General features: G+C 69.6%; 45 protein-coding genes and 1 tRNA gene. 27 read left to right on the top strand and 19 right to left on the bottom strand.

Annotated elements, in window-relative coordinates:
* The first annotated feature begins 460 nt into the window (after nucleotides 1-460).
* Both ACQUQ0_RS15455 and ACQUQ0_RS15450 read left to right on the top strand, forming a co-directional pair.
* A complete protein-coding gene (locus tag ACQUQ0_RS15455) occupies nucleotides 461-1,021 on the top strand; it encodes a TATA-box-binding protein (RefSeq protein ID WP_372389416.1) in 561 nt (186 codons plus the stop codon).
* Between the two features lie 77 nt (nucleotides 1,022-1,098).
* Nucleotides 1,099-1,872 (top strand): helix-turn-helix transcriptional regulator, encoded by a 774-nt coding sequence (locus ACQUQ0_RS15450; RefSeq protein ID WP_435186420.1) that lies wholly within the window; start codon nucleotides 1,099-1,101, stop codon nucleotides 1,870-1,872.
* Between the two features lie 95 nt (nucleotides 1,873-1,967).
* On the opposite strand, the gene ACQUQ0_RS15445 is transcribed toward ACQUQ0_RS15450, so the two are convergent.
* Nucleotides 1,968-3,173 (bottom strand): Cdc6/Cdc18 family protein, encoded by a 1,206-nt coding sequence (locus tag ACQUQ0_RS15445; protein WP_435186418.1) that lies wholly within the window; start codon nucleotides 3,171-3,173, stop codon nucleotides 1,968-1,970.
* Between the two features lie 812 nt (nucleotides 3,174-3,985).
* On the opposite strand from ACQUQ0_RS15445, the gene ACQUQ0_RS15440 reads away from it, so the two are divergent.
* The 7 genes from ACQUQ0_RS15440 (at nucleotide 3,986) to ACQUQ0_RS15410 (ending at nucleotide 11,180) form a co-directional block, all read left to right on the top strand.
* Complete coding sequence (locus tag ACQUQ0_RS15440) at nucleotides 3,986-6,145, top strand: DEAD/DEAH box helicase (protein WP_435186417.1); 2,160 nt, start codon at nucleotides 3,986-3,988, stop codon at nucleotides 6,143-6,145.
* Nucleotides 6,146-6,178: 33 nt separating this feature from the next.
* Nucleotides 6,179-8,767: a type I restriction endonuclease subunit M gene (locus tag ACQUQ0_RS15435; RefSeq protein ID WP_435186416.1), complete on the top strand. Its 2,589-nt coding sequence runs from the start codon at nucleotides 6,179-6,181 to the stop codon at nucleotides 8,765-8,767.
* Between the two features lie 35 nt (nucleotides 8,768-8,802).
* Nucleotides 8,803-8,876: transfer RNA gene (locus ACQUQ0_RS15430), tRNA-Tyr, on the top strand.
* 375 nt (nucleotides 8,877-9,251) lie between these two features.
* Nucleotides 9,252-9,965, top strand: a complete 714-nt coding sequence (locus tag ACQUQ0_RS15425; RefSeq protein ID WP_435186415.1) for a hypothetical protein — start codon at nucleotides 9,252-9,254, stop codon at nucleotides 9,963-9,965.
* A gap of 42 nt (nucleotides 9,966-10,007) precedes the next feature.
* A complete protein-coding gene (gene cutA / locus ACQUQ0_RS15420; RefSeq protein WP_435186413.1) occupies nucleotides 10,008-10,313 on the top strand; it encodes a divalent-cation tolerance protein CutA in 306 nt (101 codons plus the stop codon).
* Nucleotides 10,314-10,415: 102 nt separating this feature from the next.
* Entirely contained in the window at nucleotides 10,416-10,706 is a 291-nt protein-coding gene (locus ACQUQ0_RS15415; protein WP_435186411.1) for a hypothetical protein, read from the top strand.
* A 66-nt stretch (nucleotides 10,707-10,772) separates the two neighbouring features.
* Nucleotides 10,773-11,180 carry an acyl-CoA thioesterase gene (locus tag ACQUQ0_RS15410; protein WP_435186409.1) on the top strand — a complete coding sequence of 136 codons (408 nt, stop codon included), beginning with the start codon at nucleotides 10,773-10,775 and terminating at the stop codon, nucleotides 11,178-11,180.
* A 9-nt stretch (nucleotides 11,181-11,189) separates the two neighbouring features.
* Here ACQUQ0_RS15410 and ACQUQ0_RS15405 read toward each other — a convergent pair whose 3' ends face one another.
* The gene (locus ACQUQ0_RS15405) at nucleotides 11,190-13,697 is read right to left on the bottom strand and encodes a PQQ-binding-like beta-propeller repeat protein (RefSeq protein WP_435186407.1); all 2,508 of its coding nucleotides are present in this window, start codon (nucleotides 13,695-13,697) and stop codon (nucleotides 11,190-11,192) included.
* Nucleotides 13,698-13,844: 147 nt separating this feature from the next.
* On the opposite strand from ACQUQ0_RS15405, the gene ACQUQ0_RS15400 reads away from it, so the two are divergent.
* A complete protein-coding gene (locus ACQUQ0_RS15400; RefSeq protein ID WP_435186406.1) occupies nucleotides 13,845-14,747 on the top strand; it encodes a DUF7139 domain-containing protein in 903 nt (300 codons plus the stop codon).
* Nucleotides 14,748-14,851: 104 nt separating this feature from the next.
* Entirely contained in the window at nucleotides 14,852-15,880 is a 1,029-nt protein-coding gene (locus tag ACQUQ0_RS15395) for a hypothetical protein (protein ID WP_435186404.1), read from the top strand.
* A 111-nt stretch (nucleotides 15,881-15,991) separates the two neighbouring features.
* Here the strand turns inward: ACQUQ0_RS15395 and ACQUQ0_RS15390 are convergent, their stop codons facing one another.
* From ACQUQ0_RS15390 to ACQUQ0_RS15380, 3 genes are all read right to left on the bottom strand, one after another.
* Nucleotides 15,992-16,498, bottom strand: a complete 507-nt coding sequence (locus ACQUQ0_RS15390) for a hypothetical protein (protein WP_435186403.1) — start codon at nucleotides 16,496-16,498, stop codon at nucleotides 15,992-15,994.
* Between the two features lie 41 nt (nucleotides 16,499-16,539).
* Nucleotides 16,540-17,019 (bottom strand): SRPBCC family protein, encoded by a 480-nt coding sequence (locus ACQUQ0_RS15385; RefSeq protein ID WP_435186400.1) that lies wholly within the window; start codon nucleotides 17,017-17,019, stop codon nucleotides 16,540-16,542.
* 86 nt (nucleotides 17,020-17,105) lie between these two features.
* A complete protein-coding gene (locus ACQUQ0_RS15380; RefSeq protein ID WP_435186398.1) occupies nucleotides 17,106-21,662 on the bottom strand; it encodes a glycoside hydrolase family 15 protein in 4,557 nt (1,518 codons plus the stop codon).
* Nucleotides 21,663-21,790: 128 nt separating this feature from the next.
* On the opposite strand from ACQUQ0_RS15380, the gene malA reads away from it, so the two are divergent.
* From malA to ACQUQ0_RS15365, 3 genes are read left to right on the top strand one after another with little or no spacing between them, the layout of a single operon-like run.
* Entirely contained in the window at nucleotides 21,791-23,902 is a 2,112-nt protein-coding gene (gene malA / locus ACQUQ0_RS15375) for an alpha-amylase MalA (RefSeq protein WP_435186397.1), read from the top strand.
* The gene (gene gghA, locus ACQUQ0_RS15370) at nucleotides 23,899-26,364 is read left to right on the top strand and encodes a glucosylglycerol hydrolase (RefSeq protein WP_435186396.1); all 2,466 of its coding nucleotides are present in this window, start codon (nucleotides 23,899-23,901) and stop codon (nucleotides 26,362-26,364) included. The genes malA and gghA overlap by 4 nt, the downstream gene beginning before the upstream one ends.
* Before the next feature lie 54 nt (nucleotides 26,365-26,418).
* On the top strand, nucleotides 26,419-26,670 hold the full coding sequence (locus ACQUQ0_RS15365; RefSeq protein WP_435186394.1) for a hypothetical protein: 252 nt from the start codon (nucleotides 26,419-26,421) through the stop codon (nucleotides 26,668-26,670).
* Nucleotides 26,671-26,703: 33 nt separating this feature from the next.
* On the opposite strand, the gene ACQUQ0_RS15360 is transcribed toward ACQUQ0_RS15365, so the two are convergent.
* The 5 genes from ACQUQ0_RS15360 to ACQUQ0_RS15340 form a co-directional block, all read right to left on the bottom strand.
* Complete coding sequence (locus ACQUQ0_RS15360; protein WP_435186392.1) at nucleotides 26,704-28,896, bottom strand: glycosyltransferase family 39 protein; 2,193 nt, start codon at nucleotides 28,894-28,896, stop codon at nucleotides 26,704-26,706.
* 3 nt (nucleotides 28,897-28,899) lie between these two features.
* Nucleotides 28,900-30,129 carry an ABC transporter ATP-binding protein gene (locus ACQUQ0_RS15355; protein WP_435186390.1) on the bottom strand — a complete coding sequence of 410 codons (1,230 nt, stop codon included), beginning with the start codon at nucleotides 30,127-30,129 and terminating at the stop codon, nucleotides 28,900-28,902.
* Nucleotides 30,119-31,720, bottom strand: a complete 1,602-nt coding sequence (locus ACQUQ0_RS15350; RefSeq protein ID WP_435186388.1) for an ABC transporter permease — start codon at nucleotides 31,718-31,720, stop codon at nucleotides 30,119-30,121. Before ACQUQ0_RS15350 ends, ACQUQ0_RS15355 begins: the two co-directional genes overlap by 11 nt.
* Nucleotides 31,721-31,742: 22 nt before the next feature.
* Nucleotides 31,743-32,921 (bottom strand): extracellular solute-binding protein, encoded by a 1,179-nt coding sequence (locus ACQUQ0_RS15345; RefSeq protein WP_435186386.1) that lies wholly within the window; start codon nucleotides 32,919-32,921, stop codon nucleotides 31,743-31,745.
* A gap of 113 nt (nucleotides 32,922-33,034) precedes the next feature.
* Nucleotides 33,035-34,207, bottom strand: a complete 1,173-nt coding sequence (locus tag ACQUQ0_RS15340) for an alpha-1 4-glucan-protein synthase (protein WP_435186383.1) — start codon at nucleotides 34,205-34,207, stop codon at nucleotides 33,035-33,037.
* A 102-nt stretch (nucleotides 34,208-34,309) separates the two neighbouring features.
* Here ACQUQ0_RS15340 and ACQUQ0_RS15335 point away from each other — a divergent pair, with 102 nt between their 5' ends.
* Together ACQUQ0_RS15335 and ACQUQ0_RS15330 are read left to right on the top strand one after the other, a co-directional pair.
* Nucleotides 34,310-34,792 carry an HPP family protein gene (locus ACQUQ0_RS15335; RefSeq protein ID WP_435186380.1) on the top strand — a complete coding sequence of 161 codons (483 nt, stop codon included), beginning with the start codon at nucleotides 34,310-34,312 and terminating at the stop codon, nucleotides 34,790-34,792.
* 81 nt (nucleotides 34,793-34,873) lie between these two features.
* Nucleotides 34,874-36,493, top strand: coding sequence for an FAD-binding domain-containing protein (locus ACQUQ0_RS15330; RefSeq protein ID WP_435186378.1), 1,620 nt, complete (start codon nucleotides 34,874-34,876; stop codon nucleotides 36,491-36,493).
* Here ACQUQ0_RS15330 and ACQUQ0_RS15325 read toward each other — a convergent pair.
* Nucleotides 36,490-38,880, bottom strand: a complete 2,391-nt coding sequence (locus tag ACQUQ0_RS15325) for a DEAD/DEAH box helicase (protein ID WP_435186376.1) — start codon at nucleotides 38,878-38,880, stop codon at nucleotides 36,490-36,492. The two genes, ACQUQ0_RS15330 and ACQUQ0_RS15325, sit on opposite strands and share 4 nt — an antisense overlap.
* A gap of 114 nt (nucleotides 38,881-38,994) precedes the next feature.
* Between ACQUQ0_RS15325 and ACQUQ0_RS15320 the strand changes: the two genes are divergently transcribed.
* Together ACQUQ0_RS15320 and ACQUQ0_RS15315 are read left to right on the top strand one after the other, a co-directional pair.
* Nucleotides 38,995-39,423 (top strand): DCC1-like thiol-disulfide oxidoreductase family protein, encoded by a 429-nt coding sequence (locus tag ACQUQ0_RS15320; protein ID WP_435186375.1) that lies wholly within the window; start codon nucleotides 38,995-38,997, stop codon nucleotides 39,421-39,423.
* A complete protein-coding gene (locus ACQUQ0_RS15315; RefSeq protein WP_435186373.1) occupies nucleotides 39,424-39,936 on the top strand; it encodes a GIY-YIG nuclease family protein in 513 nt (170 codons plus the stop codon). It begins immediately after the preceding gene.
* Between the two features lie 251 nt (nucleotides 39,937-40,187).
* Here ACQUQ0_RS15315 and ACQUQ0_RS15310 read toward each other — a convergent pair whose 3' ends face one another.
* Entirely contained in the window at nucleotides 40,188-41,165 is a 978-nt protein-coding gene (locus ACQUQ0_RS15310; protein WP_435186371.1) for a PLP-dependent cysteine synthase family protein, read from the bottom strand.
* Between the two features lie 156 nt (nucleotides 41,166-41,321).
* Between ACQUQ0_RS15310 and ACQUQ0_RS15305 the strand changes: the two genes are divergently transcribed.
* Together ACQUQ0_RS15305 and ACQUQ0_RS15300 are read left to right on the top strand one after the other, a co-directional pair.
* Nucleotides 41,322-41,708, top strand: coding sequence for a thioredoxin family protein (locus ACQUQ0_RS15305; RefSeq protein ID WP_435186369.1), 387 nt, complete (start codon nucleotides 41,322-41,324; stop codon nucleotides 41,706-41,708).
* A gap of 72 nt (nucleotides 41,709-41,780) precedes the next feature.
* The gene (locus ACQUQ0_RS15300) at nucleotides 41,781-43,181 is read left to right on the top strand and encodes a PAS domain-containing sensor histidine kinase (protein WP_435186367.1); all 1,401 of its coding nucleotides are present in this window, start codon (nucleotides 41,781-41,783) and stop codon (nucleotides 43,179-43,181) included.
* 48 nt (nucleotides 43,182-43,229) lie between these two features.
* Here ACQUQ0_RS15300 and ACQUQ0_RS15295 read toward each other — a convergent pair whose 3' ends face one another.
* Entirely contained in the window at nucleotides 43,230-45,473 is a 2,244-nt protein-coding gene (locus tag ACQUQ0_RS15295; protein WP_435186365.1) for a thioredoxin domain-containing protein, read from the bottom strand.
* 153 nt (nucleotides 45,474-45,626) lie between these two features.
* Here ACQUQ0_RS15295 and purD point away from each other — a divergent pair, with 153 nt between their 5' ends.
* Together purD and ACQUQ0_RS15285 are read left to right on the top strand one after the other, a co-directional pair.
* A complete protein-coding gene (gene purD, locus ACQUQ0_RS15290) occupies nucleotides 45,627-46,925 on the top strand; it encodes a phosphoribosylamine--glycine ligase (protein ID WP_435186364.1) in 1,299 nt (432 codons plus the stop codon).
* 68 nt (nucleotides 46,926-46,993) lie between these two features.
* Nucleotides 46,994-47,584 carry an acyltransferase gene (locus ACQUQ0_RS15285; protein ID WP_435186362.1) on the top strand — a complete coding sequence of 197 codons (591 nt, stop codon included), beginning with the start codon at nucleotides 46,994-46,996 and terminating at the stop codon, nucleotides 47,582-47,584.
* Between the two features lie 16 nt (nucleotides 47,585-47,600).
* On the opposite strand, the gene ACQUQ0_RS15280 is transcribed toward ACQUQ0_RS15285, so the two are convergent.
* The 5 genes from ACQUQ0_RS15280 to ACQUQ0_RS15260 form a co-directional block, all read right to left on the bottom strand.
* Nucleotides 47,601-47,993, bottom strand: a complete 393-nt coding sequence (locus ACQUQ0_RS15280; protein ID WP_435186360.1) for a hypothetical protein — start codon at nucleotides 47,991-47,993, stop codon at nucleotides 47,601-47,603.
* Nucleotides 47,993-48,832 carry a mechanosensitive ion channel domain-containing protein gene (locus ACQUQ0_RS15275; protein ID WP_435186358.1) on the bottom strand — a complete coding sequence of 280 codons (840 nt, stop codon included), beginning with the start codon at nucleotides 48,830-48,832 and terminating at the stop codon, nucleotides 47,993-47,995. Before ACQUQ0_RS15275 ends, ACQUQ0_RS15280 begins: the two co-directional genes overlap by 1 nt.
* A complete protein-coding gene (gene dacZ / locus ACQUQ0_RS15270; RefSeq protein ID WP_372389479.1) occupies nucleotides 48,832-49,647 on the bottom strand; it encodes a diadenylate cyclase in 816 nt (271 codons plus the stop codon). The genes ACQUQ0_RS15275 and dacZ overlap by 1 nt, the downstream gene beginning before the upstream one ends.
* Nucleotides 49,648-49,739: 92 nt before the next feature.
* Complete coding sequence (gene proS / locus ACQUQ0_RS15265) at nucleotides 49,740-51,206, bottom strand: proline--tRNA ligase (protein ID WP_435186356.1); 1,467 nt, start codon at nucleotides 51,204-51,206, stop codon at nucleotides 49,740-49,742.
* Between the two features lie 71 nt (nucleotides 51,207-51,277).
* On the bottom strand, nucleotides 51,278-51,769 hold the full coding sequence (locus ACQUQ0_RS15260) for a hypothetical protein (RefSeq protein ID WP_435186354.1): 492 nt from the start codon (nucleotides 51,767-51,769) through the stop codon (nucleotides 51,278-51,280).
* Between the two features lie 338 nt (nucleotides 51,770-52,107).
* Between ACQUQ0_RS15260 and ACQUQ0_RS15255 the strand changes: the two genes are divergently transcribed.
* The 5 genes from ACQUQ0_RS15255 to ACQUQ0_RS15235 all read left to right on the top strand — a co-directional run bounded on the left by ACQUQ0_RS15255 (nucleotide 52,108) and on the right by ACQUQ0_RS15235 (nucleotide 56,765).
* Complete coding sequence (locus tag ACQUQ0_RS15255; protein ID WP_435186352.1) at nucleotides 52,108-54,027, top strand: beta-CASP ribonuclease aCPSF1; 1,920 nt, start codon at nucleotides 52,108-52,110, stop codon at nucleotides 54,025-54,027.
* Between the two features lie 176 nt (nucleotides 54,028-54,203).
* Entirely contained in the window at nucleotides 54,204-54,884 is a 681-nt protein-coding gene (locus tag ACQUQ0_RS15250; RefSeq protein ID WP_435186349.1) for an ABC transporter ATP-binding protein, read from the top strand.
* Entirely contained in the window at nucleotides 54,884-55,714 is an 831-nt protein-coding gene (locus ACQUQ0_RS15245; protein WP_435186347.1) for an ABC transporter permease, read from the top strand. Before ACQUQ0_RS15250 ends, ACQUQ0_RS15245 begins: the two co-directional genes overlap by 1 nt.
* A 126-nt stretch (nucleotides 55,715-55,840) precedes the next feature.
* Nucleotides 55,841-56,215: a methylglyoxal synthase gene (locus tag ACQUQ0_RS15240; protein ID WP_435186345.1), complete on the top strand. Its 375-nt coding sequence runs from the start codon at nucleotides 55,841-55,843 to the stop codon at nucleotides 56,213-56,215.
* A gap of 64 nt (nucleotides 56,216-56,279) precedes the next feature.
* Entirely contained in the window at nucleotides 56,280-56,765 is a 486-nt protein-coding gene (locus ACQUQ0_RS15235) for a DUF7332 family protein (protein ID WP_435186343.1), read from the top strand.
* A gap of 19 nt (nucleotides 56,766-56,784) precedes the next feature.
* Here the strand turns inward: ACQUQ0_RS15235 and ACQUQ0_RS15230 are convergent.
* A partial coding sequence (locus ACQUQ0_RS15230; protein ID WP_435186341.1) for an endonuclease III domain-containing protein occupies nucleotides 56,785-57,148 on the bottom strand: 364 nt, incomplete at its 5' end.

Below are 57,148 nucleotides of genomic sequence, written 5' to 3'. Positions count from 1 at the left end.
CAGACAGGTGTCACCGAACCACCAAGGCTAACATCAGATCCCATCTGTACGGCGGACCGCAGGGGTGGAATCCTCATATCGTGTCCGACTCAAGCGAAACGGCGGATGGGTATAAACCCGTTGGATCCGTTTCGCCCCACGGCGCGATGGTCCGCGGCGATCGGAAAGCGAGCGCGAGCGGAGTTCAACCGCCCGCAGTCGCGTTGTGTTCTTCGCATTACCGTCTGATGCGCGGGTCGTACTTAACCCCGTTGATTCCGAACGATCTCCGAAAATCCCTGTGATATATGTGTGATCGTCTAACACCGCGGCCGAACGACGACATCGAGTGACCGTTCGCCCACCCGCATCCGGTGCGCGAGTCACGCGTGCTCGTGCACGATCAGAAAGAGGATCCGACCGTCCCGTTCTTTATAACGGGGGCCTTTATAAGGGAGGGCAAAGATAATAAAAACAGAGTATGAGTTCGCCGGCAGATTCAATCGAGATTCAGAACGTTGTCGCATCGACCGGAATCGGCCAGGAGCTCGACCTCGAAGCGCTCGCGGAGGATCTCCCCGGAGCCGACTTCAATCCGGACAACTTCCCCGGGCTCGTCTACCGGACCCAGGAGCCGAAGGCCGCCGCGCTCATCTTCCGCTCGGGCAAGATCGTCTGCACGGGCGCAAAGAGCATCGACGACGTCCACGAGGCCCTCGGCATCATCTTCGAGAAGCTCCGCGGACTGCAGATCCCCGTCGACGAGGACCCCGAGATCACGGTCCAGAACATCGTCTCCAGCGCGGACCTCGGTCACAACCTCAACCTTAACGCGCTCGCGATCGGGCTCGGTCTCGAAGACGTCGAGTACGAGCCCGAGCAGTTCCCCGGGCTCGTCTACCGGATGGACGAGCCCGAGGTCGTCATCCTCCTGTTCGGATCCGGTAAGATAGTCATCACGGGCGGCAAGCGGACCGACGACGCCGAGACCGCGGTCGAAGAGATCGTAAAGCGGATCGACGACCTGGGCCTGCTCGGATAGGATTGCCGTGACCAATCGGACGTTCCAGCGAGGTGTGAGAGCGTGACCGAACGGGAGGGTGTCGCGCCGCCGAACCGATGACCGCACGGGAGGACATCGCGTTCCTGGCCGGCTCGGAGCTCCGGGTGGAGGCGCTGTTCGCGCTCCGCTCGGAGACAGCCACGCCGACGGAGTTGGCCGAGCGCTGCTCGTGCGCACGCGAGACTGCCCAGCGGACCATCTCGGCGTTCGTCGACCGCGGGTGGGCCGAGAAGGTCTCGACGGCCGAGGGCTATCGTCTGACGCGCGCCGGCGGACTCGTCGCGAGCGGCTACGAGGACTTCGAGAGGTGCGTTGCGGTCTCGAAGGAGTACCGCGAGTTCCTGGTCCACCTCAGCGGCGTCGACCCGGACCTGAGCTGCCGTGAGCTCGACGCGCTCACCCTCACGCGGGCGACCACCCAGAACCCCCACGCGCCGATCAATCGGTTCCGAGAGGTCGTCGGCGACGAGCCGGTCGAGGAGTTCTTCGGGATCACGCCGATCGTGAGCCGGATGTTCAACGAGGCCGCGGCGCGGGTCATCGGCTCCGACACCCGGATCGACCTGGTGATCGACGAGAGCGTCCTCACCGCCTCAGCCTCCGAATTTCCGGAGGCGCTCGAACGCGCCGAACGGCTCGATCAGTTCACGCTCTACGTCTCGCCCGAGACGCTGGAGTTCGGACTGATGCTCGTCGACGGCCACGCGTACCTCGGCGCCTACGACGACGGGACCCTCGTCGCGAGCGTCGACGGTCGGACCGACGCCTTCCGAGAGTGGGCGGCCGACACCTTCGAGCGGATCCGCGAGCAGTCAAAGGCGAGATTGTAGGGCTTCTGAAGCTCATAGTGATTACTCTCACTGTTTACCGCCGAACGCCACCCCCGGTAACGGCGTTCGGCGGTAAGAAACGAGAGTAATCACTATCACTCGTCGATGTCTTCGAGCAGGACTTCCTTGACGACTTCGGGATCTTCGAGCAGCTGGTGTTTCGTGTAGCTGCCCTCGGCGCTCCCGCCGCTGTGTTTGGACTGTTCGATGATGTCGAGAAAGGCGTGTTCCTTGAGCAGGTCGCGCACCCGGCGCAGTGAGAGCGTGTCGGAGCCCTGGCCGTCGCAGATGTTCTCGTAGACCTCGTAGACGCGACTCGTGCGGAACCCCTCCTGCCGCTCGCTCGACAGCGAGAGGATGGCCAGCGCCTGAAGGACGTACCGAGAGTGCGGCGTCGAGCCGCGGATGAGCTCCCTGAAGCGGTCGGTCTCGGCGCGCTCGCGCGCCTGGGTGACGAACTCTTCGCGGACGGTCTGGGCGCCCTCGGACTGGGCGATCTCGCCCGCGTAGCGGAGGATGTCGATCGCCTTGCGGGCGTCGCCGTGCTCCCGCGCCGCCAACGCCGCCGCGCGCGGGATCGTCGAGGGATCGAGGACGTCGTCGCGGAAGGCGTCCGACCGGGCGTCCATTATGTTTCGGAGCTGGTTCGCGTCGTAGGGCGGAAAGACGAACTCCCGCTCGCAGAGGCTGGATTTGACCCGTTCGTCCATCCGGTCTTTGTACTGGATCTTGTTGCTGATCCCGATCACGCCGAGCTTGCACTGCTCGATCTTGCCGGCCTCGCCCGCGCGAGAGAGTTGCATCAGGATGTCGTCGTCGGAGAGCTTGTCAATCTCGTCGAGGATGATCAACACGACTTCGTACTGCGCGTCGAGGATTCGCCAGAGCCGCTTGTAGTAAGTCGACGTGCTGAGGCCCTTGTCGGGGACTTTGATCCCCGTCTCTCCGCATTCGTTGACGCTGTCGGCGATGGTCTGGACCGCCTGCGTCTCGGTGGTGTCCTGGGCGCAGTCGACGTAGGCGAACGTCGCCTCGACGTCCTCCTCGCCGGCGGTGTCGACGAGGCGCTGGGAGACGTACTTCGCACACAGGGACTTCCCGGTCCCGGTCTTCCCGTAGATGAGGACGTTGCTCGGACTCTGTCCGAAGATCGCGGGATTGACCGCGGCCGCCAGATCCGAGATCTCGTCGTCGCGGCCGACGATCCGACCCTCACCGGGGAGGTGATTGATCTCCAGGAGTTCCTTGTTGGCGAAGATGGGATCCTCCCGAGTGAAGAGGTCGTCGCTGGTGTTCGGCATACCGTAGGACACCGGGTTTCCGATGAAATGCGTTGTTATTCGGAACGGGTGTCGTCGCCGACGACACACACACCGCGTTTCCGGTGAATGCGCGAAAAGGGGTGTGGAGATCCACTGGAAAGCCCGGTCTATTTCACCGGAAACGTGGTGTGCTCGGAACAGCGAACGGCGGCGACAGTCGAAAGCAACGGTGAGATCACGACGCTCCTTGGATCCGGACACGACCCGGGATTTCACCGCAGTTTCACCACACTGCAGCGGGATCAGTTCAGGTGGCGAACAGGAAACAAAAGTGACTCACTAGCGTGCAACTGGAGTCACCGGTAGGTACGAAACGACCCTATTTATTTGTTGCTTTCTAAAGGTCGGAATATCTGCGCCCGTGACGGATATCAGCCCATTACCAGCCCATTTCACCGGAAACGTGGTGTGTCTCCGGATGACGGTGTTCCAGTACTCGCGGTTTTGCGTCCACCGGCGATCGCTTTGCTTCCACCAGAATCACCGATAGCCGAACGGGCGCGGTTTCATCGGAAATCCGGTGTCACCGCCACGGATCTCGCTCTCATTTCACCGGAAACGTGGTGTACGGCCTCTGAAAGCCGCCGGGGGCGGCCGCAACATCCGCACCCGTTTCACCGGAAACGTGGTGTGGGTTCCAGTGACGCCCGGGAAGGTCCGACGGGGTTTCCCGTCGGCAGCCGCGGGGGAGTTCCCGCTGCCAATCCGAATCCTATCTCGCTCCCGTCCAATCGTACCGCACACCGACCCAGTCGCAAACCGTTTCCCGGTCGGGACCGTTCCGTGAGACGATGACGGACGACGACGGGACGGCCGGACCGGAGCCATCGGATCCGGATGGCGTCCCAGAGACGGCCGGATCGGCCGCGGACTCCCTCGCGGACGCCGATACGAACGCCGGGGGCGATCAGGAGACCGAGCGCGGCTCTGCCGAGATCCGGCCGGCCGACGGCGTGGATCTGGAGCAGTTCCGCGACGCCTTGGAGGCCGAAGGCCGTCCCCTCGCGACCGCCTCGGCCGTCGCACGGCGGCTCGGTCTCTCCCAGGCCGACGCGGCCGAGGGACTGGACGCGCTGGTCGAAGACGGCGAGGTAGAGCGCGTGAACGTCGAGACCGACCCCGTCGTCTACTACCCGAGCGAGTGGGATCGGCTGGCCGAGCGCGAGCGGATCATCCTCTTTCCCGAACGCCGCGAGATCGTCGTCGACCAACCGACCCAGTACACGCGAGCGCGCCTCTCGCAGTTCGCCCACCTGGTCGACTCCACCGGCGAGCGCGAGCGGACGACCGTCGACCGCGAGACCGACACCCGCGGGTACATCTACGAGATCCGCCAGGAGGACGTCTGGCAGGCCCCCTTCGACGACGTCGAGGGCCTGCTCTCGCTGGTCCGGTCGGTCCTGCCCCGGCGCTCGCCGCAGCTCGAAGACTGGATCGCCTCGCAGTGGAAGCGGGCCAACCGATTCCGGCTCTACACCCACGAGGATGGCTACGTCGTCCTCGAAGCCGCCTCCGAGAGCCTGATGGGCAACGTCGCGCGCCAGAAGCTCGACGACGAGCAGTTGGTCGCGCCCATCTCCGACACCGAGAGCTGGGTCCGCGAGGGGAAGGAGGCCCAGATCAAGCGGGTCCTCTACGAGGCGGGCTACCCGGTCGAGGACGACCGCGACCTCGACACCGGCGACCCCCTGGACGTCGACCTCACGGTCGAGCTACGCGACTACCAACGGGACTGGGTCGACCACTTCCTCGACCAGCGCGCCGGCGTGCTCGTCGGGCCGTCGGGCGCCGGAAAGACCGTGACCGCGATCGGCGTCCTCGCCGAGATCGGCGGCGAATCGCTGATTCTGGTCCCCTCCCGGGAGCTCGCGGGCCAGTGGCGCGACGAACTCCTTCGGCACACGACCCTCGGCGAGGACCAGATCGGCGAGTACCACGGCGGCCAAAAGGAGATCCGGCCGGTCACGATCGCGACCTACCAGACCGCCGGGATGGACCGCCACCGCTCGCTGTTCGACTCCCGTGGGTGGGGGCTCGTCGTCTACGACGAGGTCCACCACATCCCCTCGCGGATCTACCGCCGGAGCGCCGACCTCCAAGCCAAACACCGGCTCGGGCTCTCGGCGACGCCCGTGCGCGAAGACGACAAAGAAAAGGAGATCTTCACGCTCATCGGCCCGCCGATCGGGACCGACTGGTCGCGGCTCTTCGAGGCGGGCTACGTTCAAGAGCCGGAAGTGCAGATCCGTTATCTCCCCTGGAGCGACGAGTTCGCCCGCAACGAGTGGGCGAGCGCCGAGGGTCGCGACAGGCACCGAATCGCGGCGGAGAACCCAGAGAAGATCGAGGAGACGCGCCGCCTCCTCGATGCTCACTCCGACGCGAAGACGCTCGTGTTCGTCGACTGGCTGGACCAGGGCGAGCGGATTTCCGAGGCGCTGGACGTCCCGTTCGTCAGCGGGGAGATGGCCCATTACCGCCGCGAGCGCGTCTTCGAGGCCTTCCGCGAGGGGGACCGACGCGTCCTCGTGGTCTCGCGCGTCGGCGACGAGGGCATCGATCTCCCGAACGCGGAGGTCGCGATCGTCGCCTCGGGACTCGGCGGCTCGCGTCGCCAGGGCGCCCAGCGCGCGGGGCGGACGATGCGTCCCGCGGGCGGCTCGACGGTGTACGTGCTGGCCACCCGCGGGACCTCCGAGGAGGACTTCGCCCAGCGGCAGATGCGACACCTCGCGGAGAAGGGCGTCCGCGTAACCGAACGGGACCGGAGCGAGACTGAACGGGACCAGAGCGAAACCGAACCCGATCGGAGCGAAACCGAACCCGATCGGAACGGCGACGGTACCGATCACGACGGCGCGGACGCGGCGGAGACCGAACCGTCCGAAGGAGAGACCGAGAACGACACGACCTCGCCGGAAACGCCGTCGGACACGACCGGCGGAGCATAGACGGAGCCGACCGAAGATGGGACGGACACTCTGATGACCGATTCGCGCTCGCCGGACGGGACCGATACCGACCTCGCATCCGCGACTCCAGCGGACGGCTCGGGCGACTGGCAGGACCTGGTCGACGGCGACTACGTACGCCGATACCGGACCGCACTCCGGGACTCCCTCGACGCGCGACCCGTCGCGGACGCGTTCGAATCGTGGCGCTGGTACGTCCGGGATCGGCACGGGGGCGTCGTCGACGGGCTGGCGAGTGATCGCGACCACTCGGCAGGCGACCGCGACGACCCGGCATACAACCACGACGACCCGGCAGGCGATCGCGACAATTCCCGGACCGAAATCGCCCGGTCGCTGTTCGTCGAGACGCTCGCGTTCGACTTCCGACTTCGCTCCGTGCTGGAGGCGCTCGAACGCCAGTTCGACTGTTCGGTGCGGCGACCTCTCGGGGCCGGCTCGTCGATCCCGTACGATCCGGGATTCGAGTCCGTCCACGACTACGTCCGGTCCCGAATCGACGCGTCCGACGACGAGCGTTCGGCCTTCGTCGCCGCCGCCAACGGATTCGCTCGCGGGGCAGACCCGGGCGCCGTCGCCCGACTGCACCGAGCGTCCGTGTCGCTGTCGTTCCGACGGGCGTTCGGCCGCTACGACACCCCGACCGGCATCGCCGAACTCGCCGTCGAGGAGGCGCTCGGTCCATTCCTCGACGGTGCGAGCGGCGACCAAACCTCACTCCCGACCGTCCTCGACCCGGGCTGCGGCGCCGGAGCGTTCCTCGCGGCCGCGACGCGCGCGATGATCCCAGGATCCGATCCTGGCTCCGATTCCGAGTCCGCTCCTCCTTTCGATCCTGCTCCCGATTCCGCTACCGATCGCGACCCTACCGACCGAGTCCGATCGATCCTCGACGCCGTCCGCGGGTTCGACGTCTCGCCGACGGCCGTGCGCGCGTCGCGTCTCGCGGTCGTCCTCGCGGTCCGGCCCCTCCTCGCCGAGATCGCCGCTAAGGGGGGCGCCAACGGCACCAACGATACCCCCACCTTCGCGCCGCGGGTCGTCCTGGGCGACGCCGTCGACGCCACAGCGGCGGACCCGCCGCTCGACGGCCGCCGGGCCGACGCGCTCCTCGCGAATCCGCCGTGGCTGACCTGGGACGGCCTCACAGAGCGGACGAAGTCCCGCTGGCGGGACGGCCCGATCGCCGACGCGGCGCTCGACCTGTTCGACCGCGAGGGGGCCGACGCACGACTCGGCTACGCGAACGACGACCTTTCGGTCCCGTATGCCTGGGCGTGTCTGGACCGGCTCCTCCGGGACGGCGGGCGCGCTGCGGTGGTGTTGAAGCGCGACGTCCTCACGGGCGTCGCGGGCGCCCGCGCTCGACGGTCCACGCTGGGCGAACGGGACCTCGCGCACGAACGGATCCACGATTTCGGCCCGCTCTGTCCCTTCCCGGACGTCGACGCCGGCACGGCGCTGTTCTCGCTCAGCGTGGGCGATCGGGCGGCTGATCAGATAGCCGGAGAGGCGGATGGAGACGGAACCGAAGCCGGTTCGGACGAAATCGGTGGCGACGGTGGCGTCCCGACGACGGAGTGGCGCGTCCGAAGCGACGACCCCGACGCGACTCCCTCGGCGGACGACGGCCGCGACCGATTTCGGTCCCTGGCGACGATGCAGGCGTCGCTCGACCGCTCGACGACCCGGCTCGTCCCAGCGGCGCCCGACGACCCCACGTCGCCGTGGATCCGCGCCGACGCGGAGCGGCGAGCCCTCGGCGACAGCGCCTACCGGATCCGCCACGGCGTGAAGGACGACGCGAAGTCCGTCTACGCCGTCGACCGGGAGACGATCGACCGCCACGACCTCGAACCCGACCACCTCTACCCCTACCTCAAGTCCAAACACGTGGTCAAATACGGTCTGTTCGGCTACGATCGACAGCTGATCCCACAGCGGAAAGCCGGCGAGGACAACGAAGCGGAGCTCCGGAGGCAGACCCCTCAGACGTACGCGTACCTCGACGCACACCGCGACCGTCTGACCGATCGCGGCTCGACGTGGTTCGACGACGGCCCGTTCTACTCGCTTTTCGGCCTCGGGCCGTACACGTGGGCGGACTACAAGGTCGTCTGGTGCCGGCTCGGGTTCAAGCCGCACTTCGCCGTCGTTTCGACCGTGACTGATCCGTTCCTCGGTGAGAAGCCCGTCGTCCCGGGCGATCACTGTATGTTCGTCGGGACCGACGACGAACGCGAGGCGCTCTATCTCTGCGGTCTGCTCAACTCCGCCCCCTATCAGCGGTGCCTCCGCGACGTCGCCTCCGGCGGGAAGTCCAGCCTCTCGAAGTCGACGGTCGAACGGCTCGCGCTGCCGGCGTGGTCGGGAGACCCAACACAGCGACGACTGGCGGAGCTGACTCGAACCGCCCACGACATCGTCCCCGAACACGTCGACTGCTCGAAGCGAGCCTACAACCGCAAGACGATCCCGGAGCTCGCGTCGGTCCAGGCGGAGATCGACCGCACCGCGGAGGAATTCCTGCCCGCGCGCACCGCACACGGCTCGGACGAGACCGACCGACGGAACCGGGCCGTCCGCGACCCCGATGAGTAACCCTTAAGTCCGACAGCGGCGCTACCTTGAGGTGCCCGCTCTTAGCTCAGCCTGGTAGAGCAGCCGACTGTAGATCGGCTTGCCCCCCGTTCAAATCGGGGAGAGCGGACTCGATTTTCTGTCGAATCCGAATCGACACCGACGGTCTCGCCGACCGCAGAGCGGTCTCCGACACCTCGCCCAGGGGCGACGAATATCGAACGTAGTACCAAGCGACGGATCTGTCGGTATCGGCCGTCTGACTCGGGCCAGCGGCGCTCTCATAAAAACATAAATATCATTTATGATAATAAACGCCTAAAGCTATCACCTCTCCCCCGACGAAAGTCACAGTATAGCACACGCTCCCACAGACGGCGCCGACCGGCCCGACGGCCCAGCGGCCGCTCCGGAGGGGGCGTCGACGAACGAACCGCGACCCCGCTTTCGAGCGGCGGTCTTCGTCCTCGCGGACGGGGACACCTGCGCCGAGATCGCCGACTCGATGCCCGACCGGCTCCCCGTCGAGACGTTCACGACGTCCGCGTCGTTCGAGGCGGAGCTCTCGGAGAAGGTGGCCGTGGCGGTGTTGTCCCTGGCCGTCCCCGAATCGCGGCTCTCGAAGCTCGTCCCGCGGATCATCGCGACGTCGCCGTCCGCTCGGATCTGCCTCTCGGCGTCGAGCGGTGCGGAACTCGACGCCAGCGACGTCCCGCACGACGAGACCATCGTGCGGCCCGTCGACCGCGAGTCGTTCACCGACCTGATCACGCGGCTGTACGTCCGCGCGTACTACGTCGTCACGATGGAGCGATACTTCAAGATCGCCGTCTCGATCCGGCACTGCGAATTCCGGCATCGGAGTGCGGACGCGCCCGACGACGAGACGATCGAGCGCCTGGATCGCCTCAAACGGGTGCGGGACCGCACGGAGCGGTACCTCTCGTACTTCCGGGACTACCTCGATCAGGACGACATCAGGGCGATCAAGAGCCGTCCGGACCGGCTCGACGACCTGGTGCGGTCATCGAAACGGGGGCCGGACCCCTCGGACGTCGGGCTCCCCGAGACGTGTCCGGGCTGCGGTCTCGACTGGACGGCGTGGCACGGCCCGGGCCTCCGCGACGGCTACCAGCGACTGGGGGCCGACACCTGGGAGTGTACCAAGTGCGGCCACGTCGTCGCCGACACCGACGCGCAGGGCTACTACGTGAACTGAGTCCGGAACGGCTTATTACCGAGCGACGCACACGGGGAGACGATGCCGACAGCCTACGTCACGGCCCCGCGGGCGGCGGCCGAGGACCTCGCGTCGTTCCTCGTCGACGAGCGCCTGGCGGCTTGCGTGAACGTCGTCGACTGCCGATCGACCTACTGCTGGGACGGCGACGTCCACGAGGCCGACCCGGAAGCGATCCTCCTCGCGAAGACGACGGCCGAGCGCTACCCCGACCTGAAGGCGGCCCTCGAAGCCGAACACCCGAACGACGTGCCGTGTATCGAGCGCTTCGACGAGGCCGACGTGCTCGATTCCTTCGCGGGGTGGATCGACAGCGAGGTCGCGTGACCGGAGTCGAACACTCCCAGAATGAAACGATACGTAGCCCCCAATACCGGCTAGTAGGCCTCATATATCGGCTTATGCGCCGCGGGCGTCTGTTTCTAACCGATGTCCGATCGCGACCGCCCGGCCCGCGTCGTCGTTCGGCGGCCGATGAACGACCACGGGACGATGACCGTCGAACTGTGTGAGACGAACGAGACCCGTCACGTCTGCGAGTACGCGACGCCCGAACTCGAACGCCGGCTCGGCTCCCTCCCGGCCGAGGCGGTCCTCCCGTTGGCGATGGCTCGCGTCGGCGTCCGGTCGAACGTGTGGCGCGCCGTGGCGATCCCCGACCGGGGCGCCGCCGACGCGGCCGCCGTCGAATCCGATCGACGGCTCAGACAGCCGCCGTAGCCGGAGCACCACGTCCCGCGGTGATCCGATCGGACGTTTTTCTACGGTCCGCGCGGAGGGAGCGGTATGTCGAATGACCCGATCGCGTTCCCATACGAGACGGAGCACGAAGTCCGATTCCGCGACCTCGACGCCGTCGGCCACGTGAACAACGTCGTGTACGCGACCTACTGCGAGCAGTGCCGCGTCCGATTTCTCGAAGCGGTCCTCGGCGAGCGCGCCGCCGACCTCGGCGTCGTCGTCGCGCACCTGGAGCTCGACTATCGCACGCCGATCGAAGGGACGGGCACCGTCGCCGTCGCGATGGAGCCCGGCGACGTCGGCGACTCCTCGTTCGAGTTGACCTACGAACTCACCTACGAGGGCGAGGTCGTCGCCACCGGCTCGTCGGTCCAGGTCGTCGTCGATCCCGAGACCGGCGCGTCGGCGCCGCTACCGGACCGCTGGCGAGCGGTGCTCGACGCCGAGGCCTGAGCGCTCGCCTCACTCGCCCACGACGGCGTAGACGCGCCCGGTCCCGTCGGCGAGGAAGACCGCGCCGTGGCCGAGCGCCGGCGGCGCGTCGGCCCACCGCCCGAGCGAGAGCCGCCACCGGACGTCGCCCGTCGCCGCGTCGAAGGCCGACAGCGTTCCGGCGTGATCCCCGGCGTACACCGTCGCCGTGCCCGCCTCGCCGGTCCCGCCAGTTCCGTCGGCCTCGGTAGCGACCGCTGGGGAGGCGTGAACGGCTCCCGCGGCCGGCGCGCGCCACGCCACGGAGCCGCCCTCCCGAGCGAGCGCGACCACCTCGCCCGCTGTCGTCCCGACGAAGACGTGCCCCCCGGCGACCGCGACCCCGCCGTAGATCGCCCCGTCGAGCGACTGCGACCACCGGCGGTCGCCGTCGAAACCGACGGCCGTCACCGTCCCGGACTCGTCGGCGACGTAGACGCTCTTGTCTGCGACCGCCGGCCCCGCGCGGACGTCGTCGTCGAGTGAGACGTCCCAGGCGACGTCGGTATCAGCGGTCGATCCGCTTCTCCCGTCTGTCACGACCTCCAGCGCGACGAGTCGACCCGCGCGCGTGGCGGCGAACAGCCGGTCCTCGACCACGGCGGGCGCGCTGGGGACAAGAGAGCCGAGTCCGCGCCGCAGACGGAGACTGCCGGTCCGCGCGTCCACGGCCGCGACGCCCTCGCTCGTCCCGACGTAGCCCCAGCCGTCCGCGTAGGTGATCGCCGAGCGCGGCTCGACCTCGGGCGTCGATTCCCACAGCGACTCGGGCTCCGGAAAATCGATGTGGGGAGTCGGCGTGATCGTGGGCTCTCCGGGACCAGGGGTCGCCGTGGGGGTCGCCGTCGGCGGGAGGTCCGTTCCCGGCGCGTCGCCGTAGTCGATCGTTCGCACGCGGGCGAACGAGCCTTCGGTCCCGCCCGCGAGGAGCGTCTCGCGCGAGCCGTCGGCGCCGCCGAGGAACGCCGGCGTGAGGCCGGTCCCGTCGATGCCCCCGACGACGCCGAGTTCCAGCCCGTCGACCGCCAGCAGGTCGTACGTCCCGCCGTCGCGGCTCCCGCCAGCGACGGTCCGCGGCCCGATGACTGGACCGGGCACCGTCTCGGGCTGGAACGGCAGAGTCCACCGCTGTTCGCCCGAGTCGGCGTCGACCGCCACGACCGTTCCGTACCGGTCGCCCGCGTACGCCGTGCCGTCCTCGACGCGGACGTCGAACTGCACCGCCCCGTCGGTCGGCGCCCGCCACCGGACGGCGCCGTCGTCGCGTCCGACGGCGACGAGTCCCTCGGTCCCGCCGAAAAGCGCCGCCTCGTCGGTCAACGCGGGGTTCGTGCCGACCTCCAGGTCGGGGCCGTCGCCCTCGCCGGTGCGCCACGCGACCGAGCCGTCGCGGGTGAGTTTCGCGGGGCCCTCGCCGAGCACGACGACGTAGACCCCGTCGGCCGCGGCGGTCGGGCCGCGGGTCACCCAGTCGCCGACGGTCTCGCGCCAGTGCTCCCGCCCGGACCCCGCCTCGACGGCGTGGACGGCGCCCCTGTGCGTCCCCGCGAACACGACGCCGTCGTGGACGCCGGGCGGGGCCGTCGGGTGCCCTTCGAGGGACTCCGTCCAGCGCACCGTCCCGCTCTCGACGTCGACGGCGACGAGGACGCCCGCGTCCCCCGAGCCCCCGCCGTCGTCGGCGTCCCACCGCCGTGCCGCGACGTAGGCGACGCCGTCGGCCACGACGGGCGGGAACGCGCGGCTCGGTTCGCCGGCCTGCCACAACTGTTCGCCGGAGGCGAGGTCGACCGCGACGACGCCCCCGGAGAAGGTGCCGACGAGCGCGCGACCGCCGTCGAGGGTCGGCGCGTAGAGGATCCCGCCGGGGACGTCGATCGTCCGTCGCAGTTCACCCGTGTCCGCGTCGAGGACGGTGAGGCGCTCGCGCGCGGGGACGACGACGCGTCCGTCCGCCGCGCTCGGCGGGAAACGCCCCGCCTCGACTGTGGTGCGCCAGCGGACGATTCCGTCCCCGTCCACGGCGGCGACTCGCCCGTCCTCGGCGACCGCGTAGACGGCGGCTTCGGAGTCGTCCCCGTCGCCGGTCTCGAACGACGCCGTCGGCCCGCTCGGACCGGGGACGCCCACCGCCGCGCCGACGGTGCCCGCCGCAGTAGTCTCCCAGCGCACGCTCGGGTCGCTCGTCGGCGCCGTCGACTCCGCCGCGCCGGTGTTGGCGGCGTCCGCGCGGGCCTGGGGCCACGGTCCCACGAGCGTCGGCGCCGGGCCGAGGTCGGCGTCCGTCCCCGATGACGGCGATTCGGTCGATCCCGCCGTCCCGGAATCGGTCTCCGGCGACGACGTTCCCGGCAGTCCACACCCCGCGAGCGGGAGGCTGATTCCGACGCTCGCGAGCGCGGCGACGAGGGACCGACGCGTCGTCGCGGCGGTGGGGTCGTCCGGCTCGCGAGCGTCGGACACGGTAGCGTCCGAATCCGACGGTGGAGGGCTGTGCATACCCTCCCTGACCGACCGAGGGATAAGTGCTTTCGGCGGGCCGCCGCGGTGCGGTGATCGGTCCGAGGACGGCCCGCGGACCGCTTCCGAGACAGGGAGCGACACCGGGGGCGAAATTATTTGACGCTCGTCGCAATCAGTATACGTATGGAACGAACCGGGCCCGGAGCCCTCCTCCACTCCTTGTACCGCCGGTACGTCGGACCGGTCCGAGACAGCCGCGACGTCTACGCCGGGTTCGGCCTCTTCTTCACCGGCGTCGGGCTCGTGGTCGTCTCGATCGCCGTCTTCCTCTGGAGCACGACCGTCTCGCCCAGCGGGACGTTCAAGTTCGTCCTCCGGGAGTTTGCGGTGACCGCCGGCGCCGCGGGACTACCCGTCGTGCTCTTCGGTGTCACCGTCCTGCTCCCCGTATCGCGCCGGATCGACGCCGCCGCCGGACTCGGCGTCGTCGCGTGCCTGATCGCGGCGGTCCGCTTCACCCAGATCTACCCGCAGGCGTGGTACACGTACAGCAGCACCGTCGTCGGCATCTACGCGCTCGGCGCGGTCGTCGTCGTCGCGACCGCCGGCACGGCGCTGTCCGGCTACCACGTCGAGCGGGCGACCGTCCGGACCGAGGCCGAACTCTCCGGCGCCTCGACGTCCGGCGAGTCGGACGCCACGGACGACGAGCCCGAGGTCACCGACGAACAGGTCCGCCGAGACATCGAAGACGCGATGGAGGGCGCCGAAATCAACTGGGGCGGCGTCGAGCGCGACAGCGGCCGGACGCTGACGCTCACCGACTCCTCGCTCGACGACGCCGACAGCGTCGGCCTCGGCAACGCCTCGGCGAAGGAGTCCCGCGGCGGCAGCGTCGACGACGCGGTTGCGGGCCTCCAGAGCCTCCGCGGCGGCCAGAAGAAGACGGCCACGAGCGACTCCGGCACGTCCGATCAGGTGAACGCGCTGGCGGAGTTGCGGGCCCAACAGCGCGAACGCGAGGAGGCGGCCGCTGACGACGACGCCGAAGGCGTGTTCGACCGCCTCCGCTCGCTCTTCTCGTGAGGCCGACCGTCGGCTGACGGCACTCCGCCGAGCCCGGTCGCCGAGCGAGATATGACAACAATCTACACAGTGCAATTTTTGTGGTATCCTACCAAGGAATACCTATGGCCAAAGGCCTGGACGTCGGTACGATGAACATCCTGTCATCGAGCCCTGACGGTGACGGGACGAAGTTCGTACAGCAGCGCAACTCCTTCGTGGAGATCGAGTACAGCGATATGGCCGAACAGATGCTCTCGCGGAGCGAGGTCCTCCACATCCGGAAGGACGACAAGGTGTACGTCGTCGGCGACGACGCCCTCAACTTCGCGAACATCTTCAACAAGGAGACCCGCCGGCCGATGCAGCGCGGCATCCTCTCCAGCGAGGAGGCCTCCGCCATCCCGATGATCAAGCTCATCACCGAGCAGGTCGTCGGCGAGCCGAGCACCGACGGGGAGAATCTGTTCTTCTCGTCGCCGGCGGACCCGATCGACTCGGAGCTCTCGACGCTTTACCACCAGAAGACCCTGGAGTCGATGCTGTCGGACATGGGCTACGAGCCCGAGCCGATCAACGAGGGGATGGCCGTGATCTACAGCGAGCTCGCAGACCACAATTTCACCGGCCTCGGGGTCTCCTTCGGCGCCGGGATGACGAACGTCTGCCTGGCGTACTACGCGGTGCCGGTGATGAAGTTCTCGATCGCCCGCGGCGGCGACTGGATCGACCAGCAGGCCAGCCAAGCGACCGGGACGCCCGTCGACAAGGTGACCTCGATCAAGGAGGACGACTTCGCGCTCGACTTCCAGACCGACGTCGGCGGCGTCGAGGGCGCGCTGTCGATCTACTACGAGAACCTCCTGGACTACGTCGTCGAGAAGCTCTCGGCGGAAGTCGACGAGGAAGACGTCGAAGAGGACCTCGACGTCCCCGTCGTCGTGACCGGCGGCACGTCGAGCCCCGACGGCTTCGAGGAGCTATTCGAGCGCCACCTCGAAGACGTCCAGATCCCGTTCTCGATCAGCGACGTCAGGAGCGTCGACGATCCGCTCTACAGCGTCGCCCGCGGGGCGCTCGTCGCCGCCCGCTCGGAGGAAGAGTCCGATGGCGCGGCGGCCGCCGCGAGCGCGCCCGAACCGGAAGAAGACTAGCCCTCACCGCGGTCCCCGGTCCCCGATCCGCTACCACCGGCGCTGTGAAACATGCCGGTCCCCGCCTTTTCGACGTCGCCGACGCCCCCGATCAGTCGACGGACTCCGACCTCACTCCTCAGCGTCGCGCTCGTCGTGACCTGTCGAATCAGTCGGAGTCGAATCGCTATCGGACTCGGTTGCCGATTCCGACTCCCCATCTGAGTCCGCTTGGGGTTGTACGTACGAATCCGCGTCGGACTCCGCCTCAGACTCTGACTCTGACTCAGCCTCGGCGTCGTATTCTGTCTCTGCCTTCACTTCCGAGTCGGCATCCGACTCTGCTTCTGCTTCCGTGACCGTCTCCTCTTCTGCTTCAGCGTCCGCGGACTCGTCAGATTCCTCGGATTCACTGGCCGTTGCTTCGATCGCGCCATCCTCGTCGTCCCGTGTTGACTTCTCTGCGAGCGACTGGCGGAATCGATCGATCGCCTCGTCCCAGCTCTCTTCGGCGTCCGGGTTCGGCTCGAACTCGGATGTGACGTCGGCGAACCGACAGCGTTCGCAGTACGTCGCCTCGCCGTCACCCCCGGCGATCGCGATCGTCGACAGCGGCCGGCCGCAGCGGGGACAGTCCATACCCGACCGTTCACGCCCCCGGTAGTTCAATATATCCGACGTTATTCCAGCAGCGCCTTCGTCTTCCGGTGGCGCCCGCGGAACATCGGCTCGAAGCCGACCACCGCGAGCGGCGACGCCGACCGCCCGAGCTGGCCGCCCGGCAGTTCGTACTCGACCTCGTCTTCGACGATGGTCTCGTCGCCGTCGGCGACGAAGCGGTGCGTGTGGATCCACGTCGCGAACGGCCCGCCGCGCATCTCGTCGCGGAAGGTCGCGCTGTCCTCGTCGGACTCCCGCGCGACGATGACGGACGTCCAGCGTTGGCGCGGCCCGAGACCCAGGGGCCGCATCGACATCTCGATCTCCGAGCCCGCCTCCAGAACGTCGGGATCCGGCTCGCCGTCGGGGCCGGTGACGGATTCGATCCGGAGGTTCATCCACTCCGGCGTCAGCGCCTCGAGTCCCGAGACGCGCGAGTGGAACTCCCAGACCTCGGAGAGCGGCGCCGACACCCGAGTCAATCGCGAGTAGGTGGCCATACGGGAGCGAGGCGCCGACGGAGTAAAAGCGCCGTGGCGGAATGGCGGATCCGACGTCCGCGGGGCGGGTCCGCGTCGGCCGCCGCTTACAGCGTGAAGCGAGTCACGTTCGTCCCCGCGGCGGTCAGGTCCTCGTCGCTCGCAGCCGCGACGATGATCTGGTTCTCGCCGTGTTCGATGTCGAGCGACGCCTCGAAGCCGCCGTCTTCTGGCCGACGGAGGGTGATCTCCGACGGCGTCTTCACCGCGACGACCGCGGCGTCGGTCTGTCCGGACACGACGATCTCGTCGCCCTTGAAGCGGGTGCTCACGTGGAGGGAGGGGGCCGGCTCCCGGTCGGTCTCGACGTAGCGATCCCGGAGGACCGACGGCGTCTCGATCGGCTCGCCGGCGTCGATCCCGTGGGCCAGGCGGACGTACTGCGCCATCGACCACGCCAGCGGGGTCGCCGCGCCGGTGCCCTCGCCGAACGCCCAGTTGTACTCGGTGCTGTGCTCGCGGTCCCAGACCTGCTCGGAGAGCATCCGCCCGGAGTTGGCGAAGCCCGCCATCGTCTCCAGGAGGTTCTGCGGCTCCAGCGCCTCCTCGTCCGGGTCGTGCAGGAGTTCGTACTCCCCGCGCTCGCCGGTGAAGATGGGCCAGAGCCGCCCTTTGCCCTTCGCCTCGATCGACCACGGCGCGCCCTCCTCGTCGACGGCGCGCTCGCCGTAGCCGTCGCCGTTGTAGCGGTAGAACGCCGGCCCGTGCGGCGTGTCGACGCGGATGGTGTCGTCGACCTCCTGGACGGAGTTCACGATCGTCTCGTCGTCGGGGGGCTTGATCCCCAGCCGCGTCAGTTCGAGGAAGCCGGCGTCGATGATCTCCCGCTCGTCGAGCGTCGGGCCGTTGTTCGCCAGCGTCCGGAGGTGTCCCGCGTCGGGGTCGCCGTCGCGGGTGATGCGGACGAAGTACGGCGTGTTCTCGTGCCGCTTGGTGCCGGTCTCGGTCGCGGTCCACTCCTCGACGCGGTCGGCCCAGTCGTCGGCGAGCGCCTGCCAGATGAGCGCGTCGGCGTCGTGGCCCTCCTCGCGGGCGATGGCGGCCGAACACCCGAGTCCGGCGATCTCGGCGGCGATCGACGACGGCGAGTAGCCCGCCTCCTCCTCCCAGCGCTCCTGGGCGGTCGGCGGGCCGTTCCGCGCCACGTAGTCGGCCGAGCGCTTGACGTTCTCGTAGTCGTATCCGGCGGCGTCGAAGTCGACGCCGTGCTGGCGGAGCATCCACGCCATCACCGCCGGGAACGAGATGTTGTCCATCTGCTCGCCGCCCCAGCGCGTCCGCCCGTTCAGGTAGGTGTTCTGCGGGATGAAGCCGCGGTCGTCCTGCTGGTAGCGGTAGATGTACTCTAAGGCCAGCCGGCCGGTCTCGACGTCGCCGACCGCCTCGAAGGCGGTGAACACCTGATAGAGGTCCCGCGACCACACGAAGTTGTAGCCGTAGCCCTTCGCCTCCTCTGCGCTCACGGCCTCGCCCCACGGCACCGACGGGGAGGCGATCCCGGCACCGAGGAACGTCTTGTCCTCGACGGCGCGGAGGCTCATCAGACAGGCCTTGTACTGATTCGCGAGCGTCTCGTCGTGGGCGACCGAGTCGGGCAGGTCCTTATCGGCGAGGAACGCCCGCCAGGAGTCGACGTAGCCCTCGCGGACCGTCTCGTAGTCGCGGCTCAGCGCCCCCGCGGCCTCCCCGAGCGCCGCGGCGGTGTCGGCGTCCTCGGCGAACCCGAGCGCGAGGTGGTTCGCGACCTCCTCGCCGGTGCCGATGCGACCCACGAGGACGACGTTCTCGTCGTCGACGCTGTCTTCGGGCTCCGGGGCGATGCCGTCCGAGAAGAGCTCCGCGAGGTAGTCCGATCCCGCGACGCCGACGGTGGCCCACTCGAAGCGGCCGGCGGCGGCCATCGCCGCGGCGACGCTGTACTCGTCGCCGTCCTCGTCGATGAGGAGCGGCTCGGCGTCGCCGGCCGGGTCGTAGGCGCTGGCGTCGCGCGCGACGAGGTTGTAGCCGGTCTCGCCGCCGAGGCGGATCCCGCGGTCCGTGGTGCCGGTGTTGACGAGTGCCGTGTCCGCGGCGGCGTACAGTTCGTACTCGTTTCCGTCGTCGGCCTCGAAGTCGACGTCGACGAGCAGGGCGTCGTGTTCGGGGTCGGCGACGTACTCCGCGGTGAGCCTCCAGCGGTGGCCGCGGCCGTCGCCGGTCTCCTCGATCACGTGCCTGAAGAGGAGGGCGTCGTCGTCTGCGACCTCCACGCGCCGCTCGATGGTGTCGGCCTCGTCGTCCCGCCGGGTCTCGTTGTGCGTTCGCGCGGTGTACGACGACCCGTCGGCGCCGACGACGAGCAGGTCGAACGTCCGGAGGTTCATCAGGTCGACCCGCGGGAAGCGGACCTCCGTCAGCGACCCCTCGGTGAGCGTGAACCAGATCCGCGAGGGGTCCGCCTCGGTGTGGTCGGCGACGGTTCCGACGCCGTACTTCTCGCCGGTGGTCCAGCGCGGCCGACTCCCCGGCCCCGAGGGCGCGGGCTTCGGCGCGGGGAGCGCGTCGTGTCGCTCCAGCAGTCCGGTCGCCCGCAGGCGCGTCGCGTGGGACCACGCCAGCGGCGTCGCGCAGTCGTGGGTCCCGTCGTCGAAGACCTGCTCGGAGAGGTAGCCGGCCCCGGTGGCGAACGGTCCGTCGGGCTGTAAGAGCTCGTAGAGTCCGGTCGCCTCGTCGAGGAACTCCGCCGCGGCGTCCGCCCGCCCGTGGGATTCGAGGAGCTCGGCGAACTCCGCGGCGGCGGTCGCCCCCCAGGCGGTCGAGACGGACCAGACCTTCTCGTCGTCCTGGTCGGCGCTCCGCCAGTAGTCGCCCTCGAACCGGATCAGCCCGGCCGCGTCGCCCTCGTCGGACTCGCGGTAGAGGTCCGTGAACGCGGCGCTGAGGTGGGTCTCCAGCCGCGACAGCTTCGACTCGGGGAGCTCGGGCAGTCGGTCGACGTCGTCGTAGGCGGCGAACGCTTCCACGAGCGCGAACGAGCCGGAGTCGATCCTGGCGTCGAGCCCGCCGTCGTCGCCGTCCCGCAGTCGGAGCGCGTAGATCTCGTAGGACTCGTCCCAGAGCAGGTCCAGGCCGTCGAAGACGGCCTCGGCCTGCGCGCCGGCGTGCTTGGCGAGGTCGTCGTCGACCGGGGCGGCCGCGACCGTGGCGTAGGCCTGGAGGAACGTGGCCGCGGTGTGGACGAACCGCCCGACCATGTTCTCCCAGGCGTTCTGACACGACTCCGGGAGCCCGTCATCGGCGAGGCTGTCGTCGAGGGCGTCGACGCCGTCTTCGATCGCCCCGAGGACGCGCGATCGGAGCCCCTCCGAGAGGTCGCCTCCGCGCTCTGTGAGGAGCGTCGCCAGGTAGGTGACGACGCTCGCCGTCTGGTCGGCCTGGTACTCCGGCGAGTCGGAGTCCTCGACGCGGGCGTTGGCCCATCCGGGCGCGAGCGAGCCGTCGATCGCCCACGCGCGGTGCGGCCACGAGCCGTCCTCAAGCTGCGTGTCGCAGAAGAACCGCGCGATGGCCGTGAGCCGGGCGTCCACCCCGAGGTCGAACTGCGCGTCGCTCCGCAGGAGGTGTCGCGCGACCTCGGCCTCGTCGCGGAACCACGTGTAGCCGTAGCCGCCGGTGTGCGTGTAGAACGGATCGAACTCGGGACCGGCGACGTGCGCCCCCGACGGCGCCGTCAGGAGCGACAGCGCGCGGAGGTCCGAGCGGACCGAGCGCGACCGGGGAACGCCCTCGGGGACGAACACCTCCGCGCGCTCGCGGGCGGCCTCGCGGATGTCGTCCGCGGTCGCGTGTTCGAGCGCGCAGTGCCGCAGGTCGCGGAGGGCGTCCTCGCGCTCGACCTCGTCGTGATCGGACAGCTGGGTGACGAGCGTCGTCTGGACGCCGCGGTCCTCGGGTTCGAGCGGGGCGGAGACGACGATGTCGCCGCTGAGGTGGGTGTCCTCGTAGCGTTCGAGGACGGCCTCCCGGGGGAACTCGAAGGCCTCCTCGGAGAGGATCTCCTCGAACCGCTCGGGGATCTGGCCGCGGACGTCGTCGATGCCGGTCGAGGCCGTGACGTAGTCGTGCTCGCGGCGGTGATACACCTCGACGGCGGTGGTGTCTTTCGGCCCGGCGGACTCGTGGATGAGTCTGCCGACCCGCGTCTCCCGACCCTCGGGCGCGAGGGTCAGGAAGGCCGTCAGGTGTGCGTCCGGCGGGATCGCCCCACGGAGTTCCACGTGGGTCACGTGCGCCCGGCCGAGCGTCAGGTCGTACTGGTGTACCGTGTACGAGCCGGCGTTGTACTCGGTCTCGACGAGGCTCGTCTCGCGGTAGTAGTGCTGACGGACGCGCTCTAGGTCGTCGAACCACCGGATCTCGCCGTCCGCCTCGATGGCGAACCGGGAGCGGTCGATGCCGTACAGTCCCGAAAGCGCCGACGAGTAGTCTCGGAGGGCTCCGTCATCACCGACGTGGACGAGGCGGTCGCCGTGCCCGGAAAACGCGCCGTCGCTCGTGGACACCTCTCCCGGAAAGTGTCCGTCACGGCCGCGCTTGTACTCGTTCAGCACGGTTCGAAGTCTCATACACACCGACCAGTGGGCCCGCGACATAAGTATTGACGGAACTGGGTCGACCGCTTGGCCCGGACCTGAAAAACGGACGAAAGATTATCGGGGCAAAAGCAAAGTTACGATACGTCGTTACGATCCCTATGGAACATCCAGGGCCTCCCCGGTTCGTCGCGGTCGGCGACGCTGTCGAGCTCGCGCCGCGCGACCCCGACCCGGCGGCGACCTACGAGTGGCGGATCCGCGCCGCCCCGCTGAACAGCACCGTCGAACTCGACCCCGATTCGGCCGTCGTGGAGTTCGTCCCCGACGCCCCGGGGACCTACGAGATCGAACTCGACGCCCCGGACCGGACGCACCGGCTCACCATTCGTGCGTTTCCGGGCGAACTGGCGCCGACGGCGCGCGCCGGCGGCGCGAGCGGCGCCAGCGGGATCAGCGGTTTCCAGAGCGGATCGGCGCGCTCGCCCGGCGGGAGCGGCGGCGTCTCCGGGTCGGGATCCGGCACCCACTCCGAAGGCGGTGGCGGCGGCCGCCCCCGCGTCCAACTGCACGGCGCCGTCGAGGGGAGCGACCTCGTCGTCCGCGCCGACCCGCAGCCGCACCCCGACAGCGACACCGACCGCGACGACGTCGTGGTCGAGTTCCTCGTCGACGACCGCGACGACGTCGACGAGAGCGACGTCGCGGTCGACGGCTGGGAGCTCCGCATCCCCACCAGCGCGGTCGGCGACCGCGTCCGCGTCCACGCCGTCGCGGTCGCGGATTCCTACAGCGTCCCCGACACCATCGAGTTCGCCCGCGAGGCCGTCCCCGACGGCGGCGACGGTCGCGTGGTGACGATCGGCTCCGAGGGGTCAGGGACAGAGGCAGGGACGGAGGCAGGGAGCGCCGACGCCGACCGGACAGCGGACCGGGACCGCACCCCCGACGGTGGCCGCGCGGGCGACGACTCCCGGGACGACCCCGAGACGGAGGCCTTCGAGATCGTCCGCCCGAACGACCCGCCGGCGTGGGCGACGGAGGTCACGCTCTATGAGATCTACGTCAGAGGGTTCGCCGGCCCGCCCGAGGAACAGGACGCCGACACCGTCTTCGACGCGCTCGCGGAGCGGCTCGACTACCTCGACGACCTGGGCGTCGACTGCCTGTGGCTCACGCCCGTCCTCCAGAACGACCACGCGCCCCACGGCTACAACATCACGGACTTCTTCTCGATCGCCGAGGACCTCGGCGACCGCGAGGACTACGAGCGGTTCGTCGAGGCCGCCCACGACCGCGGGATGAAGGTGCTCTTCGACCTCGTGATGAACCACTCCGCGCGTGACCACCCGTTCTTCCAGGACGCGTACGGGAACCCCGACTCGGAGTACTACGACTGGTACGACTGGCAGGACAGCGGCGAGCCCGAGACCTACTTCGAGTGGGAGTACATCGCGAACTGGAACTTCTCGAACTTGAAGGTTCGAAGACACTTGCTCGACGCCGTCGACACGTGGTCCGAGATCGCCGACGGCTTCCGCTGCGATATGGCGTGGGCCGTCCCCGACTCCTTCTGGCGGGAGCTCCGGGACCGCGTGAAGGCCCGCGACCGCGACTTCCTCCTCCTCGACGAGACCATCCCGTACATCGCGGACTTCCACGACGGGATGTTCGACATGCACTTCGACACCACGCTGTACTTCACGCTGCGGCAGGTCGGCCGCGGCGACGAGCCGGCGGATGCGATCCTCGACGCGATCGACCAGCGCGCGGCGGTCGGCTTCCCGCCGCACGCGGCGTTTATGCTCTACATCGAGAACCACGACGAGACCCGGTACGTCGTCGAGTGCGGCGACGACGCCGCCCTGGCGGCCGCGGGCGCGCTCGTCACGCTGCCGGGCGTCCCGATGCTCTACGGCGGCCAGGAACTCGGCCAGCGCGGCCGCCGCGACGCCCTGGCCTGGGACCAGGCCCGCGAGGAGTTCCGCGAGCACTACGACCGCCTGCTCGACGTCCGCGAGGCGGTCGACCCACTCGGCTACGCGGGCGACCTCCGCCGGATCGACTACGACGCCGACACCGACCGCGCGGTCGCGTTCGAGCGCTCGCTCGACGGCGAGGCGTACGTCTGCGTCCTCAACTTCGGCGAGTCGACGGCGACGGTCACGCTCGACGGGCTGGAGGTGGATCCCACGGACGTCGTCTCCGGCGCGTCGCTGGCGACCGCCGAGGGCCTGGCGGTCGACGACGTCGCGGTCTTCCCGGTGGTATGACGCCGCCGTCCCACGGACCAGAAGACGCCCCCGCGGACGAGCCGCGACTGCTCGACGGGGCGACCGACGACCTGCTCGCGTGGCACCGCGACGTCGTCGCGCGACGCGACGACGACTTCGAGGCGGCCAAGCCCCTGGTCCGTCGACTCGGCGCACACGTGACCGACGACGGGCACGCCCGCGTGGGCTTCTGGACGCCCGACGTCGTCGAGGCCGGCGTCCCGGCCGAGGACGTCTATCTCGAAGTGCTCACGCCGCCGGCGGACCTCGATCCGGGGGTGACCGACGCGCGCGAGGTCGCGTTCGACCGGGCCCTCGTCCCGCTGGAACGCGAAGGCGAGTACCACTGGGGCGTCGTCGCGGGGATGCGCGCGGGGACCCGCGAGACGGTCGGCTCGCTGTACCGGCTGACCTACGAGACCGACGACGGGTGGGAGACCGTCCCCGACCCGCTAGCGTACTCGGTCCCGTTCGGGGCCTTCGCGCCCGCGGAGTTCTACGACCGCGGCTCGCTGGCGGAGACCCGCGCCGACCGCGAGTACTTCGAGGCGCTCGGGACCGACGCCGAGGGCGTGGAGACGACGCCCGACGACGGCCTCCCCCGCGTCGACCCCGCGACGAGTATGCTGGAGATCCACCCCGGGACCGCGACCGGACGGGGATCGCTCGCCGGGCTCGCGGACCGCTACGCCGCCATCGGCGAGAAGCGCCGCGCGGGCGAGGACCTCGAACCCTGGGAGCGGAACTTCGTCGGCTACGACGCGATCCAGCTGATGCCGGTCGAACCCCTCACCGAGAGCCGGACGGGCCACGACTTCTGGTCGGAGACCGACCGCGGCGACGGCGAACTCACCGCCAGGGTGTCCCGGCCGAACCAGATCAATTGGGGCTACGACATCGTCGTCTCTGCGTTCTCGGCGCCGAACCCGGCGATCCTGGAGACGGGGCGACCCGACGAGCTCGTAGACCTCATCGCCGCGTGCCACACGCTCCCCGAGCCGATCAAGGTCGTCTTCGACGTCGCGCTCGGGCACGCCGACAACCGCGGGGCGGAACTCCTCTCGGACCGGTACGTCCTGGGTCCGGGGATGTACGGCAAACACCTCGACTACACCGAACCGACCGTCCGGGCGGCCGTCCTCGAACTCCAGCGGCGGAAGATGGACTTCGGCGCCGACGGCATCCGCGTCGACGGCGCCCAGGACTTCACGAGCTACGACCCCGAGACCGGGGAGATGTACCACGACGACGACTTCCTCGCGGAGATGGACGCCGTCGTCCAGGAGGTCGCCGGGACCGAGTACCGTCCGTGGATGATCTTCGAGGACGGGCGGCCCTGGCCGCGCGAGGACTGGGAGCTGGCGTCCTCCTACCGGACGCTGATCGAGCAGCACCCCCACTCGTTCCAGTGGTCGCCGGTCACCTTCGCCCACAACACCCCGGCGCTCCTGACGTTCTGGGCGACGAAGTGGTGGCGGGTCCGCGAGGTCGCCGACTTCGGCGGCCACTGGATCACCGGGGTCGCCAACCACGACACCGTCCGCCGCGGGACCCAACTGGATCCCGACCCCGACTTCACCCGCTCCCCGGTGAACCCCTACCTGGGCGAGACGCTCCCCGAGTCGCTCGACGCGGCGTACGACAACGCCGCCGCGACGATGCTGTTCCACGCCTTCCTGCCGGGCGTCCCGATGGACTTCCTCAACGCGAACATGCGCGCGCCGTGGGGCTTCGTCCGCGACACCGACGACGACTGGAACGTCAAGGTCGTCGCCGAGGAGGTCAACGTCCTCAACTGGCAGGTGCGCGAGCGCGACTTCGCCGACGACCGGTTCTTCCGGCGCGTGAAGGGACTCGGGTTCGACTCCCTCGAGCAACTGCGCTCGTTTATGACCGGGCTGGCGGCGGCGGTCGACGTCACCGACTACGACCTCGACGCGATGGCGGCGATGCTGTCGCCCCTCGAGCACCCTCTCGGAGACCTCTCGCCGGCCGACCTCGTCGCCTACGGCGACGCCTGGATGGCCGACGTCGCCGAGTTCGCGAACCTCGCACACTGGCAGGAGGCCCAGGACGACGCGCGGACCGCGTTCCGGCAGGCGACCCGCGACTTCCGGAGGGCCCGAGAGTGGCTCCGCGCGGACCTCCGCGACGACGAGTACTTCGCCTACCGTCATCCCACGGAGGGGACGGTCCTGTACTACGGTTACCGGCGCGCTCCGCCCGAGGCCGACGTCGACGAGGAACTCCTCTTCGCGGGCAATATGGAGGGTGTGGAAGTCGACGTCTCGCCGGCCGATCTGGCGGCCGACGCACGTGGGGACGCCAACGCGCCGCCGATACCGTCGGCGGGCTGGGAGCCGGCACTCGTCCCGCCGGGCGTCGACGCCGACGGCGCCGGGGAACCCGTCGCGCTCGACAACGCGGAAGCGATCGTGTGGCGGCGGACGCCTGGCCGGTGAAACTTTCGGCCGAAACCCACAGATACGAGTTACCTCGGTCCGTAGTTTCCGGCAGTGACCGAATCGTACGTCTGTCCCCACTGCGGGCGCGTCGAAGACCGCTCGTACCGGGTCCGTTTTGTCATCTTCACGTGCCCGGACTGCGGAGAGAACGGTCGGTTCCTCAACGAGTCCCTCGTCGATCGCCTCGACGAGGTCCCCGAGGCGGAGCGCCCGGAGCGGTGGAGCGAGATGCCCCTCGACGAGCGCCTGCGGTACGCCGTCGAGGAGGGGCTCTTGGACGTGACGTTCTCCGGACCGATGTGAGACGCGTCGGGAGCGGCGTCGTATCGGTTTCGACTACGCCGGTGTGCCGACCGAACTGTTTCCCACGGCGCTGGCGCTCGTCTCCACGGCGACCCCGCGGACGTAGTCGCCGTCGGGGCCGACCCACGTGCCCTCGCGGCCGCACTCGGTCGTCAGGCGACAGACCCGCGTCTCGGGCGGCCAGACGGCCCGGACCGAGTCGCCCCGGGCGTCGAGGGTCACCTCCTGGCGGTACGTGACGCTCGACCCGCCGACGCCGACGAACGTCACCGCGAGGTCGACCTCGGCGCGGCCATCCGCCAGCGGCACGTCGCCGAACCGCGACCCGCCGGCGTACGGGAGGTTCGTCACCCGCGCGGTCTCGGGACCGATCGTCCACTCGACGGTCACCGACTCGTTCGCGGTCGCGTTTGCCGGCACCGCGTAGCGCGCGTAGCCCTCCGGCGTCTCGATCCGGACGCTCGCGCTCGTCGCCTGGGCGGGGACGCCGACGGCGGTGCGCGCCCGCACTCGCTCGGCCTCGATGACCCGAAGCCGCGTGAGTTCGGGGTTCACCGGCGTCGCCGCGCCGGTCCACGTGCCGCGGTAGGTGAAGCGGTACGGCGTCCGGTCGGTGGCGTTCAGCACCCGGAGGTCGCGGTCGGGGCCGCCGTCGGTGGCGTAGACGACGTCGCCGTCGTAACCCGGATCGTAGCGGAGGTACTGGAAGGGGTGGGCCTGCCAGTCGCCGTAGGGGTCCGGCGTGAACACGAGCGCGTCGTCGAATGACCGGTCCTCGAAGGGCTCGTAGGTGGTCGCGAGGTTCTCTGTCCTGAGTTCGTTCGCCGCCAGCGGGTCCTCGACGACCGCGCGCTCGGCCGACGCCACGACCGGCGCGGCGGCGACGAGCGCCACGAGGACGACCAGCCGCGCGCGGCGACGCGTCGTGACCGCCGAGAGGACGTCGCCGGCGCCGCGAACGAGGCAGGCGACGCCCGCGGCGGTGAAGACCGCCACCGGCACCAGGGCGTCGAAGTGGTAGAACGGCCCGAGCAGGTCGATGAGTCCGTTCCGGAGGCCGTTGTGCGTCCCCCAGAAGTACGCCTCGCCGAGGAACACCGCGGGGACGACCCCGGCGAGCACCGCGCGGACCTCGCCGTCGGTCATCCCCGCCGCGGGCCGGAAACGGGCGCCGAGGTCGACGCCGCGGGCCCGCCAGGCCGCCCCCGCGACGCCGACGAGCGCGAGTGCGGTCCCGAGGCTCCCCGCGGCGACCCACTCGGTGAAGAAGTACTCCGTGATCGTCACGGTGGTCTCGTAGGCCAACTCCGGCGTGTAGTTGCGCTCGTAGTTGAGGATCTCGTGCGGGCCGAACCCGATACCGTCGTTCGGCGCGAACGCCGCGTACGGGAACACGAGGGGGTCGCCGGTCACCACCGCGTTGTAGGCGAGCGTGACGCCGACGAGCGCCGCGCCGGGGAACGCGACGGCGAGCGAGCGCCCGAGGACGTCGCGGAAGCCGTCGGTCCACCCCGCCCGCCGCCACGCGACCGCAAGCGACAGCACGGTGTGCGCGATGAACGGGAGCGCGAAGAGGACGGCCGTGTACGGCCGGCAGAAGAACGCCAGCCCGATCGCGGTGCCGGCGGCGGCGCCCCAGCGTCGGCTCCCGGACCGCGCGGACTTGACGTAGGCGACCGCGAACGCGACGTTCAGCATCGTCGCGGGCGCGTATGAGAGGAACGTCGCCGAGGTCATCAGAAAGAGCGGCGCGGCCGCGAGCGCGGGGACGGCGACGAGCCCGACGCGGCGGTCGAACGCCGCCGCACCGAGCCAGTAGACGCCCGCGGCCGTGCCGGTCGCGACGAGCCCCAGCGCGAGGTTCCAGTCGCCGAGCAGCCGCCCGACGGCGAAGACCGCGGGCGCGACCGGCGAGTACTTGCTGTACATCCGAACCCCGCTCTCGGTGCCGTCGACGACGAAGAACCACGGGCGGACGGCCTCCCAGGGGATGTCGCCGGGCCGGAGGAACAGCTTTCCTTCGAGGAGCATCGCCGCCTGGTAGAGGTAGACGCCCTCGTCGTCGTTGACCGAGAGGTACGGGAAGAGATCGACCGCGAGGTAGTAAATCAGGAGGCCGACGCCGACGGCGAGCGCCGCGGCGACGACCCGCTCGGGGTGGGCCCGCGCGCTCTCGATAATTCGTCCGAGGCGGTCGCGGACGCGGTCTGTGGCCCCTCGGAACACGGGTCAGCCGCTGTACCGCTCGCCGTCGGCGGGGCGTTGTTCGCGCGGGAACCACGCGAGTTCGTGGTCGGCGTCGAGTTCGAGGGCGACGGGGCCCTCGTCGGGGACGTCCTCGTCGTGGTTGTGCATACACTGGATCGACTCGCCGGTCTCCAATTGCACCTCGTAGAGGAACGTCGGCCCCAGGTACCGGCGGCCGACGACCTCGCCGCAGGCCTCGTCTTCGACCTCGGCCCGGCGGACGCTGACGTCGTCGGGGCGGACCAGGAGGTCGATCTTCGTGTGGTCGTACTCGGCGGCGAGGCCGTGGATCTGCTCGCGGGGGACGGTCCCGAGGTCGGTCTCGACGCTGTCGCCGGAGACGTAGCCCGGGACGAAGCTCGCATAGCCCAGGAAGGCGGCGACGAAGCGGGACTCGGGGTGCTGGAAGACGCCCTCGGGGTCGCCGATCTGCTCGATCTCGCCGTCGTTCATCACCGCGACCCGATCCGAGATCGACAGCGCCTCCTCCTGGTCGTGGGTGACAGAGACCGCGGTCACGCCGGCCTGTTTGATGATGTCGCGGACCTCCTCGCGCATCTCGACGCGGAGGTCGACGTCGAGGTTCGAGAAGGGCTCGTCGAGGAGCAGGATCTCGGGCTCGGGCGCGAGCGAACGCGCGAGCGCGACGCGCTGCTGCTGGCCGCCGGAGAGCTGGTCCGGGTAGCTGTCGCCCTGTCCCGCGAGGTCGACGAGGTCGAGCAGTTCGTCGACCCGCTCTCGGACCTCGTCGTCGGGGCGGTCCTTCAGCCCGAAGGCGACGTTCTCGCGGGCGGTCAGGTGCGGGAAGAGCGCGAAGTCCTGGAACACGACGCCGACGCCGCGCTCTTCGGGCGGGACGAACGGCGTCCCCGAAACCGCGCGCCCGTTGAGCCGGACGTCGCCGCCGTCGGGGCGTTCGAGCCCCGCGATCATCCGCAGCGTGGTCGTCTTTCCGCAGCCCGACGGCCCAAGCAGCGTGAGGATCTCGCCCTCGTGGACCGACAGCGAGAGCCCCTCGACGACGGTCTCGGTCCCGTAGGACTTCTCCAGTCCGTCGAGTTCGAGGACGGCGTCGCCGCGGTCGCTCTGGTCTGTCCCCGAGCGCCGTGTCGTCGGGGCGACGGTACCGTCTGCGCCGCCGGCCGCGTCGGCGTCGCTTCCGACGCCGGTCCGACGGTCCGATTCTACGCCAGCCTGTGTGCTATTTGACATCATATCCCTCCTGTCTGAGAATCACGAGCATCGAGAGCCCCGAGACGAAGAGCAAGACCAGGGCCGGTATCGCCGCCTGTCCGAAGTACCCCGACTCATACGCTGTCCAGATATGCGTGACCAAGGTGGTAAAACCCGACGGTCGCAGCAGCAGCGTCGCCGGCAGCTCCTTCATCGTCGTCAGGAAGACGAGGGCGGCCCCGCCGAACAGCCCCGGCGCGACGAGCGGCAGCGTCACGTACCGGAACGCGCCCGCGGACGTCTGGCCGAGGGTTCGCGCGGCCTCCGGCAGTTCGGGGTCGACCGTGAGGAACGACGCCCGGAGCGAGCCGACCGACTGCGGCAGGAAGCGGATCACGTACGCGAACACGAGGAGGTAGAGCGTCTGGTAGATCGGCGTCGCGTACTGGCTCCCGAAATACACGAGCGCGAGGCCGAGCACGACGCCGGGGACCGCGTAGCCGACGTAGCTGATCCGCTCGAACGCGGCCGGCAGGAAGCCGTCGTAGCGCGCCGAGAGGTACGCGACGGGCAGTCCGGCGACGACCGCGACGGCCGCGGCCGCGGTGGCGACGACGACGGAGTTCGCCACGTAGGACCACTGGAACGCCAGCGACTGATTCACCGTCGCCGAGGACGTTCCGAGCCACGAGAGCAGGATGGCGACGGGCACCGCCAGCGCCAGCCCCGCGATCAGGGCCGCAAAGCCCATCGCCGGGTATCGCCAGGCGCCGAGCGAAACCGTCGCGCGCGACCGCCCGCCGGCCGTGGTCCGCTCCTCGCCGCGGACGCGCGCTTCGAGCCAGAGGATGAAGAGCGTCACCGCGACGAGCTGGAGCGACAGCAGGGTCGCGGTGTCGCGGCCGAACGTCCCGAACTCGACGAAGATGACGCGCGTGAACACGTCGTAGCGCATGATCGACGGCGTCCCGAAGTCCGCGAGGACGTAGAGCGCCGAGAGCAGCGCCCCCGCCGCGACCGCCGGGCGGATCTGCGGGACCGTCACCCGCCGGAACGCCTCCCAGCGGTCGTGCTCCAGCGTCCGGGCCGCATCGATCAGGGTCGTGTCCATCGACTTCAGCGACGCCCGCGCGGTGATGTAGACGTACGGGTACGTGTAGAGCGTGAGGATCAGCACGGTCCCTTCGAGCCCGTATATCTCGGGGATCTTCTCGATCCCGTACGGCGCCAGGAGCCGCTGGAAGCCGCCCTGGGGGCCGAACGCGGAGACGAACGCGAAGGCGCCGACGTAGCTCGGAATGACCAGGGGAAGCGAGACGACGACCGTCCAGAAGCGCCGGAACGGGATGTCGGTCCGGACCGTCAGGTACGCCAGCGGGACGCCGATGAGGACGCACGCCGTCGTCGTGAGCGCGACGAGGACGGCGCTGTTGACGAACACCTGGAGGGTGGTCGGCCGAGCGAGGAGCGAGAGTGCCTCCGCGTAGCCGACCGAAAGCGCGGTACGGACCAGCCACAGCACGGGCAGCACGACCGCGGCGGCGACCGCGGCGGCGGCGACCGAGACTCCGAGGGGGAGCGGGCTCTCCTCGTCGGCGCCGTCGTCGGTCGTCTCGTGCTCCGTGGCCATCGTGTGTGTCCGTCCCGGTTGCTCAGAGGACGCCGGTCTCCCGCAGGAGATCGATCGTGGCCTCGAGGTCCGAGAGTTGCGAGAGGTCTAGATCCTCCGGTGGGTTCAACTCGTCGATCGCCGGCAGGCGGCCGATCGGCTCGATCTCGGGGACGAGCGGGTACTCGAAGGTGGTCCGCGCGAAGTAGTCCTGGGCCTCCGCCGAGAGGAGGTGCCGGACGAAGTTCGAGGCGAGCGTGGCGTCTCCGGCCGTGTCGAGCACACAGGCGCCCGCGACGTTGAAGACCGCACCGGCGTCGTTCTGAGTGAACGCCGTCCGGAGGGGGGCCGAGAGCCCGCGCCGCGCCAGCACGCGCTGGATGTAGTAGTGGTTCGTCAGGCCCGCGGAGATCTCGCCGTCGGCGACCGCGCGGGCGACCTGGAACTCGTCGCCATACTGGCTCACGCCGAGTTCCTGCATCCCGTTGAGCCACTGCCGCGTCGCTTGTTCGCCCTCCAGGATCCGCATCGCGGTGACGAACGCCTGGAACGAGGAGTAGGTCGGCGCCCACCCGAGCTCGTTCTCGAAGGCCGCTGTCTCGGGGAACTGCATGATCTTCTCGGGTATCTCCTCGGCGGTGAACGTGTTCGTGTTGTACGGGACTGAGCGGGCCCGTCCCGAGGTCCCGACCCACATCCCGTCCGGGGAGCGGAAGTTCGACGGCACGAACTCGAGGACCTCCTGGGGGAGCTTCTGCGTCCGCCCCCGGTCCGCGAGCGCGCCGAGCGCCCCGGCGTTGACTGAGTAGAAGACGTCGGCGGGACTGTTCTGTCCTTCGGTGGCGATCTGGTTCACCAACTCGGCCGCGGAGTTGTACAGCGGCCGGATCGTGAAGTCCGGATAGAGGTCCTCGATGAACGAGATGAGCTCGCCGACGAGCGCCTGCCCGCGGCCGGAGTACAGCGTCAGTTCGCCTTCGAGGTCCGGCATCTCCTGCATCGAGACCCCGCCCGAGATGTCGCGCTGGCCGAACGGCGAGCGGCCGGATCCGATCTGCTCGGGCGCGTCGCCGTCGACGCCGCCGGCTTCGGTCTCGGTGCTCGTTTCCGTCCCCTCGCCCGGGGTGTTACAGCCTGCCACGCCGACGATTCCCGCGGCGGCGGCCGCCTGCAGGAACCGCCGCCGGTTCGGCCGCCGAGAGAAGTCCTGTGATTCGTCCATATCCGATTTAGGCTAACCTAAAACGTATATACCTTCCGGTTCGGAGAGAGGCGGCGACGCCCGGTACCGTCGCTCGCCGGTATCGCGTCGGAGAAGTCGAGCCGACCGGCGGATCAGTCGTCGGCGACGACGGCGTCGCGGGGCGGATCCGCGGGCGACTCGGCCAGTTCGGTGAGGCAGTCGAGCCAGTCGAGCCAGTACTCGCCGCAGTGGTTCAGGAACGCGCCGTTGTTCCAGTCGCCGAAGTCGCTCGTCGCCAGCGCCGTCGCCATCGCGTCGGCGGCCGCGCGCCAGGAGTCGGCGTCGTCGCCGACGGCGTCGACGACCTCCCAGACGTGCTCGTTGAGCTCCAGGCCGGGGACCTCGTTGTTGAGGTCGTCGAACGTCGGCCGCGGCGCCTTGTTGTGTTCACAGAGGGGATAGCCGTTGACGACGTCCTTGTCGAGGAGGTCGGCGGCGCGCTTGAGGAACACGCCCGACCAGATGTCGTCGAAGCGGCCGACGTCCCACTCGTTGTCGTCCATCGGGAGCTGGTAGAACGCCGGCACGACCTCGCGCTCGAACGCGAGGTTCATCGAGCAGACGGTGAGGTACTGGCCGGGTTCGGCGACGAAGTCGCCCTCGAAGTCGTCCTTTTCGGTCCGGGTCTGGGCCTGTCCCTGCAGGTCGCCGTCCATCAGGATCCGGACCGCGTCGAGGTCCGGCACGTTCGTCCACAGCCCCTGCGAGGCGACGACGTCCGTGAGCTCCTGTCGGTCGGTCTCGACGTCCTCGTCCATCGCGGAGTAGGGGTACCCGCGGGGGTAGAGGCCGTGCTCGTCGGCGTTCTGGTAGAGGACGTTCACCCAGCGCTCGTCCGAGCGGACGGACTCGACCTCGTCGGTGCGGTCGAGGTTGGCCATGTGGCGGCCGAAGAAGTCCCACTCGTCGTGCGGGAGCGTGTCGTCGTCGATGAAGACGCCGCGCTCGAACCGCGGGTGGGCCCACATGTACAGGAGGCCGAAGCTGGTCTGGGCGTGGGAGGCCGCCGGGATCAGGTGGGAGAACGCCGAGAGCCCCTGGGACTCGAACCACGCCTCGCGGCGCGAGCCGTCGTAGACCGCGCCGTCGACGCCCTCCTCGTCTAGCATCCGCTCCATCGCGTCGGTGTCGCAGAAGTCCTCCGTCACGAGGAGCACGAACAGCCGGTCGAGGTCGAAACCGTGCTCGCGGGCGTTGTCGAAGTAGGCCCGCATACACTCGTACTCACGGATCGTCGGCACGATCACACAGACGTCCTGTTTCATTGCTCCACGATATTTAGGGCGGCCTAAAGTATCTGTCGTTCGAGGTCGCCCCCGTCGGCGCGGATCGCATCGCTCTTCCCCGAGGCGGGCAGTCTCCGAGACGTGCCCCGATCCGAGCCGGCCGCTGATCTCGCCGTCGGCCTCCGTGCCGGTGTGTTGCTCACCCTCGCGGCCGTGACCGCGTGGCTCTCGGGTGCGCCCGCGGTCTTCCCGAGCCTCGGTCCCTCGGCCTTCGTCCTCTCGACGGACCGCTCGGGCCTCTCGGCGCGCACCGTGTTGGGCGGACACGCGATCGGCGTCGTCGCCGGCGTCGTCGCCTACCTCGCGGTCACGGCGGCGGTGCCGGTGCCCGCCTCGCCGCTGACGTTCGATCCGCCGTGGCTGGCCGCGAGCGGCATCCTGGCGGTGGCGCTCACCAGCGCGGGGATGCGCGCCGCCACCCTCGTCCACCCGCCCGCCTGCGCGACGACGCTCATCGCGGGGCTCGGGCTCCTGGAGCCGGCGACGGCGCTCGCGGTCGTCCTCCCGGCCGTCGCGTCGCTGCTCGCGGTCGACAGACTGCTGGGCGCGCGGCTCCGGGGCTGAGGGCTGACACGAGGCCGGACCGACTGCCGCGGACGGCCGAAAGACAGTGGGTGCTCGAATCCCTCTCTCCGCCGAGCGACGATGTCCGCGCCCGACCCCCAGACGCTCCGCTCGCGCTCCCGGGAGACGTCGGTTCCGACCCTCCCATCGGGCGAGACGGGCACCGTCGTCTGGCACCGCGAGCACCTCCGCGTCGGCGACCAGCCGGCGGTCGCGGCCGCGGCCGACGCCGACCACCTGCTGCCGCTGTTCGTGTTCGACCCGGCGTTCTACGGGAGTGACGGGCTCGCCTGCGACGCGCGGCTCCGGTTCCTCCACGACTCGCTGAACGACCTGGACCGCCAGTACCGCGACCTGACGGACGGTCGCCTGTCCTACGCCGTCGGCGACCCGCTCTCGGTCCTCGAGGGATTCCGAGAGGCCGGCTGGGACGTCGTCGCCGCGGCGGCACCGTCGGGTCGGTACGGCGCGGAGCGCGATGCCCGCGCCCGCCAGGAACTCGGCGTGCGATTCGTCGACGGCGACGGCCTCGTCCGCGACGCCGAGCTGCCGCGTGCGGAGTGGCAGGACCGGGCGTCGGCGTGGTTCGGGGCCGACCGCCACGAGTGGGAGCCGTCGTCGGTGACCGTCCGGCGCTTCGAGACGGGGATCGACCCCGAATCTATCGAACGTGCCTACGACGTCCGACCCGGGAAATCGCGGGTGCCGCGCGGCGGGACCGAGCGGGCCCGCGAGCTGCTGCGGTCGTTCGTCGACCGGATCGGCGACTACCCGGGTAACATCTCCTCGCCGGTCGACGCCCGCGACGGCACCAGCGGCCTGTCGCCGTACCTCGCCTTCGGCTGCCTGTCGGTCCGGCAGGTGTACCAGCACGTCGACGCGAACGCCCCGGACGGGCGCGGGAAGGAGCTGTTCGTCTCGCGGCTCTACTGGAACAAGCACTACGAGCAGAAACTCGAGGACTGGCCCGGCTGGACCGACCGCGCGGTCAATCCCGTGCTCCGCGGCTTTAACGCCGACGAGCGAGACTCCGACCTGATCGACGCCTGGAAGCGCGGCCGCACCGGCTACCCGATGGTCGACGCCTCGATGCGGTGCCTGCGGGAGACCGGCTGGCTCAACTTCCGGATGCGGGCGCTCTGCGCGTCGTTCTACTTCCATATCCTCCAGCAGCCCTGGCGGGTCGGCGCGGACTGGTACTACCACCACCTGATCGACGCCGCGGCCTCGATCAACTACACGCAGTGGCAGTGCCAGTGCGGGCTCGTCGGCCGGCCGACGCTGCGGCTGTACAACCCCCGGAAGCAGGTCCGCGATCAGGACCCCGAGGGGGAGTTCGTCCGCGAGTGGGTGCCCGAACTGACGGACCTCCCGAACCAGCACCTCGACAGACCCGAGCGGACCCCGCTCGCCGTCCAGGCCGAGTGCGGCGTCCGGATCGGCGAGGACTACCCTCGCCCCGTCGTCGAGTTCGAGCGCGCCCGCGAGCGGTTCCGCGATCGCCTGAGCGCCGTCCGCGCGGAGGCGGCCGACGCGCTCGCTCGGCCGGACGTGGCGGACCGCGCGTCGCTCTCCGGCGGCCGCTCGGCGGCGGAAGCGATCGCCCGCAACCACGGCACCGACGCGGGTGGGGAAGACGTCGATGAGGGAACGCAGGCCAGCCTGGACGCGTTCGGCGACTCCGCGTTCCGCCCCGACTAGGACTCCGAGAGCGCGTCCAGCAGGTGGACCGCCTCGTCCTTCGCGAGCGGGTCGTTGGCGTTGCCGCAGTGCGGCGACTGCACGCAGGCGGGACAGCCGTCCGCGCAGTCGCAGTCGGCGATCATCTCGCCGGTGCGGGCGAGCAGCCCCTCGATCTCGTCGTAGCCGCTCTCTGTCAGGCCGACGCCGCCCGGGTAGCCGTCGTAGACGAAGATGGTCGACTGGCCCGTGTGCGGGTGGTGCGGCGTCGACAGGCCGCCGATGTCGCCGCGGTCACAGAGAAACGAGAGGGGAAACAGCGAGATCATCCCGTGTTCGGCGGCGTGGATGCCGCCGTTGAAGCCGTACTCGCCGCCCATCTCGCGCATCTCGACCTCGACGTCCCGCGGCACCGTGACGTACAGCGCCTTCGTCCGCAGGGTGGTCTCCGGGAGGTCCAGCGCCTGCGTGCCGATCGCCTCGCCGCGGCGCGGGTCCCGGCGCTCGAAGCCGGTGATCCGCTTGCGCATCGTCACCTCGGCGAAGCGGACCTCGGTGTCCGGCCGGGCCGAAAGCGACTTCTCCCGCAGATCTTCCTCGACCGTGATCGTCTTGTCGTGGAGGACGCGGGTGTAGTAGTCGGCCCAGGTGCGCTGGAGCGTGGCGACGTCGCGGTCGAGGTCCAGTTCGGCGACCTCGTAGGTGGTCCCCTGGTGGTGGTAGATCGCGCCCTCGTGGGCGTCGCGCAGGGCGTCCGAGAACGACAGCGACGCGATCACCTCACCCGAGCGCGAATCTACGAGGTCGATCTCCCGGCGCTCGATCGTCCGCAGACTCATCTCGTGTTGGGGGCTCCCGTCGCCGTCGTGGAGCCAGCGGATCCCCCGATCGGTCTCCCGCCGATCGAGCCGGCCCGACTCGGTGAGGTCGGCGACGACCTCGGAGAACCCCTCGCCGAAGTGCGCGTCGTCGTCGACCCGGAGCCAGTTCTCGGCGGCCGCGCAGGCGACGTGGTCGGGGAGCAGTTCCTCGTTTCCGGGGTCACAGACCGCGCGCTCCGGTTCGCCGTCCCAGAACTCCTCGGGGTGCGAGAGGAGATACTGGTCCAGTTGGTCCTCGCCGCCGACCAGGATCACGAGCGCGTCGTCGTCGCCGCGCCCCGCGCGGCCGGCCTGCTGGAACGCGGACATGCGGGTGCCGGGGTAGCCGTCGATGAGGACCGCGTCGAGTTCGCCGACGTCGACGCCGAGCTCCAAGGCATTGGTCGACCAGACGCCCCGAACGGAGCCGTCGTGGAGGCCCGACTCGATCTCCCGCCGCCGCTCGTTCCGCAGCGTCGACTGGTAGGCCGTCACCGACGTCGCCGCGTCGTGGTGGCCGCGCTCGCGGAGGTCCGACGCGCTCTCTTTGGCGTACCGCTCGGCGGCCTGCCGCGCCCGGGTGAACGCGAGCGTCTGGAAGCCCTCGGCGACGAGGTCGACGAAGAGGTGCTTCGTCTCGACGTGGCTCGACCGGCGGCGGCCGCTGCCGCCGGTGTCCGCTGCCGCGCCGCCCTCGTCGCCGTCGTCGGCCCCGTACTCCGGCGGATTCCACAGCAGCCAGTGCTTCGGTCCCGTCGCGCTCGTGTCCTCGTCGACGAGGCGGAAGGCGTCCGCCTCGCGCCCCGTCACCCGCGCGGCGTGCTCGATCGGATTGCCGATCGTCGCCGAACAGCAGACGTACTGGGGGTCGCTGCCGAAGCGCTCGCAGATCCGATTGAGCCGCCGGAGCACCAGGGCGACGTGGCTCCCGAAGACGCCGCGGTAGCCGTGGACCTCGTCGATCACGACCGTCTCCAGCGACTCGAAGAACCACTCCCAGAGCCGGTGGGCGTGCGGGAGCAGGCCGTAGTGGAGCATATCCGGGTTCGAGAGGAGCACCGTGGGCCCGCGGTCTCGGATCTCCCGCTTTTCGGACTTCGACTGCCGGCCGGTGTACTGCGCGACCGAGACGCGACTGCCGAACCCGAGGCCGTGGGCCAACTCCGAGAGCGTCGCCTCCTGGTCGGCGACGAGGGCGTTCTGCGGGCCGAGGTAGAGCGTCCGGCCGCCGTGGTCCATCGCGCGCTCGAACGCCGGCACGGTGTAGGCGAGGCTCTTCCCGCTCGCGGTGGGCGTCGCGAGGACGACGTCGTCGCCGTCGCGGACGGCCTCGATCGCGGCCGCCTGGTGGGCGTAGAGGCGGTCGATGCCGGCCTCCGAGAGCGCACCTGCCAGCCGGGGTTCGAGGTCGACGTCGGCGTACGTCGGGTCCCGGCCCTCGATCCGGCGGTGATCGCGGATCTGATCTATGTAGTGCGGTCGCTCGCGGAGGTCCTCGACGAGGTCGGCGACGGTCGGGCGGTCGTCCACGGTTGAGTCCCGTCCCATTGTCGGGGCGACGGCGACCTGATCGTTACGGTCCGAGCGATCGCCTCCGGAACCGCGGACCCGCCGACACCGTCCCGCCAGCACGGTTTAGGCCGCGCGGCCCCAAAGTCGGATATGGCCGACTACGACGCGGTGCTGATCTACGACGGGGAGTGCCCGTACTGCTCGATCGCGGCGCGGGCGCTCCGCCGACTCGACGGCGTCGGCGCGATCTCGTGGTACGACGAGGCCGCTCAGTCGTTTCTGGAGACCCAGTTCGGCGAGACGCCGTTCGCGATGTTCCTCGTCGACCGGCGCCGCGGGCGGGTCTACGCCGGCCGTTCGGCGGCCGAGAAGCTGGCCGACCGCGCCGGCACGCCCGGCATCGTGGGCTCGCTCGTCCGGGAGAACTACGACCGGATCGCGAAGGCCGTCGGGCTCGCCAGCGGACGCGGCCGCGACCCCGACGACTACCACGAGATCTACCGACTCGACGCCGAGGCCGAAGAGCTGTTCGACCGCCTCGTCGACGCGGCCGCCGAACGGCCCGAAGCCCTCGCGTAGATGAGCGACTCGGAGATCCACGTCCTCGATCCGGCCGCCATCGAGGCCGACCGCGACCCCCTCGGAGTCGGCGCCGGCGACGCGCCGCCGGGGACGTACGCGCTCGTGTACTCGCTCCGGAAGGCGGCGACGCTCCCCGTCGGCGCGCTCGGCCGGGCCGCGTTCCCGGCCGGCGCCTACGCGTACGTCGGGAGCGCCTTCGGCTCGAACGGGCTGGGCCGGATCGACCGCCACCGACGCGTCGCCGCCGGCGACCACGACGTCACCCACTGGCACGTCGACTACCTCGGCGCCCACCCGGAGACGTCGCTGACGTCGGTGCTGGCCGCCCCCGACGCCGACGTGGAGTGCGCGCTCGCGTCCGAACTGCTGGGGACCGACTCGGCGCGAGCGCCGCCGCTGGCCGGCTTCGGCGCGTCGGACTGTGACTGTCCGGCCCACCTGGTCGCGGGAGCGGACGGAGACGGGCTCCGCTCGGCGGTGCGGTCGGCGTTCGAGGCCGTCTCGGAGTAATCAGACGAACGCCGCACCGGTCCGGGCAAGGCCGGTGCGGGTTCGCGGGTGGCTCGCGGCGTACTCACCGGAGCCGCACGCACGGCGTGTGTCGTACTGCGAGGCCACGATATGCCGGTTGTCAGAGGCACCCCGGCAGAAGACACATTCGCCGTCCGACTACTTATACTCACCCACTCGTTCGACAGAATCGGACGAGCGTCGAAAAACCGTCCGCGCCGGGGCTGGTCACGCTCGCCGTCCAGCGCCCGCTACTCGAACATCCCGGTCGACATGTACCGCTCGCCGCTGTCCCAGAAGACCGTGATCACGAGCGGTCCGTCGTCGGGCGCGGCGTCGTCTGCTTCGTCGTCCGCCTCGGGCTCGATGATGTACCCCGGCTCTGCGTCCCGCGCCGTCGCGTCGGGGTCGGCGAGCCGCTCGGCGACGCGCTCGGCGGCGAGGTTCGAGGCCCCCGAGGACTGGCCGACGAAGATCCCCTCCTCGCGGGCGAGGCGGCGACACTCGGCCTCGGCCTCGTCGATGGTGACCGTCTCGACGCCGTCGAGCAGGTCCGTGTCGAGGTTCGGGCTGACGAAGCCCGGGCCCATTCCCTGGAAGTCGTCGATGCCGGGCTCGCCGCCCGAGAGGACGGCGTTGTCGGCGGGCTCGACCGCGACGATCTCCATCGCGGGGAACGCCTCGCGGAGGCGACGGCCGATGCCGGTGATCGTCCCGCCGGTGCCGACGCCCGCGACGAGCGCGTCGACGGTGCGGCCGCCGATCTGGTCGAGGATCTCCTCGGCGGTCGTGAGGTAGTGTGCGCGCGGGTTCGCGTCGTTTTCGAACTGCCGGAGCTGGAACATCCCCTCGGCCTCCAGTTCGTCGGCGCGGTCTTTCGCATCGGAGATGTCGCCCTCGACGAGTTCGATGTCGGCGCCGTAGGCCTTCATGATCCCCCGGCGCTCCGGCGACTTCGAGGACGGCATCACGACCGTGAGGTCGTAGCCCTTCACGGCGGCGACGACCGCGAGGCCGATCCCGGTGTTGCCGCTCGTGGGCTCGACGAGCGCGTTGCCGGGGGATATCTCGCCCTCGCGCTCGGCGCGCTCGATCATCGCGAGCGCCGGGCGGTCCTTCGCCGATCCCCCGGGGTTCTTCGATTCGATCTTCGCGGCGACCGTCGCGCCCGGCGGGGAGTCGACGCGGACGAGCGGCGACCCGATCGTCTCCAGCACGTTGTCCTTCATGTCCCACCGTTCGGCGGTGGGGCACAAGACGATGACGACGCCGGACGCGGCGTGCCGGTACCGACGACGCGCGCCAGGGACGCGCGAGCGGCGGCGAGACGGAGCGACGCGGACCCGACCGCGAGGTTTACGCCGCCGGCCCGCGTACGGACGCGTATGTCCGAATCCGAGACCGAGGCCGGCACGCTGGAGACGATGCGACCGAACCCCGCCTGGAGCGCCGACGCCCACGAGGACGCCGTCGAGGCGCTCTCCGAGGAGGGGCTCGTGTTCCGCGTCTGGGGCGGCGACTGGTGCGGCGACTGCCGCGGCCAGCTCCCCGACTTCGGGGCCGCGCTCGACGCGGCGGGCGTCCCCGACGAGCGCGTCCACCACTACCCCGTCGAGAAGGAAGACGACGGGAGCAAGACCGGGCCGCTCGTCGAGGAGTACGGGATCGAACTGATCCCCACGGTCGTCGTCGAACGCGACGGCGAGGAGGTCGCCCGCTACGTCGAGGACGAAGACCAGCCCATCGCGGCCTATCTCGCGGCGCGGCTGTAACCCCGCCGCTCGGCCGTTCGATCGCCCGTCGACTCGTGCTTTTTTGTGCGTTCCGTTCCGTAGTCGACACGAATGGTCCCATCGGACCCGGACGGCATCCTGCTCGATTACTCGCAGGACAAGGTCGTGCTCTTGGACGAGTCGGGGACGTTCACGTACGCCAACGACGCCGTCGAGCCCATCCTCGGATTCGCGCCCGAGGAACTCGTGGGCGAGAACGCTTTCGAGTACATCCACCCCGAGGACCGCGAGGCGGTCCGGACGGCGTTCGAGCGGACGATCGAGAGCGACGCGTTCACCGAGGCGAGCGTCGAGTACCGCCACCGGACGAAGGACGGCTCGTGGGTCTGGCTCGAAAGCCGGATGTCGAACCTCACCGACTCGGTGCTCGACGGCTACGTCGTGAGCTCCCGCGACGTCACGGACCGCGTGCGGGCCGAAGAGGAGCGCCAGCGGACCGCAGAGCGGCTCGAAGAGATCGCCGCCGCCTCCGGCGACGTGCTGTGGATGTTCGACGCCGACTGGTCGGAGGTGCTCTTTGTCAACCCCGCCTACGAGGAGATCTACGGCCGGCCGGTCGAGGAACTGGAGTCGGACCCCGAGTCGTTCTTGGAGACGGTCCATCCCGACGACGTGTCGCAGGTGCGAGACGCGATGGAGCGTCTCAACGCGGGGATGTCGGTCGATATGGAGTACCGCGTCGACGCCGAGGAGGGCCAGGACCGCTGGGTGTGGATCCAGGCCGAGCCGATAATCGAGGACGGCGAGGTCGTCCGGATCACGGGCTTCACGCGCGACATCACCGACCGGCGCCGCCGCGAGCGACAGCTCTACGTGATGGACAATCTGCTCAGGCACAACCTCCGCAACGACCTCAATCTCATCCTCGGGATGGCAGAGCTCATCGAAGACGACGTCCCGGAGGCCGAAGCGCGGACGGCGGTGATCCGGCGGACCGGCGAGGCCCTGCTCGAAAGTGCCGAGAAGGGCCGCGAGATCATCGACCTCCTCACGAAGCGGGGGCAGCGGGAGCGCCTGGACCTCGGGAACGTCGTCGCGGACGCGCGCGACACCGTCCACGAGCGGTTCGACCGGCCGATCGTCGAGACCGGCTCGATCGAGCCCTGCACCGTCCGAGCCCGCGCCGAACTCCGCCTCTGTGTCGTCGAACTCCTGGAGAACGCGATCCGCCACAGCGACAGCGAGACCCCGTTTGTCCGCGTCTCCGTCCGCTGTGCGGACGACGGAGACGAGGCCGTACTCACCGTCGAAGACGACAGCGCGCCGATCCCGTCGATCGAGGCCGACGTCCTCGAAGGGAACCACGAGATGAACGACGTCTACCACAGCAGCGGGCTCGGCTTCTGGCTCCTCTACTGGTGCGTCGAGCTCTCCGGCGGGTCCGTGAGCGTCGAGTCCGACCCCGAGAGCGGCAACACCATCACGGTCAGGCTCCCGCTGGACGAGGGGTAGTCGGCGCGTGAGCGGCGGAACGTCGGGGCGCCGCGTCGGATCCGCCGGCTACGACCCGTCGGAGTCAGTGTTGGCGTCGACGTCCGAAGCCTGTCCCGCGTCATCGAACCACCCGAACGCCTCCGCGAGGTCGTGCGCGGGCGGCGAGCAGACTCGGTCCTCGCAGACGTAGACGGTCGGCTCGCCGTCGCGCTCGGTCCGACCCTTCCAGATCGGCGGCGCGGCGTCGGGGCCGAGGAGGTCCAGCCACTCGGCGAGTCCGTCGTCGGTCGCGGGCCGCGGCGCCACGATCCCGTCCGGGAGGTACGTGGACGCGAGCGACGACCGGAACGCTTCCGGGAGCCCGGCGGAGGCCTCGCCGACTCCCGAGGCCGCGATCACGACCTCCGTGCCGCCGCGGGCGCGCCTGTCCGCCGCCAGCGCGAGGGAGACGTGTTCCAGCGGGCGCCCGCGGATCGTGTCCCGGTGCGTGTCGACGACGTCGCTCGCGGCGGTCGCAAAGCCCGCCTCGGGCGCGAACGCGTCCAGATCGAAGAGGAGCGACGCCGCGACGCCCGCGCTGGCGGGGGTGGACTGGTCGCGGAGGTCCTGCGGGCGCGTGATGAGCGACTCCCCGTCGGCGGGGGTGAGATAGAACGTCCCGCTGTCGGCGTCGTAGAACGCCTCGACGATCGCCCGCGCGAGGTCGACGGCGAACGCCAGATGGGCGACGTCGCCGGTCGCCTGATACAGGTCGAACGCCCCGCGCGCGAGGAACGCGTAGTCGTCGAGGTAGCCCTGACCCTTCACGTCGCCGTCCTTGTAGCGCCGGGCGAGCCGCTCTTCTCCCCGGTCCCAGAGGTGCTCGCGCACGAAGTCGAGCGCGTCTGCGGCGAGGTCCGCGTAGTGGTCGTCGCCGAGGACGAGCCCGCCGCGCGCGAGGCTGCCGATCGCGAGGCCGTTCCACGCCGCCAGGATCTTCTCGTCGCGCGCCGGGCGGACGCGCTCCGAGCGGGCCTCGAACAGCGCCGCGCGGGCGTCGTCGAGATGCGCGATGATCTCGGACTCCGGGCGGTCGTACTCCGCCGCGAGGTCGGGGATCGAGCGCTGGACCGCGAGGACGGTGGACCCCTCGAAGTTGCCGCCCTCGGTCACGCCGAAGCGCTCCATCGCGATCTCGGCGGTCAGTTCGTCGTCGACCGCGGCTTCGACCTTCGCTGGCGTCCAGACGTAGAATTTGCCCTCCTCGCCCTCGCTCCGGGCGTCGAGCGTGCTGAAGAAGCCGCCCTCGGCCTGGCGGAACTCCCGTTCGAGGAAGTCGAAGGTCTCGCGGGCGATCGTCGCGTACGCGTCTTTGCCCGTGAGTTGGTAGGCCGAGAGGTAGACGCGGGGGATCTCGGCGTTGTCGTAGAGCATCTTCTCGAAGTGCGGCACCGTCCACTCGCGGTCCGTCGCGTAGCGGTGGAAGCCGCCGCCGACGTGGTCGTAGACCCCGCCCGCTGCCATCGCGTCGAGCGTCTCGGTCGCGGCCGAGCGCGCCTCCTCGGTCCCCGAGCGCGCGTAGGCCCGCAGGAGGGCGTCGATCCGCCACGGCTGGGGGAACTTCGGGCCGCCGGAGCCGAAGCCGCCGTGCTCGCGGTCTGTCGCCCGGAGCGCCGACTTCGCGACGCTCCCGAGGACCTCCGCGCCGAACGGCGCCGCGTCGGCGTCGCTGTCGGCCGACTCTCCGCCGACGCCTCCCATTCCGGCGTCGGGAGCGCCCCCCGACGTCGATTTGCCCGTCGTCTCCAACTGATCGCGGAGCGCGTCGGTCCACTGCGACGCGCGGTTTTCGATCTCATCTCGGTCCCGCTCCCAGGCCTGCGCGAACGACTCGCAGACGTCCAGAAAGCCCGGGGCGTTGCCGCGACGGTCCCCCTCCCGCTTCGGGAAGTACGTCCCGACGTAGAACGGCTCGCCCTCGGGGGTGAGCCAGACCGACAGCGGCCAGCCGCCCCCGCCGGTGACCCGCTGACAGATCGTCTGGTAGACCCTATCGAGGTCCGGGCGCTCCTCGCGGTCGACCTTGATTGGCACGAAGTAGTCGTTGAGCACGGCCGCGACCGCCTCGTCCTCGAAGCTCTCTTCGGCCATCACGTGACACCAGTGGCAGGCCGAGTAGCCGACCGAGAGGAAGATCGGGCGGTCCCGCTCCCTCGCGGCCGCGAGCGCCGCCTCGTCCCACGGCTGCCAGTGGACCGGGTTGTCTGCGTGTTGCCGGAGGTACGGGCTCTCCTCCTCGTCGAGCCGGTTCCGAGCCACCGGATCGTCCATACCCGCGGTAGGCGACTGGCAGGGAAAAGCGGTGTGACGTCGGAACCGGTCCGCCTCTTATGCTCGCTCGTCCCACGTCGACAACCACGAACGTGCATACCGAGCGATCGAAAAAGAGCAACCTTTACACTCCTATGCGTACCCCCTCCGGGTATGACAGACTCCGAGACGGTCCTCCTCGTCGGGGGCGGCGGACGCGAGCACGCGATCGCCCGCGCCCTGACGGACGACCCGGCGTGCGAACTGTACGCGGTCGCGGGCAACCGAAACCCCGGCATCGTCGGACTCGCGGCAGGGTTCGAGACGGCCGACGAGCGGGCCGCAGACGAGATCGTCGCCTACGCCGAGGACGTCGGCGCCGACCTGGCGATCATCGGACCCGAGTCGGCCCTGGAGGCGGGCATCGCCGACGCGCTCGACGCCGCGGGCGTCTACACCTTCGGGCCGGGCGCGGAGGCCGCCCGCATCGAGACGGACAAGGCCTTCCAGCGGGAGTTTATGCAGTCCGAGGACATCCCAGGCTGTCCGGACTTCGCCGTCTTCGACGAGATGGAGGCCGCCTGCGACTACATCGACGAGTACGACGGCGACCTCGCGGTCAAGCCCGCGGGCCTCACCGGCGGCAAGGGCGTGAAGGTCATCGGCGATCAGGTCGACGAGGAGGGAGCCAAGACGTACCTCCGGGAGAACCAGTACGACAGAGTCGTCCTCGAAGAGCGCCTCGTCGGCGAGGAGTTCACCGTCCAGGCGTTCGTCGCCAACGGCGAACTCCGGACCACGCCGGCCGTCCAGGACCACAAGCGCGCCTACGAGGGCGACGAGGGCCCGAACACCGGCGGGATGGGCAGTTACAGCGACGCGACGCCCGAACTGCCGTTTATGGACCCGGAGGACTACGAGGCCGCCGTCGACATCCTCGACGCCACGGTCGAGGCCCTGCCCGACTACAAGGGCGTCCTCTACGGGCAGTTCATGCTCGGCGCCGAGGGCCCCCGCGTCGTCGAGTTCAACGCCCGCTTCGGCGACCCCGAGGCGATGAACACGCTGCCGGTCCTGGAGACGTCGTTCCTCGACGTGCTGGTCGCCGCCCGCGACGACGACCCCCTCCCGGACCTCGAATTCGCCGAGCGGGCGACCGTCTGCAAGTACGCCGTCCCCGACGGCTACCCCACCGACCCCGACAGCGGCGCGAAGATCGCGGTCGACGAGGAGACCGTCGGCGACGCGCTCCTCTTCTATGCCAGCGTCGACGCCCGCGAGGACGGCCTCTACACGACGACCTCCCGCTCGTTCGCGGTCGTCGGCGTCGCAGACACCATCGAGGAAGCCGAGAGACAGGCCGAAGACGGCCTCGCGGCCGCCGGCGACGGCCTCCGCATCCGCCACGACGTCGGCAAGGCCGACCTCGTCCAGCGCCGCATCGACCATATGAACGACCTCCGCGGCGAGTAGCGGTTTCATACGGTCCTCGCCGCCTCCGACGAGCGAACCTTTTGTTCGTCGCCCGCCTACCGGCAATCGTGAGCGACGACGCCGACGGGACGGACGGGTCGAGAGCGGGAGACGACCGCGGAGCGGACCGCAGACACGATCGACTGCGGCGCCACCCGACCCCCGGCGTCGGCAACTCCCTCCGGTACTGGACGGACGCGAAGCCGGTCTGGCGGGTCGCGCTCAACTACGTTCTGGTGTGGATCGCCCGCGTCGTCCCGTCGCTCCGCCTCCGCAACTGGGCGCTCCGGCGCCTCGGCGTGACCGTCGGCGAGGGCGTCTCCTGGGGGCTGGAGGCGACGCCGGACGTCTTCTGGCCCGAGCGCATCACTCTCGGTGACCACGCAGTCGTCGGCTACGACTCGGTGCTCCTCTGTCACGAATTCCTCCAGGACGAGTACCGGACCGGGGAGGTCGTCGTCGGCGACCGCGCGATGATCGGCGCGAAGGCGGTGGTCCTCCCCGGGGTCCGGATCGGCGAGGGCGCACAGGTGGGCGCGAACTCCCTCGTGACCGAAGACGTCCCGCCGGGGGCGACCGTCGTGGGCGTGCCCGCGCGGCCGGTCGAACGCGACGGGGACGGTGACGACGGCGAGAGCGAGGACGGGAGCGGTCGGTGACCGGCCGCCGTCGATCTCACTGCACTCGCGTCCTGATCGCGTCGATCCCGTTCCGGTAGACGACCGCGTAGGCCAACGGATACGCCGCGGCGAGCCCGACCCCGAGGTACCGCAGTTGGGTCATCGGATCCGGCGGTGCGAACGTCACCCCGAAGATCGCGATCAGGTGAGCGAGCAAGACTGCGCGGAGCGCCCGCTCGCGGTCCGCCGGCAGAGCGCGCGTCCCGAGACGCCGTCGGAACGCCACATAGACGAGCGACAGCGGCAGCAGGAGTGCGACCAGAAACGCCAGGCCTCTCGGCGAGCCCGCACCTCGCGCCGCCGCGTCGCGGTAGACGAGATAGACGATCAGCGCGCTGGTCGCGACGTAGAACGCGGCGGCGAGAACCGCCAGCAGTCGCACCGCCATCAGTCCCGAATGCGGACCACGCCATCCTCGAAGACGGCGCTGTTGGGGACGACGAACTCCTCGCCGTCGTTTTCGATGTGGGTCACGAAGAGGTTCACCTCCTGGACGATCCCGCGGTTGCCGCCGATCTCGACCTCGTCGCCGATCGCGTAGGGCTGATTCAACAGGAGGTACGAGCCGGCCGCGCCGGACTTAAGCAGGTCCGAGAGCGCGATGCCGGCCAGGAGCACGACGGCGAAGAGATACGCCGCCAGCAGGACGACGAGCGCGAGCGTCGCGACGCCGAGCTGGGAGAGCGCGACGAGCACCGCGATGTAGAAGACGGTCACCTTTGCGATCTGCGGGAACACCCCGATCTGCGGGAGCTTGATCCCCGTCAGGCGCTCGCTGACGACGAGGTGGGCCTTGTCGCCGACGACGACGCCGACGATGAGGATCACGACCGCGATGAACAGCTGCGGGAGGAACTGGACGGTCCGGCTCCAGAAGGTCGCCGCGATCGAGATGTTCGCGAGCGACAGCGACAGGAGGGCCGCGATCCCGATGACGAAGTACCGAACGAGCGAGCCCAGGACCTCCACTGTGGAGGTGTCGAAGTTCCGCGCGGTCCGCTCGAAGGCGGTCCCCTCGATCGCCTCCGGGACGCCCAGGCGGACGAGGATCCGGGTCGTCAGCGCCCCGAGGACGAACGCGACCGTCAGCCCGACGACGATCACGACGAGCGCCGCCCAGATCTCGCGGGGCACGGTCCGGATCACCCGATCGAAGAGCCGCGTGTCGAACTGGAGCACGGTCGGAACCGCTCCGCTCGCGGCCGCGGGCGCCTCGACCCCGGTCATCAGTACTCCTCCGGGTCGATCTCCAGGATTATCTGCCCGCTCTTGAACGCGCGGACCAGGCCGTCCGATTCGGAAAGGACGATCGCCGTGGCGTTGGTGTCGCGGGTGATCGCCGCGGCGGCCATATGCCGCGCGCCGAGGCCCTTCGGGATGTCGACGCCCTCGGCCGCCGGTTCGAGGTAGCGGTAGGCGCTGACGATCTTTCCGGAGTCGGAGATGACGAAGGCGCCGTCCAGCCTGGAAAACTCCTTGAGCATCACGTTCACGATCGGGTCGCCGACGTGGACGTGGGACTTCTCGAAGGGGTTGTAGCTGAGCGGGCGGGACTTGTTCATCACTTTGCCCGCGTCGCCGACGACGAACAGGGCGCCGACGGGCTTGCCCTTCTGGCCCTTCTTGCCCAGTTCGATCGCCACCTCGAAGACGTCGCGGATGACGCCCGGATCGGCCCGGGAGTTCGCGAAGAGGTCGTAGATCCCCGAGCGCATCGACTCGTCGATGCGGACGCGGACCACGCCGTCGGGGTCGCCGTCGAAGACGCGCACGCTGCAGGCGACGTTGTCGCCCTCCTCGACGAGGTCCTGTTCGAGCGCGCCCTCGATGCCGAACCGGATCCGGTCGCGGACGTTGTCGAACTCCAGCGGCAGTTCGACGAACGTCTCGGCCCCGACGGCGTTCTCCGGGGCGACGACCACCAGGTCCACGTCGAGGTCGGCGTCGACGAACCGTTCGTAGTGGGAACTGCTCGGCGAGAACAGGAACGCGCCCTCGACGCCCGACACGACATCCCCCAGGAGGTCCGATAACGCCGTCATTGGTTATGGTAGTCGTCGAGCGCTTATAAAGCGTTGTGGGACGTTTTCGCGGGTGATATCAGTCTGACGGACGTCTGACAGGACGGGGCGAGTCAGTACGACTTCGCGAAGTACGCCGTCTCCTCGGCGTCGTCGTCGCAGATCGCACACGACTCGCCGCCGTGGATCTCCGCGTCCTCGTCGTTCAGCGGGACCATCACGATCTCGGCGGCGATCTGGTCTTTGATCTCGCCCTCGCAGGCCTCGTCGCCGCACCACGGCGCCTTGACGTAGCCGCCGTGCTGGCCGATCGTCCCGAGGATCTCCGCCCTGTCGTCGGCTTCTCGGACGTTCGACTCGAGGTTCTCCTCGGCCGCCGCATAGAGCTTCGCGTAGACCTCGTCGAAGTGCTCCTCGACGGTCTCGACGATGTCCTCGCGGCTCTCTTCTTCGGACTCCCCGTCGGGCCGGTGGACGAGCGTGACGGTTCCGTCGTCGGCCTCGTTGGGGCCGATCTCCATCCGAACGGGGACGCCCTTCAGCTCCCACTCGTTGAACTTGAAGCCCGGATTCCGCTCGTCGCGGTCGTCGAGTTCGACGCGGATGCCGGCGTCTTCGAGGTCCGCGGCGATGTCCTCGGCGTACTCCAGGACGTCGTCTTTGGTGTCGGCCTGCCAGATCGGGACGATCACGATCTGCTCGGGCGCGATCGCGGGCGGCAGGACGAGCCCCTGATCGTCGGAGTGAGTCATAATCAGCGCGCCGAGCGCCCGCCAGGAGAGCCCCCACGAGGTCGTGTGGGCGATCTGCTCGTCCTCGTCCTCGTCGGTGTAGGTGATGTCGAACGCCTCCGCGAAGGAGGTGCCGAGGTAGTGGGAGGTCGCGCCCTGGACCGACTTGCCGTCGGGCATCAGCGCCTCGACCGTCGTGGTCGTGTCGGCGCCGGGGAATTTGTCGTGTTCGGGCTTCGCGCCGCGGAGGACGGGCATCGCGAGCAGGTCCTCGTAGGTCTCCTCGTACTGGTCGAGCCGGCGGGTGGTCTCCTCCCACGCGTCCTCGCGGGTGGCGTGGGCGGTGTGGCCCTCCTGCCAGAGGAACTCCTTCGTCCGGAAGAACGGCTTCGTCTCGGTGGCCTCCCAGCGCACGACCGAGACCCACTGATTCACGCGGAGCGGGAGGTCGCGGTGGCTGCGGACCCACTGGGAGATGTACGGCGTGATGATCGACTCGGAGGTCGGCCGGACCGCAAGCGGCTCCTCTAACTCCTCTTTGCCGGCGCGGTCGACCCACGCGACCTCGGGATCGAAGCCCTCGACGATGTCCTTTTCCTGTTCGAGGTAGCTCTCGGGGATGAACATCGGGAAGTAGGCGTTCTGGACGCCCGTGTCCTTGAACAGGGAGTCCAAGTGGCCCTGGAGGCGCTCCCAGAGTTCGTAGGCGCGGGGCCGCGTGACGATGAAGCCGCTCATCCCCTCGGGCGCGTAGTTCGCCAGGTCGGCCTTCTGGACGACCTCGGCGTACCACTCGCCCGTGTTGTACTCCTTCGACTCGGTGATGCCGAGTTCCTGCTCGTCGCTCATTATGTATTTCGAGCCCCAGGTCGGTCTTAAATCTCCTGAAGCGGCCCCCGCGTGGCCGCTACGGAGGCGACTCACTCCGGTCGCGACGAATCGACCGCAAACGGACTCTCGCCGGCCTGCCAGTCCCACCCCGGCAGCCGCGTCTGGAAGCCCGCGGCGAGCGCGGCGTCGAGGTCGTCGGCGCCCGCCCCGCCGTCGGTGTGCGTCGCTACGTCGGCGTAGTGGAACGTCGCCTGCGCGAGCAGCGACAGCGGGCTCCCGCCCGCGATCGTCGCCGCCAGCTCCCGGCCGAGCACCTCGTCGACGACGAACCCCGGGTAGTCGCCTTCGACGTCCAGCTCCCGTAGAATGGCGACGTAGCCGGCGACGTTGACCGCGACGTCGCCGTCGGCGAAGACCGCCCGGACCTCGTCGCGGTACTGGTCGGACGAGACGGTCCCGACCTCCGTCTCGAACTCCTCGCCGAGTCGCCGCCGCGTCTCGTTGAGCAGGGGGACGACGACGTCGCTCCGGTCGCGCACCCACGCGGCCTCCGCGGCGACCCGGTCTGCGGTGAGCCTCATACGGCCACAGAGGCGACCGCGGGATATCGGCTTTGCGAAGGCTTTTATACGACCGCGGAGGAAGATACTACCAAGCGGGTTCTCCCTGCCTCCTCGAACGAACCGCAGAGACTGCCGGTCACAAGTCGTCTTATGCTCTCTCGTAGGACTTCGTCGTCTCGGATTCACGACCTGCACGCCCGCTCGGTCCGTCGAGGAGGCGGGGGCGCCCCGACCGAACGCCGACGGCCCGCGCCGTCGGTCGGATGGGACCGATCGCGCTCGGTGCGGCCACGCGCCGCCCCGGGTCGGCCGGTCCGAATCGACGGCGCCGCGGCCCCGACGACACGCTCTCAGGTATGAGTTCAGTAGACACGCAACTCGAGGAGTTGAAAGCAGAGATCAAATCGGAACTGCCGGCCGACGTCTCGATCACGGACGTCACCTACGAGGGTCCCGAACTGGTGATCTACACCCGGGACCCCAAGCGCTTCGCCCGGAACGGCGACCTCGTCCGCGACCTCGCCGGCACGCTCCGGAAGCGAATCACCGTCCGTCCGGACCCGACGGCGCTGTCGACGCCCGACCGCGCCCGCGACCGGATTCTCGACGTCATCCCCGAGGAGGCCGGCGTGACGGACCTCGACTTCCACGAGGACACCGGCGAGGTCGTCATCGAGGCCGAAAAGCCCGGGGTCGTCATCGGGAACCACGGCGAGACGCTCCGGCGGATCACCCAGGAGGTCGGCTGGACGCCCGAGGTCGTCCGCACGCCGCCGATCGAGTCCTCGACCGTCTCGAACGTCCGGAGCTTCCTGAAACAGGAGCGCGAGGACCGCCGGGACATCCTCGAACGGGTGGGCCGGCAGATCCACCGCGAGACCCTCGCCGACGAGGAGTGGGTCCGGATCACCTCGCTGGGCTGCTGCCGGGAGGTCGGCCGCGCCTCGTTCATCCTCTCGACGGCCGACACGCGGATCCTCGTCGACTGCGGCGACAAGCCCGGCTCCGACGACTACCCCTACCTCCAGGTGCCCGAGGCGCTCGGGGCGGGCGCGAACTCCATCGACGCGGTGGTGCTCACCCACGCCCACCTCGATCACTCGGCGCTGATTCCCCTCCTGTTCAAGTACGGGTACGACGGGCCGATCTACACGACCGAGCCGACCCGCGACCTGATGGGGCTCCTCACGCTCGATTACCTCGACGTCGCGGCCAAGGAGGGCCGGACGCCGCCCTACGACTCCGAGATGGTCCGGGAGGCGATCAAACATACCATCCCCCTCGACTACGGCGACGTGACCGACATCGCGCCGGACGTCAAGCTCACGTTCCACAACGCGGGCCACATCCTCGGATCCGCGGTCACGCACTTCCACATCGGCGACGGCCTCTACAACGTCGCCTTCTCGGGCGACATCCACTACGAGGACACCCGCCTGTTCGACGGCGCCGTCAACGACTTCCCGCGCGTGGAGACGCTGGTCCTCGAATCCACCTACGGCGGCCGCAACGACTACCAGACCGACCAGGAGGACGCCGAGCGGAAACTGATCGAGGCGATCAACGAGACCCACGACCGCGGCGGGACGGTCGTGATCCCGGCGTTCGCGGTCGGGCGCTCCCAGGAGCTGATGCTCGTCCTCGAAGAGGCGATGCGCGAGGGGAAGATCCCGAGTATGCCCGTCCACCTCGACGGGATGATCTGGGAGGCCACGGCGATCCACACGACGTACCCCGAGTACCTCCGCGACGACCTCAGCGATCGGATCCTCCACGAGGACGAGAACCCCTTCCTGGCCGACGAGTTCAACCACATCGACGGCGGCGACGACGAGCGACGGGACGTCGCCGACGGCGACCCCGCGATCGTCCTCTCGACGTCGGGGATGGTCACCGGCGGGCCGATTATGTCCTGGCTCGAACAGCTCGGCTCGGATCCGGACTCCACGCTCGTCTTCGTCGGCTACCAGGCCCAGGGCACCCTCGGCCACCGGATCCAGAACGGCCGCCGGGAGGTCCCGATCGACGGCGACCGGGTCGGCCGCTCGGAGACGATGACCTTAGAGATGGACGTCGAGACCGTCGACGGCTTCTCCGGCCACGCCGACCGCCAGGGCCTGGAGAACTTCGTGAAGACGATGAACCCCCGTCCCGAGAAGGTCCTCTGTGTCCACGGCGACGAGCGCTCGGTCCAGGACCTCTCGTCGGGGCTGTACCACGACCACCACCTGCGGACGTTCGCCCCGAAGAACCTCGAGACGTTCCGGTTCCGGTAGCAGATTTCGGAATGCCGAACTCGCCGAGCCCCGGGACCGCCGATCCCGTTCCCGGCGAGCGTCATCAGACCGACTACCGTATCCTCGGCCGGGTCCGGCCTCCTATATACTCCTATAGAGCGGTTTTGGGACAGGCGTAAGGGCTCGGGGTCGGTATCGCCACCCGGGAACGTACCGTGTCAGCCGCCACACCGAAACTGGAGACCGAGTCGCTCTCGTTTGCCGTCGACGGCGATCCCATCGTCCGCGACGTGGACCTCGCGATCGCCGCCGGTGAGACCCTCACCATCGTCGGTCCCTCGGGCGCCGGGAAGTCGACGCTGCTCCGCCTGCTCGACCGCCTCGACGAACCGACCGGGGGGACGGTGTACCTCGACGGCACCGACTATCGAACGATCCCGCCGACAGACCTCCGGTCGCGGGTCGGGATGGTCCCGCAGGATCCGGCGCTCCGCGACGGGACGGTCCGCGAGAACGTCACCGTCGGGCCGCGGCTCCGGGGCGAGGCGATCGAGCCCGGCCGCCCGGAGGCCCTGCTCGAAAACGTGGATCTGGGCGGCTACGGCGACCGCGACGTCGCGGATCTCTCCGGGGGCGAGCGCCAGCGCGTCGCCATCGCCCGCACGCTGATCGTCGATCCCGAGGTGCTGTTGCTCGACGAGCCGACGGCCAGTCTCGATCCAGAGGCGAAAGCGCAGATCGAGGCGTTGCTGGCAGATCTGTTGGCCGACGCCGAACGGACGGTCGTCTTCGTGACCCACGACGAGGCCCAGGTGGAGCGGATCGCCGACCGCGTCGTGCGGTTCGTCGACGGGCGGATCGCGGCCACCGGGCGGCCCGAGGAGGTGTCGCTCTGATGCTCCCAGCGCAACTCGCGGACCCGACGGTGGTGCGGGGGCTCCTGCAGGTCGCGGCCGCCTCGTCGCTGGCGGCGGTGGTGCTGGGGCTCTCGTACGTCAGGAACCTCGACCTGGAGCGGGAACTCGGCGGGGCGTTCGTCCGCGGCTTCGTGCAGGTGCTGGCGATGGGCGCCCTGATCGGCGTCCTGTTTTCGATCCCGCTGTCGTTCTCGGCCGTGGTTCTGGCCGGGATGATCGCCTACGCCGCGTGGGAGTCGCGCAAGCGCGGCGACGGCGTCCCGCGGGCGTTCCGGGTGTCGCTGACGGCGATCGCGCTCGGGGCCTCGGTGGTGATCGTGACGATGGTCGCCGCGGGAGCGATCGAGTCGACCGTCCGGAACCTCGTCCCCGTGGGCGGGATGATCATCGCGAACGCGATGAAGACGAACTCGCTCGCGCTGGATCGGTTCAAGAGCGAGATCGAGTCCAACCGGGCCGAGATCGAGGCGCTGCTGGCGATCGGCGTTCCCCCGCGGGCCGCCGCGTCCGAGCACGTGACCGAGTCCGTTCGCGCGTCGCTGATCCCGGTGGTCGACGCGATGCGGACGCTCGGTCTGGTGTACATCCCCGGGATGATGGCCGGGATGATCCTCGGCGGGGCGAACCCGATCTACGCGGCGGAGTACCAGTTCGTCATTATGGCGATGATCTTCGCGGCGGGCGGGCTGACGAGTATGACAGCGAGCCTGCTCGTGGGCCGATACGCGTTCACCGAGGCGGCCCAGCTCCGACGGTTCGAGGAGTCCTCGCCGACGGTGGTGTCGGCGTTGCGTTCGATGCGCCGGTGACGGGTCCGTCCCCTGGCCGCTCCCGGATCGCGCCCGCGGGCGACACTGGGACCGGACTGCGACGGCTCGCGTCAGATCGCCCCTCACACGGCGAACACTCTTGTCGGTGTCGGTCTACCAGTGCATATGCGAATCGCGCTCATCGCCCACGACGAGAAGAAGCCCGAGATCGTCGAGTTCGTGCAGAACCGCATCGAGGACCTCCAACGGATGGACCTGATGGCGACTGGAACGACCGGCAAGCGAATCCGGGAGGCGACGGGACTCGACGTCGAGCGAAAGCAGTCCGGCCCGATCGGCGGCGATATGCAGATCGGCGCCGAGATCGCCGACGGGAACTGCGACGGCGTGATCTTCCTGCGGGATCCGCTGACAGCACAGCCCCACGAGCCCGGCATCACCGCGCTCCTGCGGATCTGCGACGTCCACGACGTGCCGCTGGCGACGAACCTCGCGAGCGCCGGCGCCGTCCTCGACGAGCTCGTCCGCACGATGGACTGACCCCTAATCTCACGCGTGAGAATCGCGCAGTGAGACTTAATCCGGGAAGCGCGCAAGGCCCCGTATGCGCACTCCTCGGACCCCTGATACGCTCCGCCGCGCCGTCGCCGTCTTCGCGGCTCTGGCGGTGTGTGCCTCGCTCGCGCTCGCCGGCCTCCCCGCGGTCGCCGCACAGTCCGGCGGCGACGGCGGTGCCGGGGCGGGCGATTCCGACCGCTGCTTCCCGCCGGGCGGGCACGACCTCTCGGTCGGCTCCGGCGACCCGCACATCAACGTCACCGTCCACACCTCGCTCTTCACGTCGGCGCCGCCGAGCGCGCTCGGCCTGTCGGCCCGCGGCGTCGCGCTCGACGCCGACATCGTGCGGCTCCGGACCGGCGTGCTGTTCGAGGCGAACCAGGAGAACGTCTCCGTCGGCCAGATCTGGGACTCGTTCGTCGTCGTCTTCGACTACCGGCTCTCGCTGCCGATGTTCTCCGACGCGTTCGACGACTCGACGTACGAGCCCTCCGAGGGGCCGGTCTCGGGCGTCGAGACGCGGGGCTGTTAGAATCAGCCGGACGCGGGGGTCAGTCGCCGGCGACCTCGGCGGGATCGACGACCGACTCCGCCATCTCGTCGACGCCGACGCGGTCGCACAGGTCGTAGAGCGGGCACGCCTCGGGGCCGTCGAGACACGCGGGCTTGCGGGCCGAGCAGTACTCGCGGCCGAACTGGATCATCGCGGTGTGGCCGAATCCGCATTTCTCGCCGGGGACGTCGGCTTCGAGGTGCTCGCGGACGGTCTCGTGGTCGGCGTCCGCGGGCGCGAGCCCCATCCGGCGCGCGATCCGGTGGACGTGGGTGTCCACCGGAACGCTGTTGGGTAAGCGATTGTTGGTGAAGTCATAGAGCGGTTTCGAGGATGATTTTGAGTGCTTCTTCGCCGGGTTT

It is taken from the genome of Halobellus sp. EA9 (assembly GCF_051195055.1).
Classification (GTDB): Archaea; Halobacteriota; Halobacteria; order Halobacteriales; family Haloferacaceae; genus Haloquadratum; species Haloquadratum rubicundus.
Note: the sequence above shows the minus strand (reverse complement) of the source record. Positions and strands in the feature narration are given on the sequence as shown.

Coding starts and splice junctions, on each gene's coding strand:
- ACQUQ0_RS15455 (WP_372389416.1), top strand. CDS start 461: ATGAGTTCGCCGGCAGATTCAATCGAGATTCAGAACGTTGTCGCATCG.
- ACQUQ0_RS15450 (WP_435186420.1), top strand. CDS start 1,099: ATGACCGCACGGGAGGACATCGCGTTCCTGGCCGGCTCGGAGCTCCGG.
- ACQUQ0_RS15445 (WP_435186418.1), bottom strand. CDS start 3,173: ATGCCGAACACCAGCGACGACCTCTTCACTCGGGAGGATCCCATCTTC.
- ACQUQ0_RS15440 (WP_435186417.1), top strand. CDS start 3,986: ATGACGGACGACGACGGGACGGCCGGACCGGAGCCATCGGATCCGGAT.
- ACQUQ0_RS15435 (WP_435186416.1), top strand. CDS start 6,179: ATGACCGATTCGCGCTCGCCGGACGGGACCGATACCGACCTCGCATCC.
- ACQUQ0_RS15425 (WP_435186415.1), top strand. CDS start 9,252: ATGCCCGACCGGCTCCCCGTCGAGACGTTCACGACGTCCGCGTCGTTC.
- cutA (WP_435186413.1), top strand. CDS start 10,008: ATGCCGACAGCCTACGTCACGGCCCCGCGGGCGGCGGCCGAGGACCTC.
- ACQUQ0_RS15415 (WP_435186411.1), top strand. CDS start 10,416: ATGTCCGATCGCGACCGCCCGGCCCGCGTCGTCGTTCGGCGGCCGATG.
- ACQUQ0_RS15410 (WP_435186409.1), top strand. CDS start 10,773: ATGTCGAATGACCCGATCGCGTTCCCATACGAGACGGAGCACGAAGTC.
- ACQUQ0_RS15405 (WP_435186407.1), bottom strand. CDS start 13,697: ATGCACAGCCCTCCACCGTCGGATTCGGACGCTACCGTGTCCGACGCT.
- ACQUQ0_RS15400 (WP_435186406.1), top strand. CDS start 13,845: ATGGAACGAACCGGGCCCGGAGCCCTCCTCCACTCCTTGTACCGCCGG.
- ACQUQ0_RS15395 (WP_435186404.1), top strand. CDS start 14,852: ATGGCCAAAGGCCTGGACGTCGGTACGATGAACATCCTGTCATCGAGC.
- ACQUQ0_RS15390 (WP_435186403.1), bottom strand. CDS start 16,498: ATGGACTGTCCCCGCTGCGGCCGGCCGCTGTCGACGATCGCGATCGCC.
- ACQUQ0_RS15385 (WP_435186400.1), bottom strand. CDS start 17,019: ATGGCCACCTACTCGCGATTGACTCGGGTGTCGGCGCCGCTCTCCGAG.
- ACQUQ0_RS15380 (WP_435186398.1), bottom strand. CDS start 21,662: ATGAGACTTCGAACCGTGCTGAACGAGTACAAGCGCGGCCGTGACGGA.
- malA (WP_435186397.1), top strand. CDS start 21,791: ATGGAACATCCAGGGCCTCCCCGGTTCGTCGCGGTCGGCGACGCTGTC.
- gghA (WP_435186396.1), top strand. CDS start 23,899: ATGACGCCGCCGTCCCACGGACCAGAAGACGCCCCCGCGGACGAGCCG.
- ACQUQ0_RS15355 (WP_435186390.1), bottom strand. CDS start 30,129: ATGTCAAATAGCACACAGGCTGGCGTAGAATCGGACCGTCGGACCGGC.
- ACQUQ0_RS15350 (WP_435186388.1), bottom strand. CDS start 31,720: ATGGCCACGGAGCACGAGACGACCGACGACGGCGCCGACGAGGAGAGC.
- ACQUQ0_RS15345 (WP_435186386.1), bottom strand. CDS start 32,921: ATGGACGAATCACAGGACTTCTCTCGGCGGCCGAACCGGCGGCGGTTC.
- ACQUQ0_RS15340 (WP_435186383.1), bottom strand. CDS start 34,207: ATGAAACAGGACGTCTGTGTGATCGTGCCGACGATCCGTGAGTACGAG.
- ACQUQ0_RS15330 (WP_435186378.1), top strand. CDS start 34,874: ATGTCCGCGCCCGACCCCCAGACGCTCCGCTCGCGCTCCCGGGAGACG.
- ACQUQ0_RS15325 (WP_435186376.1), bottom strand. CDS start 38,880: ATGGGACGGGACTCAACCGTGGACGACCGCCCGACCGTCGCCGACCTC.
- ACQUQ0_RS15320 (WP_435186375.1), top strand. CDS start 38,995: ATGGCCGACTACGACGCGGTGCTGATCTACGACGGGGAGTGCCCGTAC.
- ACQUQ0_RS15315 (WP_435186373.1), top strand. CDS start 39,424: ATGAGCGACTCGGAGATCCACGTCCTCGATCCGGCCGCCATCGAGGCC.
- ACQUQ0_RS15310 (WP_435186371.1), bottom strand. CDS start 41,165: ATGAAGGACAACGTGCTGGAGACGATCGGGTCGCCGCTCGTCCGCGTC.
- ACQUQ0_RS15305 (WP_435186369.1), top strand. CDS start 41,322: ATGTCCGAATCCGAGACCGAGGCCGGCACGCTGGAGACGATGCGACCG.
- ACQUQ0_RS15300 (WP_435186367.1), top strand. CDS start 41,781: ATGGTCCCATCGGACCCGGACGGCATCCTGCTCGATTACTCGCAGGAC.
- ACQUQ0_RS15295 (WP_435186365.1), bottom strand. CDS start 45,473: ATGGACGATCCGGTGGCTCGGAACCGGCTCGACGAGGAGGAGAGCCCG.
- purD (WP_435186364.1), top strand. CDS start 45,627: ATGACAGACTCCGAGACGGTCCTCCTCGTCGGGGGCGGCGGACGCGAG.
- ACQUQ0_RS15280 (WP_435186360.1), bottom strand. CDS start 47,993: ATGGCGGTGCGACTGCTGGCGGTTCTCGCCGCCGCGTTCTACGTCGCG.
- ACQUQ0_RS15275 (WP_435186358.1), bottom strand. CDS start 48,832: ATGACCGGGGTCGAGGCGCCCGCGGCCGCGAGCGGAGCGGTTCCGACC.
- dacZ (WP_372389479.1), bottom strand. CDS start 49,647: ATGACGGCGTTATCGGACCTCCTGGGGGATGTCGTGTCGGGCGTCGAG.
- proS (WP_435186356.1), bottom strand. CDS start 51,206: ATGAGCGACGAGCAGGAACTCGGCATCACCGAGTCGAAGGAGTACAAC.
- ACQUQ0_RS15260 (WP_435186354.1), bottom strand. CDS start 51,769: ATGAGGCTCACCGCAGACCGGGTCGCCGCGGAGGCCGCGTGGGTGCGC.
- ACQUQ0_RS15255 (WP_435186352.1), top strand. CDS start 52,108: ATGAGTTCAGTAGACACGCAACTCGAGGAGTTGAAAGCAGAGATCAAA.
- ACQUQ0_RS15245 (WP_435186347.1), top strand. CDS start 54,884: ATGCTCCCAGCGCAACTCGCGGACCCGACGGTGGTGCGGGGGCTCCTG.
- ACQUQ0_RS15240 (WP_435186345.1), top strand. CDS start 55,841: ATGCGAATCGCGCTCATCGCCCACGACGAGAAGAAGCCCGAGATCGTC.
- ACQUQ0_RS15235 (WP_435186343.1), top strand. CDS start 56,280: ATGCGCACTCCTCGGACCCCTGATACGCTCCGCCGCGCCGTCGCCGTC.